55 protein-coding genes and 1 riboswitch (2 of these 56 running past the window's edge) are annotated in these 57,671 nt (G+C 48.2%); of the genes, 28 read left to right on the top strand and 27 right to left on the bottom strand.

Features of this window, described 5'->3' with window-relative positions:
* A protein-coding gene (locus HZF10_RS16200) for a glutamine synthetase III family protein (protein ID WP_176007277.1) crosses the window boundary here: on the top strand, positions 1-1,496 show its 3' portion. 694 nt of this gene lie to the left of the window's left edge; only the last 1,496 of its 2,190 coding nucleotides appear in the window; its start codon lies off the left edge, out of view; it ends in the stop codon at positions 1,494-1,496.
* 64 nt (positions 1,497-1,560) lie between these two features.
* Here HZF10_RS16200 and HZF10_RS16195 read toward each other — a convergent pair whose 3' ends face one another.
* Together HZF10_RS16195 and HZF10_RS16190 are read right to left on the bottom strand one after the other, a co-directional pair.
* Positions 1,561-2,616, bottom strand: coding sequence for a DUF8740 domain-containing protein (locus HZF10_RS16195; RefSeq protein ID WP_176007276.1), 1,056 nt, complete (start codon positions 2,614-2,616; stop codon positions 1,561-1,563).
* A gap of 1 nt (position 2,617) precedes the next feature.
* Positions 2,618-3,064: a T9SS type A sorting domain-containing protein gene (locus tag HZF10_RS16190; protein WP_176007275.1), complete on the bottom strand. Its 447-nt coding sequence runs from the start codon at positions 3,062-3,064 to the stop codon at positions 2,618-2,620.
* An 89-nt stretch (positions 3,065-3,153) separates the two neighbouring features.
* Here HZF10_RS16190 and HZF10_RS16185 point away from each other — a divergent pair, with 89 nt between their 5' ends.
* The 4 genes from HZF10_RS16185 (at position 3,154) to HZF10_RS16170 (ending at position 6,804) form a co-directional block, all read left to right on the top strand.
* Positions 3,154-4,041 carry an OmpA family protein gene (locus HZF10_RS16185; RefSeq protein ID WP_176007274.1) on the top strand — a complete coding sequence of 296 codons (888 nt, stop codon included), beginning with the start codon at positions 3,154-3,156 and terminating at the stop codon, positions 4,039-4,041.
* Positions 4,042-4,123: 82 nt separating this feature from the next.
* Entirely contained in the window at positions 4,124-4,909 is a 786-nt protein-coding gene (locus tag HZF10_RS16180) for an OmpA family protein (protein ID WP_176007273.1), read from the top strand.
* 108 nt (positions 4,910-5,017) lie between these two features.
* A complete protein-coding gene (locus HZF10_RS16175; RefSeq protein ID WP_217703398.1) occupies positions 5,018-6,193 on the top strand; it encodes an AIR synthase related protein in 1,176 nt (391 codons plus the stop codon).
* Positions 6,194-6,207: 14 nt separating this feature from the next.
* Positions 6,208-6,804 carry a GNAT family N-acetyltransferase gene (locus HZF10_RS16170; RefSeq protein ID WP_176007272.1) on the top strand — a complete coding sequence of 199 codons (597 nt, stop codon included), beginning with the start codon at positions 6,208-6,210 and terminating at the stop codon, positions 6,802-6,804.
* A 3-nt stretch (positions 6,805-6,807) separates the two neighbouring features.
* On the opposite strand, the gene HZF10_RS16165 is transcribed toward HZF10_RS16170, so the two are convergent.
* Complete coding sequence (locus HZF10_RS16165; protein ID WP_176007271.1) at positions 6,808-7,263, bottom strand: hypothetical protein; 456 nt, start codon at positions 7,261-7,263, stop codon at positions 6,808-6,810.
* An 86-nt stretch (positions 7,264-7,349) separates the two neighbouring features.
* Here HZF10_RS16165 and HZF10_RS16160 point away from each other — a divergent pair, with 86 nt between their 5' ends.
* Positions 7,350-7,784 carry a hypothetical protein gene (locus HZF10_RS16160; protein ID WP_176007270.1) on the top strand — a complete coding sequence of 145 codons (435 nt, stop codon included), beginning with the start codon at positions 7,350-7,352 and terminating at the stop codon, positions 7,782-7,784.
* Positions 7,785-7,849: 65 nt separating this feature from the next.
* On the opposite strand, the gene HZF10_RS16155 is transcribed toward HZF10_RS16160, so the two are convergent.
* The 9 genes from HZF10_RS16155 to HZF10_RS16115 all read right to left on the bottom strand — a co-directional run bounded on the left by HZF10_RS16155 (position 7,850) and on the right by HZF10_RS16115 (position 14,509).
* Positions 7,850-8,983: a peptidylprolyl isomerase gene (locus tag HZF10_RS16155; RefSeq protein WP_176007269.1), complete on the bottom strand. Its 1,134-nt coding sequence runs from the start codon at positions 8,981-8,983 to the stop codon at positions 7,850-7,852.
* A gap of 24 nt (positions 8,984-9,007) precedes the next feature.
* A complete protein-coding gene (locus HZF10_RS16150; protein ID WP_176007268.1) occupies positions 9,008-10,144 on the bottom strand; it encodes a peptidylprolyl isomerase in 1,137 nt (378 codons plus the stop codon).
* The gene (gene gldI / locus HZF10_RS16145) at positions 10,145-10,708 is read right to left on the bottom strand and encodes a gliding motility-associated peptidyl-prolyl isomerase GldI (protein WP_176007267.1); all 564 of its coding nucleotides are present in this window, start codon (positions 10,706-10,708) and stop codon (positions 10,145-10,147) included.
* A 5-nt stretch (positions 10,709-10,713) separates the two neighbouring features.
* On the bottom strand, positions 10,714-11,718 hold the full coding sequence (locus HZF10_RS16140; RefSeq protein WP_176007266.1) for a DHH family phosphoesterase: 1,005 nt from the start codon (positions 11,716-11,718) through the stop codon (positions 10,714-10,716).
* 50 nt (positions 11,719-11,768) lie between these two features.
* Positions 11,769-12,140, bottom strand: a complete 372-nt coding sequence (gene crcB, locus HZF10_RS16135; protein WP_176007265.1) for a fluoride efflux transporter CrcB — start codon at positions 12,138-12,140, stop codon at positions 11,769-11,771.
* Positions 12,140-12,535, bottom strand: coding sequence for an ExbD/TolR family protein (locus HZF10_RS16130; protein ID WP_176007264.1), 396 nt, complete (start codon positions 12,533-12,535; stop codon positions 12,140-12,142). The genes crcB and HZF10_RS16130 overlap by 1 nt, the downstream gene beginning before the upstream one ends.
* Positions 12,525-13,247 carry a MotA/TolQ/ExbB proton channel family protein gene (locus HZF10_RS16125; RefSeq protein WP_176007263.1) on the bottom strand — a complete coding sequence of 241 codons (723 nt, stop codon included), beginning with the start codon at positions 13,245-13,247 and terminating at the stop codon, positions 12,525-12,527. Before HZF10_RS16125 ends, HZF10_RS16130 begins: the two co-directional genes overlap by 11 nt.
* A gap of 180 nt (positions 13,248-13,427) precedes the next feature.
* A complete protein-coding gene (locus HZF10_RS16120; protein WP_176007262.1) occupies positions 13,428-14,003 on the bottom strand; it encodes an alpha-ketoglutarate-dependent dioxygenase AlkB family protein in 576 nt (191 codons plus the stop codon).
* The gene (locus HZF10_RS16115; protein ID WP_176007261.1) at positions 14,003-14,509 is read right to left on the bottom strand and encodes a hypothetical protein; all 507 of its coding nucleotides are present in this window, start codon (positions 14,507-14,509) and stop codon (positions 14,003-14,005) included. The genes HZF10_RS16120 and HZF10_RS16115 overlap by 1 nt, the downstream gene beginning before the upstream one ends.
* Before the next feature lie 106 nt (positions 14,510-14,615).
* Here HZF10_RS16115 and guaA point away from each other — a divergent pair, with 106 nt between their 5' ends.
* The 9 genes from guaA (at position 14,616) to yidC (ending at position 24,175) form a co-directional block, all read left to right on the top strand.
* Complete coding sequence (gene guaA, locus HZF10_RS16110) at positions 14,616-16,145, top strand: glutamine-hydrolyzing GMP synthase (RefSeq protein WP_176007260.1); 1,530 nt, start codon at positions 14,616-14,618, stop codon at positions 16,143-16,145.
* A gap of 16 nt (positions 16,146-16,161) precedes the next feature.
* Positions 16,162-16,938 (top strand): LysM peptidoglycan-binding domain-containing protein, encoded by a 777-nt coding sequence (locus tag HZF10_RS16105; RefSeq protein WP_176007259.1) that lies wholly within the window; start codon positions 16,162-16,164, stop codon positions 16,936-16,938.
* Between the two features lie 43 nt (positions 16,939-16,981).
* Entirely contained in the window at positions 16,982-18,943 is a 1,962-nt protein-coding gene (locus tag HZF10_RS16100) for a LysM peptidoglycan-binding domain-containing protein (protein ID WP_176007258.1), read from the top strand.
* On the top strand, positions 18,943-19,347 hold the full coding sequence (locus HZF10_RS16095) for an OsmC family protein (RefSeq protein WP_176007257.1): 405 nt from the start codon (positions 18,943-18,945) through the stop codon (positions 19,345-19,347). Before HZF10_RS16100 ends, HZF10_RS16095 begins: the two co-directional genes overlap by 1 nt.
* A 74-nt stretch (positions 19,348-19,421) precedes the next feature.
* Positions 19,422-19,784 carry a DUF805 domain-containing protein gene (locus HZF10_RS16090; RefSeq protein WP_176007256.1) on the top strand — a complete coding sequence of 121 codons (363 nt, stop codon included), beginning with the start codon at positions 19,422-19,424 and terminating at the stop codon, positions 19,782-19,784.
* Between the two features lie 130 nt (positions 19,785-19,914).
* Positions 19,915-20,286 (top strand): DUF805 domain-containing protein, encoded by a 372-nt coding sequence (locus HZF10_RS16085; RefSeq protein ID WP_176007255.1) that lies wholly within the window; start codon positions 19,915-19,917, stop codon positions 20,284-20,286.
* Positions 20,286-20,522 (top strand): DUF3820 family protein, encoded by a 237-nt coding sequence (locus HZF10_RS16080; RefSeq protein ID WP_176007254.1) that lies wholly within the window; start codon positions 20,286-20,288, stop codon positions 20,520-20,522. Before HZF10_RS16085 ends, HZF10_RS16080 begins: the two co-directional genes overlap by 1 nt.
* A 109-nt stretch (positions 20,523-20,631) precedes the next feature.
* Complete coding sequence (gene pyrG / locus HZF10_RS16075; protein WP_176007253.1) at positions 20,632-22,245, top strand: CTP synthase; 1,614 nt, start codon at positions 20,632-20,634, stop codon at positions 22,243-22,245.
* 28 nt (positions 22,246-22,273) lie between these two features.
* Complete coding sequence (yidC, locus tag HZF10_RS16070; protein WP_176007252.1) at positions 22,274-24,175, top strand: membrane protein insertase YidC; 1,902 nt, start codon at positions 22,274-22,276, stop codon at positions 24,173-24,175.
* A gap of 66 nt (positions 24,176-24,241) precedes the next feature.
* Here yidC and HZF10_RS16065 read toward each other — a convergent pair whose 3' ends face one another.
* Positions 24,242-25,213: a fasciclin domain-containing protein gene (locus HZF10_RS16065; RefSeq protein WP_176007251.1), complete on the bottom strand. Its 972-nt coding sequence runs from the start codon at positions 25,211-25,213 to the stop codon at positions 24,242-24,244.
* A 159-nt stretch (positions 25,214-25,372) separates the two neighbouring features.
* On the opposite strand from HZF10_RS16065, the gene HZF10_RS16060 reads away from it, so the two are divergent.
* The 3 genes from HZF10_RS16060 (at position 25,373) to HZF10_RS16050 (ending at position 27,795) form a co-directional block, all read left to right on the top strand.
* Complete coding sequence (locus HZF10_RS16060; protein ID WP_176007250.1) at positions 25,373-26,092, top strand: toxin-antitoxin system YwqK family antitoxin; 720 nt, start codon at positions 25,373-25,375, stop codon at positions 26,090-26,092.
* Between the two features lie 61 nt (positions 26,093-26,153).
* On the top strand, positions 26,154-27,344 hold the full coding sequence (mnmA, locus tag HZF10_RS16055; protein WP_176007249.1) for a tRNA 2-thiouridine(34) synthase MnmA: 1,191 nt from the start codon (positions 26,154-26,156) through the stop codon (positions 27,342-27,344).
* A gap of 16 nt (positions 27,345-27,360) precedes the next feature.
* The gene (locus HZF10_RS16050) at positions 27,361-27,795 is read left to right on the top strand and encodes a hypothetical protein (protein WP_176007248.1); all 435 of its coding nucleotides are present in this window, start codon (positions 27,361-27,363) and stop codon (positions 27,793-27,795) included.
* A 285-nt stretch (positions 27,796-28,080) separates the two neighbouring features.
* Here HZF10_RS16050 and HZF10_RS16045 read toward each other — a convergent pair whose 3' ends face one another.
* Positions 28,081-29,274, bottom strand: a complete 1,194-nt coding sequence (locus HZF10_RS16045) for a homoserine dehydrogenase (protein WP_176007247.1) — start codon at positions 29,272-29,274, stop codon at positions 28,081-28,083.
* Positions 29,275-29,610: 336 nt separating this feature from the next.
* Complete coding sequence (locus HZF10_RS16040; RefSeq protein ID WP_176007246.1) at positions 29,611-30,819, bottom strand: trans-sulfuration enzyme family protein; 1,209 nt, start codon at positions 30,817-30,819, stop codon at positions 29,611-29,613.
* A 143-nt stretch (positions 30,820-30,962) separates the two neighbouring features.
* Positions 30,963-31,062, bottom strand: a riboswitch (SAM riboswitch).
* A gap of 224 nt (positions 31,063-31,286) precedes the next feature.
* On the opposite strand from HZF10_RS16040, the gene HZF10_RS16035 reads away from it, so the two are divergent.
* From HZF10_RS16035 to HZF10_RS16000, 8 genes are all read left to right on the top strand, one after another.
* On the top strand, positions 31,287-32,924 hold the full coding sequence (locus tag HZF10_RS16035; RefSeq protein WP_176007245.1) for a S8 family serine peptidase: 1,638 nt from the start codon (positions 31,287-31,289) through the stop codon (positions 32,922-32,924).
* The gene (locus HZF10_RS16030; protein ID WP_176007244.1) at positions 32,924-33,865 is read left to right on the top strand and encodes an NAD(P)H-dependent flavin oxidoreductase; all 942 of its coding nucleotides are present in this window, start codon (positions 32,924-32,926) and stop codon (positions 33,863-33,865) included. Before HZF10_RS16035 ends, HZF10_RS16030 begins: the two co-directional genes overlap by 1 nt.
* A gap of 1 nt (position 33,866) precedes the next feature.
* Positions 33,867-34,328 (top strand): hypothetical protein, encoded by a 462-nt coding sequence (locus HZF10_RS16025; RefSeq protein ID WP_246282641.1) that lies wholly within the window; start codon positions 33,867-33,869, stop codon positions 34,326-34,328.
* A 289-nt stretch (positions 34,329-34,617) separates the two neighbouring features.
* Positions 34,618-41,781: a T9SS type B sorting domain-containing protein gene (locus HZF10_RS16020; protein ID WP_176007243.1), complete on the top strand. Its 7,164-nt coding sequence runs from the start codon at positions 34,618-34,620 to the stop codon at positions 41,779-41,781.
* A 7-nt stretch (positions 41,782-41,788) separates the two neighbouring features.
* The gene (locus HZF10_RS16015; RefSeq protein WP_176007242.1) at positions 41,789-42,736 is read left to right on the top strand and encodes a PorP/SprF family type IX secretion system membrane protein; all 948 of its coding nucleotides are present in this window, start codon (positions 41,789-41,791) and stop codon (positions 42,734-42,736) included.
* 5 nt (positions 42,737-42,741) lie between these two features.
* Positions 42,742-44,625, top strand: a complete 1,884-nt coding sequence (locus HZF10_RS16010) for an OmpA family protein (protein ID WP_176007241.1) — start codon at positions 42,742-42,744, stop codon at positions 44,623-44,625.
* 84 nt (positions 44,626-44,709) lie between these two features.
* The gene (locus HZF10_RS16005; protein ID WP_176007240.1) at positions 44,710-45,309 is read left to right on the top strand and encodes a hypothetical protein; all 600 of its coding nucleotides are present in this window, start codon (positions 44,710-44,712) and stop codon (positions 45,307-45,309) included.
* 46 nt (positions 45,310-45,355) lie between these two features.
* The gene (locus HZF10_RS16000; RefSeq protein WP_176007239.1) at positions 45,356-46,579 is read left to right on the top strand and encodes a T9SS type A sorting domain-containing protein; all 1,224 of its coding nucleotides are present in this window, start codon (positions 45,356-45,358) and stop codon (positions 46,577-46,579) included.
* A gap of 24 nt (positions 46,580-46,603) precedes the next feature.
* On the opposite strand, the gene lysA is transcribed toward HZF10_RS16000, so the two are convergent.
* Complete coding sequence (gene lysA, locus HZF10_RS15995; RefSeq protein WP_176007238.1) at positions 46,604-47,809, bottom strand: diaminopimelate decarboxylase; 1,206 nt, start codon at positions 47,807-47,809, stop codon at positions 46,604-46,606.
* A gap of 108 nt (positions 47,810-47,917) precedes the next feature.
* A complete protein-coding gene (locus HZF10_RS15990; protein ID WP_176007237.1) occupies positions 47,918-48,325 on the bottom strand; it encodes a hypothetical protein in 408 nt (135 codons plus the stop codon).
* A 265-nt stretch (positions 48,326-48,590) separates the two neighbouring features.
* Here HZF10_RS15990 and sucC point away from each other — a divergent pair, with 265 nt between their 5' ends.
* On the top strand, positions 48,591-49,784 hold the full coding sequence (sucC, locus tag HZF10_RS15985; RefSeq protein WP_176007236.1) for an ADP-forming succinate--CoA ligase subunit beta: 1,194 nt from the start codon (positions 48,591-48,593) through the stop codon (positions 49,782-49,784).
* Between the two features lie 57 nt (positions 49,785-49,841).
* On the opposite strand, the gene HZF10_RS15980 is transcribed toward sucC, so the two are convergent.
* The 6 genes from HZF10_RS15980 to HZF10_RS15955 all read right to left on the bottom strand — a co-directional run bounded on the left by HZF10_RS15980 (position 49,842) and on the right by HZF10_RS15955 (position 53,524).
* A complete protein-coding gene (locus HZF10_RS15980; protein WP_176007235.1) occupies positions 49,842-50,228 on the bottom strand; it encodes a nuclear transport factor 2 family protein in 387 nt (128 codons plus the stop codon).
* A 79-nt stretch (positions 50,229-50,307) separates the two neighbouring features.
* The gene (locus tag HZF10_RS15975) at positions 50,308-50,676 is read right to left on the bottom strand and encodes a nuclear transport factor 2 family protein (protein ID WP_176007234.1); all 369 of its coding nucleotides are present in this window, start codon (positions 50,674-50,676) and stop codon (positions 50,308-50,310) included.
* Between the two features lie 209 nt (positions 50,677-50,885).
* Positions 50,886-51,344, bottom strand: a complete 459-nt coding sequence (locus HZF10_RS15970; RefSeq protein ID WP_176007233.1) for a VOC family protein — start codon at positions 51,342-51,344, stop codon at positions 50,886-50,888.
* An 11-nt stretch (positions 51,345-51,355) separates the two neighbouring features.
* On the bottom strand, positions 51,356-52,180 hold the full coding sequence (locus HZF10_RS15965; protein ID WP_176007232.1) for an alpha/beta hydrolase: 825 nt from the start codon (positions 52,178-52,180) through the stop codon (positions 51,356-51,358).
* Positions 52,180-52,590 carry a DUF1456 family protein gene (locus HZF10_RS15960; RefSeq protein WP_176007337.1) on the bottom strand — a complete coding sequence of 137 codons (411 nt, stop codon included), beginning with the start codon at positions 52,588-52,590 and terminating at the stop codon, positions 52,180-52,182. Before HZF10_RS15960 ends, HZF10_RS15965 begins: the two co-directional genes overlap by 1 nt.
* Positions 52,591-52,735: 145 nt before the next feature.
* Positions 52,736-53,524, bottom strand: coding sequence for an alpha/beta hydrolase (locus HZF10_RS15955; RefSeq protein WP_176007231.1), 789 nt, complete (start codon positions 53,522-53,524; stop codon positions 52,736-52,738).
* A gap of 52 nt (positions 53,525-53,576) precedes the next feature.
* On the opposite strand from HZF10_RS15955, the gene HZF10_RS15950 reads away from it, so the two are divergent.
* Positions 53,577-53,978, top strand: coding sequence for an excinuclease ABC subunit B (locus HZF10_RS15950; RefSeq protein ID WP_176007230.1), 402 nt, complete (start codon positions 53,577-53,579; stop codon positions 53,976-53,978).
* Positions 53,979-54,000: 22 nt separating this feature from the next.
* Here the strand turns inward: HZF10_RS15950 and HZF10_RS15945 are convergent, their stop codons facing one another.
* From HZF10_RS15945 to HZF10_RS15930, 4 genes are all read right to left on the bottom strand, one after another.
* A complete protein-coding gene (locus HZF10_RS15945) occupies positions 54,001-54,420 on the bottom strand; it encodes an FEKKY domain-containing protein (protein ID WP_176007229.1) in 420 nt (139 codons plus the stop codon).
* 42 nt (positions 54,421-54,462) lie between these two features.
* Complete coding sequence (gene uvrB / locus HZF10_RS15940) at positions 54,463-56,451, bottom strand: excinuclease ABC subunit UvrB (RefSeq protein ID WP_176007228.1); 1,989 nt, start codon at positions 56,449-56,451, stop codon at positions 54,463-54,465.
* A 74-nt stretch (positions 56,452-56,525) separates the two neighbouring features.
* The gene (locus tag HZF10_RS15935; RefSeq protein ID WP_176007227.1) at positions 56,526-57,110 is read right to left on the bottom strand and encodes an NUDIX domain-containing protein; all 585 of its coding nucleotides are present in this window, start codon (positions 57,108-57,110) and stop codon (positions 56,526-56,528) included.
* A gap of 1 nt (position 57,111) precedes the next feature.
* Positions 57,112-57,671, bottom strand: partial view of a thiamine diphosphokinase gene (locus HZF10_RS15930; RefSeq protein ID WP_176007226.1) — the 3' portion only. It continues 103 nt past the right edge of the window; 560 of the gene's 663 nt are visible here — the last part of the coding sequence; its start codon lies beyond the right edge, outside the window — the gene reads right to left on this strand; its stop codon occupies positions 57,112-57,114.

Here is a 57,671-nt window from a genome sequence, read left to right as displayed (position 1 = left end):
TTTTGTTGACGGGAAGAACCTTGCTTGGGCATGCTTCGGCAAAAGGACAGCAATTGGAAGACCACTATTTCGGATCAATCCCGACACGCGTCCTTAACTATATGCGCGACCTTGAAAACGAGTGTATGTTGCTTGGAATTCCGGTAAAAACGCGTCACAACGAAGTAGCGCCGAACCAATTCGAGCTTGCACCGATCTTTGAGGAAACCAACTTGGCGGTAGACCACAACTCACTTCTTATGGACGTGATGCAAAAAGTGGCCGAGCGTCATTTCTTCAAAGTGCTTTTCCACGAAAAACCGTTCAAAGGCGTCAACGGATCAGGGAAACACAACAACTGGTCGTTGGCAACCGATACAGGCGTGAACCTTTTGGCTCCGGGCAAAACGCCTATGAGCAACTTGCAGTTCCTTACGTTCTTCATCAACACGATCAAAGCGGTTTACACATACGAAGAATTGATGCGTGCTTCTATCGCGTCGGCTTCTAACGATCACCGTTTGGGAGCGAACGAAGCGCCGCCTGCGATCATTTCGGTATTCATCGGACAACAGTTGACAAGAGTGTTGGAACAACTTGAAGACGTCACCAACGGAAAATTGTCTCCGGAAGAAAAAACCGATCTTAAACTCAACGTAGTCGGTAAAATTCCAGACGTCTTGCTAGACAATACAGACCGTAACCGTACGTCTCCGTTCGCGTTTACAGGAAACAAATTCGAATTCCGCGCCGTAGGTTCGTCTGCAAACTGCGCCGTTTCGATGACGACTTTGAACTCTATCGTCGCCAAACAGCTTATCGACTTCAAGAAGGAGGTAGATGCATTGATCGACAGCAAAGGTTTGAAGAAAGACGAAGCGATCTTCAACGTACTCCGCGAGTACATCAAGCAAACCAAAGCCATCCTTTTCGAAGGCGACGGATACAGCGACGACTGGCAGAAAGAAGCTGCAAAACGCAAGCTTTCCAACCACAAAACGACTCCGGAAGCGTTGAAAGCGAAAGTTTCCAAAAAAGCGATGGAGCTTTTCGAAAGCCTTGGCGTCATGAACCATGTAGAAGTAGAAGCGCGTTACGAAATCGAGGTTGAGGAATACACTAAAAAAATCCAGATCGAAGGACGCGTTTTGGGCGACATCGCCCGCAACCACGTCATCCCGACCGCGATCAAATACCAGAACACGTTGATCGAGAACGTCAAAGGTTTGAAGGAAATCTTCGGAAAAGACTTCGAGAAAATCGCGAAAGAGCAAATCGTGCTGATCAAAGAAATCTCTGCGCATATCGAAGGCATCAACACTAATGTAGAAGCGATGACCGAAGAGCGCAAGAAGGCCAACAACCTTACAAGTGCCGAGAAAACTGCGGCTGCGTATTGCGACAAAGTGAAGCCGTATTTCGACATCATCCGCGAGCATTGCGACAAGCTTGAGCTTTTGGTAGACGACGAAACCTGGACACTTACCAAATACCGCGAATTGTTGTTTACGCGTTAATCGACAAATCGTTCCAAATAAAAACCCGCTTCTTTCGAGGCGGGTTTTTTATTGCGGATGTTTTTTAGTTGTCCGATTGCGAAAGGTCGGGTGATGAACTTCCGTTGAAGGTTTGGGAAACCCAGGTAGCCGTTGCCGCGTTGAAAACATAGGCCTTGTTGTCGGAGTAATCCAAAAACGCAAAACTTCCGATTCCGACCAACAACTCCGGCGAAGAAGACGCGTTGAACGATTGGTTTGCCCAAGTTCCGGTTTTGGCGCTGAAAGCGTAGGCCTTGTTCGCACTGTAATCTACAAAACCGAACGCACCGTAGTTTCCCGAAAGCTCCGGAGAAGCGCTCGCATTGAACGGTTGGTTGCTCCAGGTTCCTGTTTTCGAATTGAAAACATAAACTTTGGCACCGTCGTAATCTATAAAACCGAAATTTCCTTTCGACAACGTTATGCTCGGAGATGCCGAAGCCGAAAACGTCTGGCTGCTCCAAGTACCCGCAGCTCCGCTGAACGCATAGGCTTTGTGGGCTGTGTAGTCTACAAAGGCGAAATTGCCCTCGGTAGCGGTCATTTCAGGAGATTCCGAGGCCGAATAGGGCTGGTTCGACCAAGTTCCCGTCATGGCATTGAACACGTAGGCTTTGTTGGCGCTGTAATCTATGAAACCGAAGTTCGTGTACTGGCTTTCCTGAACCACGTCGGCAAGGGAATTTCCAGCTGTTGCACCCGCTAATGTTCCGGCTGCCATCGCGTAAGGAACTGAAAGCAATTGGGTTGTTCCGACAAGCGTGTAGTTCGTTCCGCCGGCTGCGTCCATTTCCACTTTGAGGAATTTCGAACCGTTTGCCCAAGTGATTCCGGCGAACGTTCCCGTTGTTGGCGTTCCTTGGCCGATGACGAGGTTGAACAGACCTTGGGCGTTCGTCATTTTCGTGTGCGTTTCGGTATAAAGGACCGTTCCGGTCGCCGATGTGTTCAACACGGAAAGTCGCAATCCGACGTTCGAATTCGCGACCGCATTGCCCGAACCGTTAAGCGCGATGGCTTGATATGAAATGCCTTGCGGAATCTGGGCAAAAATCAGTGACGTTATAAAAAGAGCCGATAAGAGTAATAATTTCTTCATTTTAGTGTTTTACGATTTTGAATGCGTTGAATTTTTTGTTTTCGAATTGGATCAGGTAAATGCCCGATGAAAGCGAGGTCAGGTCAAGATTGTTCTCGCCTCCGATCAAACGCTGCAACACGAGTTTACCCGATTGGTCGAAAACCGAGACTTTCTCACCGATGAGATTCAGATCGGTCTTGAACGAAATGCCGGCTGTCGTCGGATTCGGATACGCCACGACTTTCGGCGCCGGACTGAATTCGGCGACCTCGAGTTGGCCGTTCTGTGTCAAAATGCCGATAAGGCCGCTTTGGGATTGAATCGGATTCACGGGAACGACGACGATCTCGCCCACAGAAACCGAGGACGAAGCCGTTACGAGGCTTCCCGAATTCACCGTCTGCACGAGCGATTGTGCACTCGCGCAACCCATTGACAGTAAAAGGATAGGAGTTAATTTTCGCATATTAAATTTTGTTTGAAACAAATATATAGAAATAGATTTCGCATGCCAGTTTTATTTTGTGTACCTTTCCTATATCCCAAATTATGCAGATGAAAGCTAAAATATTGATGCTTTTGTTGTTTTTAGCGCCCATACTTGCCAACGCGCAGCAACAATTCCCGGTTTACTTCGACAGCAACAAACACGACCTTAAAAAGACCGAATCCGCGCGATTGCAAAAGTGGATGGACGCCAACCAAGACGTCAAGATCGTCGCCATAAACGGATACACGGACGAAGACGGAAGCCTCGGCCATAACGATTCGCTTGCCCAACGTCGGGTTTCGACGATTTACAAAGTCATTTCGGGCAAAATCAAGATCCGTGAAGATTTCAAGACGAGAAGTTTCGGCGAATTGCACGAACATTCCAAAAACAAGGCCGAGAACCGGAAAGCCGTGATTTATTATATCGAAGCCAAAGACATTCCGCGTGAGAATGAAATCCTGGGCATCCAACCCGAAAAAGCGCCCGAGCCGCAGAAACGCATCGTGACGTATCCGGAGCGCATCACGGTAGACAATCCCGACGGCACGAAATCGGAATATAAGCTCGACGTCGAATTCATGCGCCAGATGACCAATGCGACAAAAGGCGACAAGCTTACGATTGCGAACCTTAATTTCGTGATCAACACCTTTGCGATCGTACCCGAATCGCGCAGCAAATTGTACGAACTGTTGCTTGTTTTGCAGCGAAACCCGAACCTCAGGATCGATATTCAAGGTCATTTGTGCTGCAGTCCTAAAGATCATACCGATTTATCTACCAAACGCGCCAAAGCGATCTATCAATTCCTCGTGATGAACGAAATCGAAAAGTCGCGTCTGTCGTACAAAGGTTTGGGTACGACGGCGCCTTTGTTTCCGATTCCCGAGAAAAGCGAAACGGAACGCGCGGCGAACAGACGGGTCGAGATCGAGATTTTAGGGAATTGATTATTTTTTATTTCTATTATTTATTCATTGCTTCCGACAGGGAAGTCCGTATTCCAATAAAAAATAACAATAAAAAATTGTAATGAAATTCGCTTTCTTCTTCCTCTTTTCGATTTCATTCGGCTTTGCCCAAAATCAAACCGAAGTCTTTTTCGAATTCGACCACTACGACCTCGAACCTTCGCAACAGCAAAAACTCGACAGCTGGATCGTACAAAATCCGAAAGCCGAAGTGACGGGAATTTACGGGTATTGCGATCGCATCGGAACGCTCGAATACAATGATAGCCTTTCTGTAAAACGAGCCGAAACCGTAAAGGAATACCTCAAATCGAGCGAAATGGCTTTTGCCGATGATTTCGAACTCAAAGGATATGGCGAGAACTTCCTGCAATCGAAAACAAGGAGCGAGAACAGGAAAGTCGCGGTGAGGTACGCATTGGAAACGGATTCACAAACAATCAATCCAAGACCCAAAAGCGAGCTTCAGAAAACTATGGAGAAAGCGGTAGTCGGAGAAAAAATCCGTTTGCCCAACCTGAATTTTTTCAACATGAGCGACCAAATCGTGCCCAAATCGCGTGCGGTGCTTGGCGAATTGCTCGAAATCATGAAATCGAATCCTAAGCTTAAGGTGGAAATCCAGGGCCACATCTGCTGCCAAACCGTAAAAGAGCGCGATTACTCGTATGTTTCGACGATACGCGCCAAAGCGGTCTACAATTATTTGGTTCGCAACGGCATCGAGCCGGAAAGGCTTTCTTATAAAGGATACGGGGTTTCGCGTCCGTTGCATCCGATTCCCGAAAAGAACGAGAAAGAGCAGGACGAGAACAGGCGGGTGGAAGTGGAGATTCTTGGGAATTGAGTATTCTTTATTTTTATTGTTTATTATCGTTTGAGTGTGTCGATTCGGGCAAACAATGAAAATAAATAATAAATAATAAAACTATCTTTGCAGCCACAACACACAATCATGACAGACACTTCCAAACGCTACGCGCAACGCGGGGTTTCGGCCGAAAAAGAGGACGTTCACGCCGCGATAAAAAACATCGACAAAGGACTTTTTCCGAAAGCTTTCTGTAAAATCGTTCCCGATTATCTCACCGGCGACGGCAACTACTGTCTCGTGATGCATGCGGACGGCGCAGGTACGAAATCGGCTTTGGCCTATATGTACTGGAAGGAAACGGGCGATTTGTCTGTTTGGAAAGGCATCGCACAAGACGCGCTGATCATGAACATAGACGATCTTTTATGTGTGGGTGCGACTGATAACATCATGTTGTCGTCTACAATCGGACGCAATAAAAACCTGATCCCGGGCGAAGTTTTGGCCGCGATCATCAACGGAACCGAGGAACTCATCGAAGAACTCAAAAACTTTGGCGTGACGATCCATTCCACGGGTGGCGAAACGGCCGATGTCGGTGACCTTGTGCGCACGATCATCGTCGATTCTACGGTTACGGCGCGCATGAAACGTTCGGCGGTGATCGACAACGCAAGGATCAAACCCGGAGATGTGATCGTGGGTCTCGAATCGTTCGGGCAGGCGACTTACGAAAAATCGTATAACGGCGGAATGGGCAGCAACGGTTTGACTTCGGCCCGCCACGACGTTTTTTCGAAATACCTCGCCGAAAAATACCCCGAGAGTTTTGATGCGGCCGTGCCGTCGGATCTTGTGTATTCGGGCAACGTGAAATTGACCGATGCCGTAGAGGATTCTCCGATAGACGCAGGAAAACTAGTACTTTCGCCCACAAGGACATACGCTCCGATCATCAAGAAAATACTTTCAAAATATTATCCCGAAGACATTCACGGCATGGTGCATTGTTCGGGAGGCGCGCAGACGAAAGTGCTGCATTTCGTAGATAATGTCCATGTGATAAAAGACAACCTGTTTCCGGTTCCGCCTTTGTTCAAATTGATCCAGCAGCAATCCAAAACAGACTGGAAAGAAATGTATCAGGTGTTCAACTGTGGACATCGCATGGAATTGTACGTGCCCGAAGCGATTGCCGAAGACATCATCTACATCTCGAAATCGTTCAATGTCGATGCGAGGATCGTCGGACGCGTGGAATCGTACGAAGGAAAGAAACTTACGATCAATAGCGAGTTCGGGGAATTCGTTTATTAAATCCCATACGTTTTATGGCTTTCGATTTCGAACAGAACCTGATTCTCGAAGACGAGCGCGTGTTGCTTCGTCCGCTTGAGTTTTCGGATGTCGAAAACCTGCTGTATTTGTCTGAAAACGAGCCCGAACTTTGGAAATTTTCACTGGTTCGTGCCGGTGGCGGACGCGAACATTTGGAACATTACATCCGGATTGCTTTGGAAGCCCGTGAAAAGCATACCGAATTCCCGTTTATCGTATTCGACAAAACGACCAGCCGTTATGCCGGAAGCACGCGTTATTACGACATGAATTTTGGATTTTCGTCGCTTCAGCTCGGCTACACATGGTATGGCAAGGATTTTCAGGGAACGGGTCTCAACAAACACTGCAAATTCCTGTTGCTGCAATACGCTTTTGAGACTTTACGAATAGAGCGCGTCGAGTTCCGTGCCGATGCGTCCAATGAGAAAAGCATTGCGGCGATGAAAAGCATCGGTTGTACCGTCGAAGGGATTTTCCGCAGCCATCAACCCAAAGCCGAAGGAGGAAGACGCGACAGCATCGTGTTGAGCATCCTCAAATCCGAATGGGAAGCTACCGTAAAAGAAAACCTGAGTTCCAGACTATAACAATCAGCGCAATCCGCCGTCGATCTGACCTGTAAGTTTCATGGTCAAGTATACCAATACCGCAACGGCAAGGACCACTACGATACGCATCACCAGGTTTTTGTAATACAGTATCAGGTTTTCGTCTTTATTCGATTTTTGCCTGTTCAAAGTCACGAACAGCAAAATCGCGAGCGGAATGAAAGCCAAAAAGATTAAGGCAATACCGCCAGGCCAATGCATCAGCGAGAACAAAATCCCTAAAACAAGATTTGAAAGGAAAAATCCCGATCCGAGCGAAAGCCCGATCTTTTGGTTTTTTAAGCCGTTTGCAGGGAAAAAGTAGAACGAGAACGGAAAATAAATCAATCCCAAACAGCCCAAAGCCAAAATCAGTAGAAGGCTCGACCCGGGAATGTGGGCGATGCGCAGCAAAATTCCCAATAAAGACAAAGAGGCGAATGTGGTTTCCGTTTTCATATTGATGTTTGCGCAAATATAAGATTTCGGCTATATTCTTACAGAAATAATATCCGTCAATCGATTACCTTTACAAAAAAAATCACATGGAAATCACCGCTGGCAAAGGTATCGATAAATTGTTGTTCGGCATGAAGACGAGCCACGTCGAAACGCTTTTGGGCCGACCCGACCTGAACTTCAAGGACGACGACAAAAACGTCATTTACGTGTACAACGAATCACGTCTGCGCCTGACTTTTTATGAGGACGAGGATTTCCGTCTCGGGTATTTCATCTGTGCCAACCAAGAGGCCACGTTATCGGGCAGCAAAGTCATCGGCCAAACCGTCGAGGAAATCAAAAATACTTTGCCCAAGAGTTTCAAAACCTGGGAAACCGAGCGTTTCGACATTGCCACGAATCACTTCAATGAAGCGAATTGGCTGATTTTGCAAGAAGAATTCGGACACGTTTCGAAAGTCGAAATCGGTGCCGTGATAAACGACAAAGACGAATTGGAATGGGCTTTTAAAAGTTGATTACACGTCACTCCATAAAAAAATCCGGCATTGCGACCGGATTTTTTATTGTGATGTTGCGATGATTATTGTTTCTCCACAAGCTCGATTTCGAAAATGATGTTCGCATTCGGCGGGATCACGTTTCCGGCGCCTTTTTCGCCATAACCCAATTTAGATGGGATGAAAGCGACCAATCTGTCACCGAAGCCCATTTTTTCCAAAGCTTCGACAAATCCAGGAATCAATCCGCTTTTGTTGCCTGCGGTGAAAGGGAAAGGCTTGTATCCGCCTTGAGTGGCGCGTGCTTCGTCAAATCGGCCGTATTCTTTGGCTACCGATTCGAAATTGCTGTCGAAAAGCGAGCCGTCTTCCAAATATCCGGCGTAATAAATGAATACCTGTGTACCGTCGGCCGGTTTTACGCCCGTACCATTTTTGATGATTTTGTATTGCAAGCCGCTGTCGGTTGTCATTGCCGTAGCACGGATTCCGTCGAGAAATGTTTTCTTTGCAGTCTTAGCCGTAGCCGCTTTCTCATCGGCGATTTTCTTGGCAGCGGCTTCCTCTTCGGCTTTTTTCTTGTCCTCGGAAGATTTTTGGGCGAAGTAATTGCCGAAAATTTTGGCGGCATCGAATTTCTTGGCCTCTTTTCCTTTGCGGATGATCGTGACTTTGTTGATCACGTCGTCCTGAGCGATTGCATTCACGACGTCCTGACCTGTAACGACATGTCCGAAAACCGTGTGTTTGCCATTGAGCCAGCTGGTTTCTTTGTGTGTGATGAAAAACTGGCTGCCGTTCGTGCCAGGTCCGGCGTTGGCCATCGATAGGATGCCAGGCCCTGTGTGTTTGAGGTCGGCAACGATCTCGTCCTTGAATTTATAACCCGGATCACCCGAACCGTTACCAAGCGGATCACCGCCCTGGATCATGAAATCCTTGATCACGCGGTGGAATTTCAATCCGTCGTAAAACGGTTTTCCTTTGTATTTTTCGGCTACCATAGGATTGTTTCCTTCGGCCAACGACACGAAGTTCGCCACGGTTACCGGAGTTTTTTGGTATTCGAGTTGCAACAGGATCTTGCCTTTCGAAGTTTCTATTTCGGCAAAAATTCCCTCGTCGGGCTTGGCTGCAGGACTCGCAGTCCCTTTTTTGTTTTGGGCCTGCATCATCGTGACCGACAACAGCAGGAAAAGCATCGCTTTAAGTTTCATTTCGTTGGTTTTAAGTGTGTAAGATTATTTTCGGGTTGATGGTTGGTCTTCGTTCTTGATCAATTCGACTTCGAAAACAAGGTTCGCATTCGGCGGAATGATGCCACCCGCGCCGGCCGCTCCGTATCCCATTGTCGACGGGATGAAAAGCACCGCCTTGTCTCCGTAAGATAATTGCGACATGCCTTCTTTGAATCCCGGGATGAGTTGTCCTTGCGGTCCGTATACGAAACGCATCGGCAAATAACCGCCGCCTTGTTCGCGCGCCTGTTCGTATTTTCCGTAAGCTTCCGCAACCGAAATGATGTTGCTGTCGAACAGCAAACCATTTTCGAGATAGCCGGCATAATTCATGAACGTCAACGTACCGTTGGCGGGTTTTTCGCCCGAACCCTTTTTGGTGATCAGGAATTCTACACCCGAAGGCAATTTGGTGGCTTTGGCACGCAATGCGGTCAACTCGGCTACTTTTTTATCGATGACGGCCTTGTACTTTTCGGTGTAAATTTTTTGGTATTCGGCGGCTACTTCGGCTTGCTTTTTCTGGTTGTCGAGCTCTTTCGAGAAATAGTCGCGGAAGGTTTTCGACGCATCGAAACGCTTTGCCGCTTCTCCTACACGCACGATTTTCACCGATTCCATCACATCGTTTTGTCCGATGGCATCGACTACATCCTGGCCCGTAACGACATATCCGAAAACCGAATGGCGTTGGTCGAGTTGAGGCGTCGGCAAATGCGTGATGAAGAATTGGCTGCCGTTCGTGCCCGGTCCGGCGTTGGCCATGGATAAAGTCCCGGCGCGGTCGTGCTTCAGGTCGGCGTTGAACTCGTCGCTGAATTTGTAACCCGGTCCGCCCGATCCGTCGCTAAGCGGGTCACCGCCTTGGATCATGAAGCTCGGAACGACGCGGTGGAATTTCAATCCGTCGTAAAACGGCTTGCCTTTGAATTCATCCGAACAGAATGCATTTTTGCCTTCGGCCAACGTCACGAAGTTCGCGACGGTCACAGGTGCTTTCTGGTATTCGAGTTCGCACAGGATTTTGCCTTTGTTGGTCGTGATTTCGGCGTAAAGCCCATCGGCGAGGTCACTTTTTTCGTGTTTACAGGAAGTCAGCGAAACGGAAATCGCGAAAAGCGCGAGAAACAGTTTTTTCATTTATTCGGAAGTCGTTTGGTTTTCGGGCTTGATATCGGTAAGTGTGACCGTACAAATCAAAGGTTGGTTGTGGCCGATGCGTCTGTTGTCGCCGTGGTAGCCGTAACCCATGTGCGACGGAAACAGAAATTTCACGGTTTCGTTCTTGTGCATGAGCTTGATGCCGTGACGCAATCCCATCATGATTTTCTGCTCTTTGTCTACGTGGTATTCCTGCGGACGCAATTCGAGTTCGGAGTAGATGATATTGCCGTCGAGGTCGCTCAATTCGTAATTGAAATACGCGATATCGCCTTTTTTGGGACGGATCGTATCGGTCGCATTTTGTTTGATGTACGTGTAATAATACCCTTTTTTAGACCCGATATATTTTTGGTTCGGATTGCTTTTGATGATCGAATCGATCTTGCCTTCCTCGCCCGCGATGAGTTTTTTGTTGCGCTCGGCAGATTCCTTCATGAACGTGCCCTCGCTGTGCGAAACCGGACGTCTTGCCTGTTGTTGGCTGCAGCAGGCCGCAAAGACCGAAAGCAACAACAGTAAAAGTATTTTGTGGTTTTTCATAGGTTTCAGATTGAAATTTGGGAAATCAAACCCTCGAATTTATGAATCGTTTCCTGTAGTGAGGTCAACGATTTTCCGCCGGCCGCGTTGATGTGTCCGCCTCCGTTGAAATGCTCGCGTGCGAACTGGTTCACGTCTACGTCGCCTTTTGAACGGAACGAAATCTTGATGATGTTCTCGTCTTTATGTTCGATGAAAATCGCCGTCATGACAATACCTTTAAGACTCAGGCCGTAATTTACGATGCCTTCGGTGTCGCCTTTCACATATCGGAAATCTTCCAATTCCTGTGCCGAAAGCGAGGTGTAACTGGTTTTTTTGTTAGGGATGATCTTGAGGTTCTGGAGTGCGCGTCCAAGCAATTGCAAACTGTTGTACGTATTGCTGTCGTAAACCGAATTGTGGATGTAACCGTTCTCCACACCCAAATCGATAAGGTCGGCCACGATGCGGTGCGTCTTGCTTGTCGTCGACGGAAATCGGAACGAACCCGAATCGGTCATGATGCCGCAATAAATGCATGTCGCGATCGTCTTGTCGAGCAAATCGGCTTTTCCGAGACCCAAAATGAAATCGTACACCATCTCGCAAGTCGAACCGTAAGACGTATTCGAAAAGGTGTAAGTCGCATAATCGTCGGGTTTTTGATGGTGATCGATCATGATGAACGTCGCTTTGAGCCTGGCGAGCGTATGCTCCATTTCGCCCGTGCGATGCAACGCGTTGAAATCTAAAGTGAACACGATGTCGGCTTTCTCGAGGATTTCCGAAACGGCTTCCTTGTCTTTTTCGAAAATTTTTACGGTTTCCGACGACGGGAGCCACGCCAGGAAATCGGGAAATTCGTTAGGCGCGATCACAACCGGCTTTTGCCCAAGTTTTTTGAGAAAATGATACAATCCCAAAGTCGAGCCCATGGCGTCTCCGTCTGGACTGCGATGCGGAATGATGGCAATGTTTTTTGGGGAAGCCAATAAGGCGTTGATTTCCTGAAAATCGCGTTCGTTCATAGGGTGCGAATTTACAGTTTTTTCATAATTAGTGGCCGGCTTTTATCAATTCATTGTGAGATAAAAAGTCCGAGCCAAACCGCGGCCAATCCTACGATTACACTGGCTGCGATGTAGACGAATGCCAATGCGCCGTTTCCGGTTTGCATCAGCGCGATATTTTCATGCCCGAAAGTCGAAAAGGTTGTGTATCCGCCACAAAATCCGGTTACGAGAAACCATTTGTAGCCCGAATCGACAAGGCCGTTTTTTTGCAATTGGCCCAAAAAGAGCCCGATAATGAAACAGCCGATAACGTTCGTGACCAAAGTCGCCCACGGGAAAACCGACTGGAAATAGCGGTTCACGAAAATTGCGGTAAGATAACGCAACACGCTTCCGATGGCGCCTCCTAAAGCGACGAGAAGCATGTTTCTTACCATCAGTTCTTGGCCGTTGCGATCACGAAATTGAGTTTGAGCTTGACACCGATCTGCATCAAATCGACCAAATCCTGAACCTGAAGATCGGCCGGAATCCGGATCACGACGTTTTTGTCGCCTGAATTCTGTACACGCGCCGCGAGTTCCATTTCGAGTTGGTCGAAAGGCACTTCTTCTTTATTGAGGAAATAGTGTTTTTCGGGTGTGACGGATAGTGTCAAATGATCCTTTTTCGTCGTTTCGGTCGATTCGGCTTTGGGAAGCGTCAACTTGATCACGTTCGGGTTGGCCAGCGTCGAGATGATGAGGAAAAACAGGAACAAAAAGAACATGATGTCGCTCATCGAGGCCGAGAACAACTCGGGATGGAAACGCCTTTTTCTTTTAATTGCCATCTGGAGACTGGATTACGTTAATGATTTCGAGGGTTTGAGCTTCGGCTTTGACCGTAAAACCATCGATGACCATGTTGTACAAATGGTAGCCCGAATAAGCGATAACACCTACTACAAGACCGGCTCCCGAAGAGATCATTTTTTCGTAAAGACCTCCCGAAATCGTCTGGATATTCAAATTACCCGTAGTCGAAATCGAGTGGAAAATCTTGATGACCCCGGCAATCGTTCCGATGAATCCGAGGATTGGCGCTACACCCGAAATCAAACCTAGATAACCAAGGCCTTTTTCCATTTTGGCGATCTCGATGTTCGCGGTTTTTTCCATTGCGGATTCGATTTCGGAAATCGGGCGTCCGATGGTCTGGATGCCTGATTTCAGGATGGCTGCCGTTGAATTTCCGTCGCGGCTGCACAACATCAACGCATTGTCGATGCGGCCCGCGCGCAATTGGGTTTTCACTTCGTTGAGTAAATTCGGGTCTTGCTTGCCTAGCTTTTTTATGGTCATGGCGCGTTCGATGATCACGTAGATGCAGAAGAAAAGCAACAGGATCAACGGATAGATCATCGCTCCGCCTTTAAGGACGAAATCAAGGTAAGATACGTTTTCGGTAACGGCTACAGTAGCAGCTCCGGCGGCGTTTTGTGCGGCAGCAGTAGTGTCTTGTACTGTTTGTGGATCTTGGAGCAGCAAAGTGAGGAATTGCATAGAAAAATATCGGTTTTAATTTGTCTTGAACAAAAATGCACATTTTTTAAACGGGCAAATTTGCGCTTTAGTGTTTTTTATTAACGGATTGTTGTTGGTAAGGTTAACGTGCTAAGTGGACGAGTAGTATATTTTGGGGCATTTTTGGGAAATTGGATGATTTTTGGGAGTCGACATTTGTCAAACGTCAACCAGTTTCCGAAACGTCAAATTAATCCTCGCATCCATCACTTTCATCGACTTCGGAATCGCATGCTGCCAATTTTGCTGGGTTTTTCCTTTCATGACCAAAAGGCTTCCGTTCTCAAGTAAAAGCGAAACGGTTTCATTATCTTTTTTGTGTTTGAAAGAAAATTTGCGTTCGGCTCCCAAGCTTACCGATGCGATAGCCCATTCCTTTTCGATTTCAGGCTCGTCGTCGCTGTGCCAACCCATGCTTTCCGATCCGTCGTGGTATAAATTGAGAAGGCAGGAATTGTAGGTTTCTCCCGAAATTTCTTCGCATGATCGCTTCAATTCGAGCAATTCCGATGTCCAGGGCAAAGCGGTTTTGGTGGTTTTGGAATAGGTGTATTCGAACGGTTTGTCGCCGTACCAAGCGGTTTCGCGTTTCGTGACGATGCGTTTTCCGAAGATGACCACTTCATCGTTTTTCCAATCGATGGTTCGCAGCAACGCTTCAAAATACACGTCGGGATTTGGAATGACTTTGCCGTAATAATTGGCGACCCCGTCTTTCGGCAACAGGTTTTCCATCACTTGAAGATCGATTGCCTGAAGGCTTCAATGAGTTTTTTGCCTTCGGATTCGTCCGAAAACGTAATGTTGATGCTCAATGCTTTCTTTCCGAAAACCCTTGCGAACGTTACCGTCGAAAGCGAATAAGTCGCATCGAGCGTGACTTTCGAGGTGAAGATCGCGAATTTTTTACCGCTTATCGTTTCTTCTGATTCGGTCGTCGTTCCTGAACCCGGCAATTGCTGGTTGACCATTTCGGTGAGGTCTTTTTTGGCCGATCGCAGCGCTTCGACATAGTTTCCGTCCTTGGATTCGTCGAAATCTTCCCAATACGATTGGATGTTGTGCGACGGGTCTTTTTCGTAGGCGAGCAGCATATCCTGTTGTTCGGTCTGCATTTTTTTGTAGCCCGGCGGAATCGAAATCGTCCATCCGAATTCCTTAAAAGTGAGCGTCGTGGGTTTGTCCTGAGCGAGTCCGAACTGCAAAACCGACACGAAAAGCAAGGTGAAAAGTGTCTTCATAGTGCAATAATAACGCATATCACGTGCATTTGGGCTTGAAAACCCTAGTGTTAAGAAAAATTTATGCGAGGGTTTGGCAATCTAAAATGTTGAAGTATTTTTGCACATGCAACACAACGTCCTTATCCTTGACTTCGGATCGCAATACACACAACTGATTGCGCGCCGCGTTCGCGAGTTGAACATCTTCTGCGAAATTTTTCCTTACAACCATTTTCCCGACGACTTATCGAGCTACAAAGCGGTAATCCTTTCCGGAAGCCCGTTTTCTACGCGTGCCGATGATGCGCCACATCCCGACTTGTCGCAAATCCGCGGCAAGATGCCGTTGCTCGCCGTTTGTTACGGAGCGCAATATCTGGCCCATTTCAACGGTGGCGAAGTCGGCGCTTCGAGTACACGTGAGTACGGTCGCGCCAATTTGTCTTTCATTAAAGAAGACGAAGCGTTTTTTGCCGATGTGCCGATGAATTCCCAAGTGTGGATGTCGCATTCCGACACGATCAAGAAACTGCCGACAGGCGCAGTCAAGCTTGCGAGTACGCACGATGTCGAGAATGCCGCTTACAAGATCGAAGGCGAAACGACTTATGCGATCCAGTTCCATCCTGAAGTATATCACTCGACCGACGGAAAGAAAATGCTCGAGAATTTCCTCGTCAAAATCGCACAAGTCCCGCAAAACTTTACACCTAATGCTTTTGTCGACGAAATCGTGGCCGAACTCAAAGAGAAGATCGGCAATGACAAAGTCGTACTCGGATTGTCCGGCGGAGTCGATTCTACGGTCGCCGCAGTACTTCTGAACAAAGCGATCGGCGATAACCTCTACTGTATTTTCGTCAACAACGGATTGCTGCGCAAGAAAGAGTTCGAAAACGTTCTGCACCAATACAAAGACATGGGACTCAACGTGAAAGGCGTTGACGCTGGCGATAGATTTTTGGGTCAGCTCGAAGGCATTTCCGACCCGGAAACAAAAAGAAAAACCATCGGTCGCGTGTTCATCGAGGTTTTCGACGACGAAGCGCATCTTTTGACCGACGTGAAATGGCTTGCCCAAGGCACGATTTATCCCGACGTGATCGAATCGGTTTCGGTAAAAGGTCCGTCGGCAACGATCAAATCGCACCACAATGTCGGCGGTTTGCCCGATTTCATGAAACTCAAGATCGTCGAGCCGCTTCGTATGCTTTTCAAGGACGAAGTGAGACGCGTCGGTAAAACTTTGGGTATCGATCCTGAGCTTTTGGGGCGTCACCCGTTCCCTGGTCCAGGTTTGTCTATCAGGATTTTAGGCGATATCACGAAAGAAAAAGTTCGTATCTTGCAAGAGGTCGATGCCGTTTTTATTGACGGTTTGAAATCTTGGGGATTGTACGACAAGGTATGGCAAGCCGGAGCGATCCTGCTTCCCGTGGACAGTGTCGGCGTAATGGGAGACGAAAGAACCTACGAAAAAGTAGTCGCCCTGCGTGCCGTGGAATCCACAGATGGCATGACCGCCGATTGGGTACATCTTCCTTACGAATTCCTGATGAAAGTCTCCAACGACATCATCAACAAGGTCAAAGGCGTGAACCGCGTCGTATACGACATCAGTTCCAAACCGCCGGCCACGATAGAATGGGAGTAATCTAAACCATTACATTATGAGAAAAGCAATTCTGATTCTACTACTCGCAATCGCCCCGAATCTTTTCTCTCAAAATCAAGATGGACAGGAAGTCCGGATCGTCAATCATCAAGTGCTGATGGGCGAGACGGTCAAGATGCTGTCCAAAAAGTATCTCGTGCCTCCGTCGGAAATCTACCGCCTCAATAAGTTCGCGGTAGACGGCATCAGCCAAGGCATGGTGTTGCGTATACCGGTTCCGGTGAAAGACGAACCTATAAAAGAGGAATCCGTCAAGCAAGAACCGGTAGCCGAACAAAAATCGGTCAGGGAAGCCGTTGCGGAAACCCCGGCGCCTGTGCGGTCGCAAGAGCCTGTGTCGGAAACGCCAAAAGAAACCGACGTAGCTGTGTCTGCATCGGATGCCCCGATTTCGCACCGCGTCGGGCCAGGAGAAACGCTTTCCGGTCTTGCGCGCCAATACAATGTTTCGGCCCAGGCAATCAAAGACGCCAATCCGAAAGTCGCCAAAAGAGGGCTTCAAGCCGACGAGAACATCAAGATCCCAGTTTCGGGCGGTGTGGTGCCGTCGAATGAAAGTGCGACGTTCTCTACATCGGCTCCGGCCAATTCCGACGCATCGTCATCGGTTGCGACGGGAGAAACGATCAAACACAAAGTGGAACCCGGTGAGACGCTGATTGGGCTTTCCCAAAAATATAACGTAAGCGTCGACGTTATAAAAAGGCAGAATTCACGCATTTTGGCGCGGGGTTTGCAGGCGGGACAAGTCATAAAAATTACGCCGGAGTAAGTTTAAGGCTTATCTTTGACGAACCAATAAAGCAACATACGTTATGAAGTACTTTTTTTTATTGTTTTTCGCTTTTGCTTGCGTTGATGCGGCTTCGGCCCAGGATTACGTGAAGCACAAGGTATCCAAATCGGAAACAGTTACCCAAATCGCAAAAAAGTACAACGTCACCCCGTTCGATATCTATCGGCTGAATCCGGATGCCCAGAACGGGCTTAAGGAAAACGATATGCTGTTGATTCCGTCCGTTAAAGGAACGGGCAAATCGAAACCGCGCACGCATCTCGTCGAACAAGGAGAAACGCTTTACAGCATCGCCAGAAAATACGACGTGAACGTAAAAGATCTCGAAAAGGTCAATGCCGATATCGTCAAAGGCGGACTCAAAAAAGGCCAGACCATCAGCATTCCGGGTGGAACGGTTGATGCAGTGGCGACGACATCGGAAACAAAAATCGAAAAGGTAGTCGCAACTGCCAATATGCACATCGTGCAAGCTGGCGAGACCAAATTTTCGATCGCAAAAAAATACCATCTTTCGGTAGCCGAACTGGAGAAGCAAAATCCTTCGATCACATCGGGACTTCAAACCGGAATGACGCTTCGTGTGGCTTCTGAAACACGTACGGGAAATGCATCGGAACCAATTGCGGAAAGACCAAAACCTGCGATCCAGGAAATCACCGTACCCGCAAAAACAGAGACCGAAGTCGTGCGCAAGCCTGTCAGGACGGGTTATGCAAATTACGAAGTCAAATCCGGCGAAACCCTTTTCGGATTGGCCAAAAGCTTCAATTTGTCTGAACAACAACTGATTGACCTGAATCCGACGCTCAAAGACGGCGTGAAAACGGGTATGATCCTCAAAGTGCCGAGCAAAGGTTCGATCGCCGCAGCCGAAACGCGCAAGGATTATACAGATTTGACCAAAGTGGCCAAAGGCGGTGACAAGAAAAAACTGGTATTGCTGCTTCCGTTCAACGCGGCGAAAATCAGTGCCGACACGACAAAAGCGACCGCGGAACGGCTTAAGAAAGACGCGTTCCTGAACCTGACGCTCGATTTTTATTCGGGTGCTTTGATGGCAATCGATTCGGCCAAGACTTTGGGATTGAATATAGACGTCAAAATTTACGATTCCGAAGAGAGCAAGGCTTCGTCTAAAGTGATCGATATCATCCGAGCGAACGAACTCAAGAATGCTGATGCGGTCATCGGACCGTTTTACCAACAACACGTAGAAAAAGCCGCCGAAGAACTCAATGCGGCCAATGTTCCCGTGATTTCGCCTTTGTCTAAAGAGAGCGCTAAAAAGTTCAGCAACCTGTATCAGGCTATGCCGAGCGAGCAATACACAAAAAAAATGGTGTTGGATTTCATGGTGGGAAAAGGTGCGAACATCGTCGTGGTCAGCGATCCGAAAAGGACGTCGAACCGCGAGTTCATCACGACAAATTATCCCGATGTGAAGTTTGCTGAAGTCGATCCGTCGGGTTCGGTTTCTGCCGACAAACTGCGCGCTTTGCTTGTGAAGGACAAACAAAATTATGTGGTTTTGGATACCGAAAAGACAGGGATGATCCTAGCCACGACCAATCTTTTGCTCAATGAAGTGGCGAATTTCAAAATCCAACTCGTCATCATCGAACCGAACGAAACGCTCGATTTCGAAGAGATCTCGATGAAGCGCCTCACGGTTTTGAAACTCGTGTATCCTTCGATGACGCGCGATAACGATTCGGCTTCTGCCCAAGGTTTTCGCGATGCGTTCAAGGCCAAGAACCGCGTGTTCCCGAACCAGTTCGCCACAAGAGGTTTCGACGTGACCTTCGATACGATGTTGCGTCTTTCGCAAGGAAAATCGTTTGCCGATTCGGCAGCCGAACAGAAAACGGAACAAGTCGAAAGTAAATTCGACTACACACCAAAAGACGGCGGTTTCGTAAACAAAGGAATTTATATTTTGCAATATAACGAAGACCTTAGTGTCAAGGAGGTAGAATAATGACTTCAAAAGTGACTTATCTGGGCGATTTGAGAACGTCGTCGGTGCATATACAATCGGGAAGCGAAATCCTTTCGGATGCTCCCAAAGACAACAACGGTAAAGGTGAAGCGTTTTCGCCTACCGATACGGTCGCCAACGCACTGGCAAGCTGCATGCTTACCGTGATGGGCATCAAAGCGCGAACGATCGATGTCGATTTCACGGGCGCGACTGCCGAAGTGACCAAACACATGCAGGCCGAACCACGAAAAATCTCGAAAATCGAAGTGCATCTCGACATGAAGATCGCAGCCGACGAGAAGACCAAAACCATCCTCGAGCGCACGGCTTTGACGTGTCCGGTATATTTGAGTCTGCATCCGGACATCGAGAAAATCGTGACCTTCCGTTGGGGTAGTTGATAACTTTTTTGGTTGATTCTTAGAGTATTGGTCGTAATTTCCTATACTTGTCTTATAACCAATAAAGAATTATTATGTTCAAGAACCCTTTTTCTTTTGAAGGCCGCATCCGTAGAATGGAGTACGGCTTGAGTCTGATCCTTTACATCATCGTGTATTATTCGTTGCTTTTCGGTAGCGGTATGCTTACCGGAAACCCGTCAACTGTAGGAAGCATCGTGCTGTTCGTGGTCATCATCCCGCTCATCTGGTTTATGATTGCCCAAGCGGCCAAGCGTTGCCATGACCGTGGAAACAGCGGCTGGTGGCAATTGATTCCGTTCTACGGTCTTTGGTTGTTGTTCGCCGACGGAGAGTATGGCGAAAACGCTTATGGTCCGAACCCAAAAAACCAAGGCAACGGAAATGAAGTGGAGCAAATTGGATCTGCGGAATAAGCGGTCCTTTGTTTGATATTTTAAAGTCCTTCGATCCGGAGGACTTTTTTGTTGGGATAAGGTTGATAACTTTCAACGTAGTCGCATTTTCCACGAAACGGATTTTCCTAAACTTGCACAAACCAAACCTATGTTCCGCAATCCTTTTTCTTTTTCGGGCCGAATCAGAAGGCTCGAGTACGGCTTTAGCCTGCTTGTCGTTCTCGGTGTCGTCATGTTCGGGTCTTTGCTCATGTTCGGGTTGGCTACTCTAAGCGTATGGTTTCTCGTCGTATCTCCTTTCCTGATTTTCGGAACGATGTGGTTCCGGATCGCACAAGCCGTCAAGCGTTCACACGACACGGGTTACAGCGGTTGGTGCATCCTGATCCCGTTTTTCGGACTGTATCTTTTGTTTGCCGACAGTCAATATGGCGAAAATCGCTACGGGTATAATCCGAAGAACATCGGCAACCACAAAGGCGAGATGGACGACATCGGATCAGACTCTTATTCGGCCTGATGCAACAGCCAAACTACAAAGAACAACTGCTCAAACTGGCCTATGCCAAGATGCCTTACGGAAAGTACGAAGGCCGATACCTGTCTGACCTTCCCGAGTATTACGTAATCTGGCTCAAGAACAACCGTTTGCCCAACAGTACGTTAGGTCGCCAGGTGCTCGAGGTTTACGAGTTGAAAGTCAATGGGATGGAAGGCATCCTTCGCGATTTGCGCCAACGATTCCCAAAGCCTTAAATTTGGATAGAATTGTGAATTTCCGATTGAGGAATCTCAATTTAAAAACGTACTTTTGCCCCGTTTTTGACAGAACAAAAACAATACAACACAACTGCATTTACGATTTATGAACCAAACGAAATATATTTTTGTTACCGGCGGTGTGACATCTTCCCTCGGAAAAGGGATTATAGCGGCGTCGCTTGCAAAACTATTACAAGCCCGCGGTTACCGCACGACTATCCAGAAATTCGATCCGTACATCAACGTCGATCCGGGAACTTTGAATCCTTACGAGCACGGTGAATGTTACGTGACCGATGACGGAGCCGAAACCGACCTCGACCTCGGCCATTACGAAAGATTCCTCAACGTGCCGACTTCACAGGCAAACAACGTGACGACAGGGCGTGTTTACCTTTCGGTCATCGAGAAGGAGAGAAGAGGCGAATTCCTGGGCAAGACCGTCCAAGTCGTGCCTCACATCACCAACGAAATCAAGGAACGTATGCAATTGCTCGGCAATTCGGGCAATTACGACATCGTGATTACCGAGATTGGCGGAACGGTCGGTGACATCGAGTCGCTTCCGTACATCGAATCGGTGCGCCAGTTGATCTGGGATTTGGGCGAAAGCAACAGCATCGTGATCCATTTGACGCTCGTGCCTTATTTGGCCGCAGCCGGAGAATTGAAAACGAAACCGACCCAACACTCGGTAAAGACCTTGATGGAAAGCGGAATCAAAGCCGACATCCTCGTTTGCCGTACCGAACACGAACTTTCGGACGAATTGCGTCAGAAAATGGCGTCGTTCTGTAACGTTTCGCGCGATTCCGTGATCCAATCGATTGACGTTTCGACGATTTACGAAGTGCCGAACCTGATGCTTGAAGAAGGTTTGGATGTGGTCACACTCAAGAAATTGAACCTTCCGAAGAAGAATACACCGGATTTGAAAAACTGGAACGTATTCCTTCAGCATCTGAAAAATCCGAAACATGTCGTGAACATCGGCCTTATCGGAAAATATGTGGAGTTGCAGGATTCGTACAAATCGATTCTCGAAGCGTTCATCCACGCAGGTGCGGCCAACGAGACGAAAGTGAACGTGGTTTCGGTGCACTCCGAATATATAGACGCCCACAATGTAGGCGAAAAATTCAAGGATCTCGACGGCGTTCTCGTCGCTCCGGGATTCGGCGAAAGAGGAATCGAAGGAAAGATCGAAGCCGTGCGTTATGCGCGTGAGAAAAACATCCCGTTCTTTGGTATTTGTCTCGGAATGCAGATGGCCGTCATCGAATATTCGAGAAACGTGCTTGGTTTGAAGGATTCGAATTCTACCGAAATGAACGAAGGCACGGCCAACCCGGTCATCGATTTGATGGAAGAGCAGAAGACCGTGACCGACAAAGGCGGAACGATGCGTCTCGGTTCATGGAAGTGCGACATCAAAGACAATACGTTGGCGCGTATGATTTACGGGAAAGCGCAAATCGAGGAACGCCATCGCCACCGTTACGAATACAATGGGGAATATGCCGAATCGCTTGAAAAATCAGGTTTGAAATCGTCGGGGATCAATCCGGATACGGGATTGGTCGAAATCGTCGAGTTGCCGAACCACCCGTTTTTCATCGGCGTACAATACCATCCGGAATATAAAAGTACAGTAGCCAACCCGCATCCGCTTTTCGTGAGCTTTGTCGAGGCTACGGTGAAAGCAAAAAAGAAGTAAATAAGCGCACGCTTTTCGTGCATTGCAAATGGAACAAAAAAAGTTTGACCTGAGTTCGATGATCGGCTTCGCGCTGATTTTCGGCATTTTGTTGTGGATCATGTACCAGAACCAGCCTTCGGAAGCCGAAATAAAGGCCGAGAAAGCGAAGAAGGGACAGATCGAAAAAGCCAAGAAAGCCAACGAATCCAAAGTCGCAAAAGCGGATGAAATCGCCGCCGACACGACCGCAACCGATTCTTCGAAACTCGCCGCCTTGAAAGGTACTCTGGGGAGTTTCGCGTATTCGGCTACATTGCCTTCGGCCACGAATGCGACCACGACACTTGAGAATGATTTGGTGAAACTCGTGATTTCGAACAAAGGCGGTTACCTCAAAGAAGCCATCCTCAAGAAATACGAGCGTTTCCAGAAAGGTTCGGGACAACTTGTGGAACTCGTCAACAAGAACAACGCGAGCCTGAATTTGCAATTGCACACGACAGACAACCGCGTGCTCGACACGAAAAACATGTATTTCGAGCCGACCGTGACCAAAATCGGCGACAGCCAGGTGCTCACATTGCGTCTTAAAGCCGGTGCCGAACAATACCTCGAATACCGTTACGTGTTGAAACCGAACGATTATATGCTCGATTTCGACATCCGTTCGCAAGGTCTGGCCAAAGTGCTTAATACGTCGAAACCCGTCGATTTGAATTGGGATTTGAAGACGTACCGCAACGAGAAGAGTGTTTCGTACGAAAACCGTTATGCCGAGATCATCTATGAGTACGATGGCGGAAAAGACGATTACCTTGGTCAGGGAAAAGACAAGAAAGAAACGGTTGAAGATGTGACCTACGCAGCCTTCAAACAACATTTCTTTACCTCGATACTTTTGACCAAAACACCGTTCAAATCGGTAGATTTCGTGTCGGATAACCTTGTAGAGGATGAAAAAACCGATACCACGTTCACCAAGCAATTCCGCATGAAAGCGCCTTTGGCGTTCAACAGCGCAGGCGAGCTCGACTATAAAATGAACTGGTATTACGGTCCGGCCGATTATAAATTATTGGATTCTTACGATCGTAATTTGGACGAAATCATTCCGCTCGGATGGGGAATTTTCGGCTGGATCAACAAATTGATTTTCGTGCCTTTGTTCGGATTCCTCGGATCGTTCATCACATACGGCATCGCAATCATCATCTTTACGCTTCTGATCAAATTGGCCATGTCGCCGATTACGTACCGTTCGTTCTTATCGCAGGCCAAAATGCGCGTGTTGCGACCTGAAATTGCCGAGCTTAACGAAAAATTCAGCAAAGATCCGATGAAGCGTCAGCAGGAAACGATGGCGTTGTACAACAAGGCCGGCGTGAATCCGCTTGCAGGCTGTATTCCCGCGTTGATCCAGTTGCCTTTCGTGTATGCGTCGTTCCAGTTTTTCCCGTCGGCCATTGAATTGCGTCAGAAAAGTTTCCTTTGGGCAAACGACCTTTCGTCTTTCGATGAAGTAGCCAAATTGCCGTTCAGAATCCCGGTTTACGGCGATCACGTGAGTTTGTTCCCGATTTTTGCGGCGATTGCGATTTTCTTCTACATGAAGATGACTTCGGGCGACCAAGCCATGACGCAACCGACACAGGAAGGTATGCCCGATATGAGCAAAGTCATGAAGATCATGATTTACCTATCGCCACTGATGATGTTGTTGTTCTTCAACAATTACGGATCGGGCCTTTCGTTGTACAACTTCATCTCGAACTTGGTAACGATCGCGATCATGTTTGTCATCAAGCGATATGTAGTCGACGAGCAGAAAATCCACCTGCAAATCCAGGAGAACAAGAAAAAGCCGAAAGCACAAGGTAAGTTCCAAAAGCGCATGCAGGAATTGATGGAACAGGCCGAAGCCCAAAAGGCGGCACAGAAAAAGAAATAAGACAACTTACAAATAAAAAAGCTTCCCGTTTGAGGAAGCTTTTTTGTTTTATTCGAGATATAGAAATTACAAGCCCGGAAGCAATCCCTTGTCGATGACATGTATAATGCCGTTCCAAGCCTGGATGTCACGTGTCGCGGTGCCGGTAAAGTTAGCGGTGCGATCCTGAACGTCGGTGATTTTCTTTCCTCCACCCGTATTTTGGATGGTAAAGTTTTGACCCGAAAGCGTCAGATAAGTACCGTCGGTCAATTGTGTATAGAATTTGTTCTGTCCTCCAAGAAGGTGATACGAAAGCAATTCCTCAAGGTCGTCCGCAGGAATGTCTCCATAGTTGTTTACATCCAAGTCATTGAGCAACGTATTCATTCCGTTATTGTTTGGTGCAAATAACGTGAACGGATATTGATTGCCAGTTCCCGAAAGCGTTGCGATGAATTGTGAATCGGCATCAAAAGACAGGGCTGCCAATAGCGATGACAAATCGGCATTGGCTTGCAGGTGTGTTACGATGGTAGGCAATGGGATCACCTTGTCTACGATATGGATTCGCCCGTTCGAAGCACGTACGTTGGCGGTTGTTATCGCAGAAACGCCGTTTAGTTTTATTCCCGGATCGGTCTTGACGTAAAGGCTGATCGCCGACGATTCCGACGCCGGTCCGTGTGCCAGAGTTCTTCGGTAACCAGTAACCAATTCGTCCAGTTGGACGTCTGAATTCAATATGTGGTTCAACACGATTTCTTTAAGTAAGGCAACAGGTACGGCGTTGATATTCGCGTATCCGTTTTCGATAAGGAACTGATCGAAAGCTCCATTGGTCGGTGCAAGCACGGTGTAATCACCTGATCCGGTTAACAGGTTGTCGACGCCTGCTATTTGGGCTGCCGTAACAAATGTAGTGAGACCGTTTCCGTTGGCTGTTGTCGCGAGATTTTCGTAAGAACTCCCTCCGCCATCATCACTACCGCACGAGGTCAAGGCGACGCTCGCGAATAGAGTCAAGAACAGACTCTTGAAAAGCATTGATTTTCTCATAGCACTAAAATTTAAGGTTATTAATAGGGTAAAACTAAATATTTCGGGTGGTAAAAACTTTAAAATTTTATTAAAACAAGGGTTGTTTACCTTTGTGGCACGGTTGTTAAAATAAAATCGGACGAATTCAGTTATATCATAAAACCAAAAATATCGAGCATGAAATTCCTGTGTAGCAGTATCTTTTTCTTTGTCGTTTTGTTCAATGGCGTATCGATTGCCCAAGAAACCAATAAGTTGGATTCGAATGGAAAGAAACACGGCTTGTGGAAAGGAGTGTATGAAGAATCCCAGCGCCCAAGGTACGAAGGCACTTTCGACCACGGAAAAGAAACGGGAACCTTCAAGTTTTTCGACGACACGAAAGCCGGTTCGCTTATAGCGACACGCGAATTCAAGGCAGACGGATCGGCCTACAACACGTTCTACAACCAGAAAGGCAGCAAAGTGAGCGAAGGCAAGCTCGTGAACAAACAATACGAAGGCGAGTGGAAGTACTATCATGAAAATTCACCTGCGATCATGACGCTCGAGAATTACAAGAACGGCAAGCTCGTGGGTAAACGCACCGTATATTATAAGAACGGAAAATTAGCCGAAGAAGCCAATTACAAAGACGGAATCAAAGACGGCTCTTATAAAAAATACGCCGAGAACGATAAAAGCGTCGTACTCGAAGAAGTCACTTTCGTAAACGGAAAAGAGCAGGGCGAGGCGATCTATCGCAACCCCGATGGCACGCTTGCTTCGAAAGGTCGTTACGAAAACGGCGAGAAAAAAGGCACTTGGGAATTCTATGAAAACGGCAAGCTTAAGAAAAAAGAAAAATACCCGATTCAGCGCAAATTCCAGAAACTACCACCGCGTAAAGATTTTTAGTAATTTTGCAGCCTTATCGAAAACAATTGACAGTACCTAAATGACAGTTGCAGCAGAAATCATGAAAAAAAGAGTTGTCGTAGGATTATCGGGTGGAGTGGATTCAAGCGTTGCGGCGTATTTGCTGCAACAGCAAGGTTATGAAGTGATCGGCCTTTTCATGAAGAACTGGCACGACGACACGGTCACGATCTCTAACGAATGCCCGTGGCTCGAAGACAGCAACGACGCGCTGTTGGTTGCCGAAAAACTGGGTATTCCGTTTCAGACCATCGATTTGTCCGAACAATATAAAGAGCGTATCGTCGACTATATGTTCGCCGAATACGAAAAAGGACGCACACCTAACCCAGACGTGTTGTGCAACCGCGAAATCAAGTTCGACGTGTTCATGAAGATCGCGCTCGGGCTCGGTGCCGATTTTGTCGCGACCGGCCATTACTGCCGTAAATCGGAACAAGTGATAGACGGAAAAACCGTTTACAGCCTGCTTTCGGGAGTCGACAACAACAAAGACCAATCGTACTTTTTGTGCCAATTGACACAAGAACAACTGTCGAAAGCGTTGTTTCCGATAGGCGATCTGCAAAAATCCGAAGTCAGGAAAATCGCCGCTGAAATGGATTTGGTCACGGCCGAAAAGAAAGATTCACAAGGTTTGTGTTTTATCGGAAAAGTGCGTTTGCCCGAATTCCTTCAGCAAAAACTGCAACCCAAGGACGGTTTGATTTACCAGATCGACGAATCGGCCCAAATCTATAATGGCTCGAAACCCGAATTCGATTCGGAAGAAGCCGAACTTGCCTTCGAAGCCAACAACATCGGCTACAAGCCAGAAATGGGAAAAGTCGTCGGAAAACACCAAGGCGCGCATTTTTATACGATCGGCCAACGCAAAGGACTCAACGTGGGCGGTACGAAAGAACCGTTGTTCATCATTGCCACCGACGTAGAATCGAACGCGATCTATACCGGCATGGGCCATACGCATCCGGGGTTGTTCCGCAAGGCGTTGTACATCCAGGCAAGCGAAGTGCATTGGGTGCGCGAAGATTTGCGTATTGCCGAAAATGAAACGTTAGACGTCATGGTGCGCATCCGTTACCGTCAACCGTTGCAAAAAGCGAAACTACACCAATTCGAAAACGGTATGTACATTTCGTTCGAGGACGCGCAATCGGCTATCACAGAAGGACAGTTCGCCGCTTGGTACATAGGCGAGGAGCTTGTCGGGTCCGGAGTCATTTCATAAACTTATTCATATCCCTATGATGAAAAAAATACTTTTATCGCTTGTCGTCGTCGGTTTTGCGGCTTGTTCCGGATCGGACGACGAATCGAACGTAGAATTGTACCTCACGTCCGACGGCGTGCAGAAACCCTATTTCGTCGAAGCTTCAGATGGGCCTAATGCCGATGGGGACGAAGCCGTTCTCGTTTATGCCGACCGAAATGACGAGCAACAATTGACGTTCGACGTGGTATCGGGCGTATCGGGAGACAATGTCGTCGATCATGTGGAATTCGTGCCCGATATCGCTACGGGAACCGTTTTTTATCCGACCGATGTCTTTTTCTCTGAAGTCACCGCCAACACCGAAACACGCTTAAAAGGAAATTTTTCAGGCAATGTGACCGATGGGGAAACCGAACAATACATCGAGTGTACGTTCAACATCAAGAAGAACACATCAGGAAACTGAAAATACCGTCTAAAAAGTAAAAACCCCGCCGTAGGAACACCGAGCGGGGTTTTTTCATCCGATGCCGTGACGCTATCGGATGATGTCAAACCAAACAAAAACAAAAATTTATTTTTTAGACTTTAAGATAATAGACGGATAGATGATAGACTTTCTCATGAAAGCGACAAGTCTCTTTCTAAAACAGGCGAAAAAATAAGTTCAGCATAGATAGACTAAAATTTGCACAAAACATGTTCTTACTCGGTACTGTCTATCATCTATGATCTATCCGTCTACTGTCCATTATCTAATCACATCCAACAACACGAACGATTTTTTCAACGTCTCGTCTTTCTGGACTTTCTTGAGGTTTTCAAACGAAATCGTACCCGTGATGTAACCGGCTTCTCCGTTGAGATACGATTCGGATACTTTCTTGAAATACGGCTTCAAGGTTTCCGCATCAAGCTTTTCATGGCGCAGGAAAACGTTCAGGTCGAGTTCTTCGGCCAAAGCGATTTCTTCACCTCTCGAAATTTTCTTGTACTCATATTTATAATCGTAGGTCAAAGCCGAAATGTCGCTCAAAACAGCACTCGCCGTTGGATGTGCGCCGGCTCCGCGACCGACGAAGAACTGCTCGTCGGCGAAACTGGTTTTGGTCACGACACCGTTGAACACATCGTCTACGTTGTACAATCGGTCTTCGGGTGAGACGAATTTGGGCAATACGAAAGCGCCGACATTTCCGTCAGAATGTTTGAACGCCTGGGCCACGAGCTTGATTTTCCAGCCTTTTTCCGAAGCGTATTTGAGTTCGAGCCCGCCCAAACCGTCGATTCCGATGTTAAGCAGGTCATCCGGTTTGGCGATGTGGCCGAAAGAGTGGGCAAGAAGGATGAGCAATTTGTATTTGGCGTCGAATCCGCCCGTGTCGAGAATCGGATTGCTTTCGGCGAACCCTTTTTCCTGGGCTTCTTTGAGCGCGTCTTCGTACGACAGTTTATCGCGGGACGTTTTCGTCAAAATGTAATTCGTCGAACCGTTCACGATGCCTTGTATCGATTCCAAAAGGTCGTTGTCGTAATATTCCTCAAGGTTGCGAATGATCGGCATACTCGCGCAACACGCGGCTTCATACAACAAAGGCACGTTGTTCTCGCGTTGCAGCTGCAGCAATTCCTCGAAGTGTTCCGCGACCATTTTCTTGTTCGCCGAAACGACGGCTTTGCCCGATTTCAATGCTCTTTTGGTGATTTCGAAAGCGGCGTCGGCATCGTCAATAAGTTCGACGATTACGTTGATTTCGGGATCGTTGAGCAGATCATCCGGGTTGAACGTAAAGTTTTCGGCAGCGATCTCGCGCGTTTTGTTCGGGTTTTTGACACAGATATTTTTGATGTTGGCTTTAAGGCCGGGCGTTTTTTGCAGCACTTCGTATAATCCGAAGCCGACGCAGCCGAAACCGAAGAGACCGATATTTAGGGTTTTTCTCATTTTAGATAATAGATGATAGACGGATAGATAATAGATGATAGACGGATAGATAATAGATGATAGACGGATAGATAATAGATGATAGACGGATAGATAATAGATGATAGACGGATAGATAATAGACTTTCTCGTGAAAGCGACAAGTCTCTTTTGAAAATGGAAATTAGATGATAGATGATGGACGGATAGATGATAGACAATCTCACGAAAACGACGACTCTTTTTCTAAAATTGGCGAAAAAGTAAGTTCAGCATAGATTAGACTGGAATTTGAACACAAACAAGTTTCTTAGTCGGTACTGTCTATTATCTATCCGTCTATTATCTTACGTCTTTTTAAATTACTTCCGAAGTCACTTCCACGTTCGTTTTCCAAGCCGGCACGAATTCAGTTGCAGTTGCAGTTGCAGACTCGAATGCTTGCTTAAGGTCAGCGATCAAATCGTCGGCATCTTCCAATCCGACGGACAATCTGATGAGGCTATCTGTAACACCGCTTTGGTAACGTTTTTCGGCCGGAATCGATTTATGTGTCATTTCGCACGGCAGACACAAAAGGGATTTGACGCCGCCCAAAGATTCCGCGAGTTTGAACAGTTTTGTAGCGGTCACGATTTTGATCGCGAGGTCTTTGTCGTCCACAACCAAATCGAACGTCACGACGCCACCGAAGTATTTCTGCTGCGATTTTGCGATCTCGTGGTTTTTGTGGGTTTTGAGTCCAGGATAGTATACGCTCTTGACGAGTTTTTCCTCGACCAAATATTCGGCGATTTTCTGGGCGTTTTCCGCATGCTGGCGGATTCTGAGCGACAAAGTCTCAATGCCGCGGATCGCGAGCCAAGAATCGAAAGGCCCTAAAATGGCGCCCGAAGCATTTTGGATGAACTTGATTTTGTCGCCGAGTTCTTGCGTAGCCGTTACGACCAGACCTGCAATCAGGTCGGAATGTCCCGAGATGTACTTCGTGGCCGAATGCACGACGATGTCGGCTCCGAAATCGATCGGCTTCTGAGAAACGGGCGAAGCGAATGTGTTGTCGACGCAAAGAAGGATGCCATGTTGTTTAGCGGTTTTCGCGATCGCCCGAATGTCAGAAATTTTCAAAGTTGGGTTGGTTGGCGATTCGATCCAGATCAACGCGGTTTTGTCGCTGATCGCGTCGGCCACGTTTTGGGCGTCGGTCGAATCGGTGTATTTTACGGTGATTCCGAATTTTTCGTAAATATGGGTAAACAGCCGGAACGCGCCACCGTAAATGTCGTCTACGGCTACGATCTCGTCTCCGGCTTTCAAAAGTTTCACGACCGCGTCGATTGCGGCAAGGCCTGAAGCGAATGCATATCCGTTCGTGCCGTTCTCTAATTTGGCGATCAAGTCCTCAAGCACTTTTCGCGTTGGGTTGTTGCTTCTGGCGTAGTCGAAGCCTTTGTGAACACCAGGTGCGTCTTGTACGAAAGTCGATGTCTGATAGATCGGCACTGCGATCGATCCGGTCAGTTCGTCAACCGGAATGTAGTTCAAAATGGAAGTCTGCTCTTGCATGGTAAAAATGTTTTTAAGTTTAAAAATGGTTTTTGGCTTAAAAAAACTTTCTTAACGCAGGATTACCGACAGAGCAAAAAAAAAATGCTCTCCCGATAAGTCAGAAGAGCATTATATATCGATTAGAAGTATATGCAATTTCCTACTTATCTATCCCGTTTCCGGGTTGAAGTTGGCACCTTATCTTTCGACAGGTTGCCAAGGAGTCACAGGGTCAAGTCCCTCGTCCTTTCTGGATAAGAATGATTTCTTAGAACGCGTCGCAAAGATAGAAACGTAGGATTTTAAAATCCAAATTAAATTATCGGTGTTTTTTATTTTTATTTTTTAACCAAATGATAATCAGTATTTTAAAAATAAAAATTTAACATTTTATTTTAGGGTTTGATTAGTGTTTTCCAACCTTTTGGTGTCAAAGCGAATCCAATTCGTATATTTGATTCGGTCAAAAAACGACTTGGCGCGACATGAAAAAACTACTTTTTATCACAATGTTGCTTGTTGGAGGAAATGTCTTTTCGCAACAAGATGCGTGGGTGTATTTTTCCGATAAGCAAAACGTGCAATTCTACCTCGACAATCCACTTGAGATGCTTTCCCAGCGCGCGCTCGACCGCAGGACGGCTCAAAATATCCCGCTCGATTTCCTCGATGTGCCGATTACCCAATCGTATGTGGTTCAGGTGGAAGCCGCTGCCGGTGTAAACGTAATGGCGCAGTCGAAGTGGCTCAATGCGGTTCATGTAAGAGGTTCGCAAATCAGCATCAACGGTTTGTCGAGTCTTCCTTTTGTCTCCGCGATCGATTTTGCCGACGATGCGCTCGATTCCAATTCCGATAAAAAGAAGAGCAGAACAAATTCGGATGAAGAAGCGTTTTCCTCTAATATGAATCACAAGGTTTGGGATGTTCAGGCCAATTTCGACTACGGAAATTCGGCCAACCAGATCCAGATGCTCAACGGTCATCTTCTGCACCAACAGGATTTCACGGGCGCGGGTAAGATCATCGCGGTGCTCGATGCAGGTTTCCCGAATGTGGATTCGGCCCAACCGTTCCAGCGTTTGTGGGACAACAACCTTATTTTGGGAGGATACAATTTCGTAGACGACAACGACGACATCTTTACAAGGAACAACCACGGTACGATGGTGCTTTCGACGATGGGCGGCTATACCGAAGGCCAGCTCGTAGGAACGGCGCCCGATGCCCAATATTACCTGTTCATCACCGAAGCGATCGAATACGAAAATCCGTTAGAAGAATCGCTTTGGGTCGAGGCGGCCGAACGCGCCGACAGCCTTGGCGTCGACGTGATCAATACGTCTTTGGGTTATCCGGCGTACGACAATCCTAATTATGATTATGCATACGAGGAAAGGAACGGTACGAAAGCGTTCATCACGCGTGGTGCCGATATCGCGTTCACAAGAGGCATGGTCGTCGTGGTTTCTGCCGGAAACGAAGGTCAGTCGCCCGACAATCACATAAGCGTTCCCGCCGATGGTTTTAATGTACTTTCGATAGGAGCGGTGACTTCGACCGAAAATTACGCGGCTTTCAGTTCGATCGGCCCGACGGTCGACGGACGTGTCAAGCCCGATGTCGTCGCAAAAGGACAAAACGCCGTGATTTCCAACACTGCCGGCGATATCACCACAGCAAACGGCACTTCTTTTTCCGGTCCGATCATTGCCGGAATGGTTGCCACTTTCTGGTCTGCGGTTCCGAATCTTACGAATCAGCAAGTCGTCGATTTCATCAGGCAATCGGCCGATCTGTACAACAATCCGACACCTCAAAAAGGATATGGCGTTCCCGATTTCAATCTCGCCTTGCAAAATGCGCTTTCGGTGTCCCAACCCCAAAAAGACGGCTTTATCGTTTGGCCGAATCCGGTGACGAATACCATAAATATCAAGTTTCCTGATCAGGCCAGTTCCGCTACGCTCGAAGTATACAATAATTTGGGGCAGATCGTGATGTCGAAAACCCTCGACCTTGAACAGCCCAACGTAGACTGCAGCTCGCTTTCGTCCGGGATTTACGTGTACAGCGTTTCGACCGCAAACGGGAAACAAACCGGAAAATTCATCAAAAGTTAATGAATAAGATTACCGAACTTTTTAAAATACAGTACCCGATCATCCAGGCCGGCATGATCTGGAACAGCGGATGGAGGCTTGCGAGCGCCGTGAGTAACGCCGGCGGATTGGGCATCATAGGAGCGGGGTCGATGTATCCCGACGTATTGCGAGAACACATCCAAAAATGCAAGAAGGCCACAGACAAACCATTCGGGGTCAACGTGCCGATGCTGTATCCGAATCTCGAAGAAATCATCAATATCATTGTGGAAGAAGGCGTGAAAATCGTGTTCACTTCGGCCGGAAATCCCAAAACATATACCGCATTCCTTAAAGAAAAAGGAATTACGGTCGTGCATGTCGTGAGCAGTTCCAAATTCGCGCTCAAAGCACAGGAAGCGGGTGTTGACGCCGTAGTCGCCGAAGGATTCGAAGCCGGCGGTCACAACGGACGCGAAGAAACCACGACGTTCACGTTGATTCCGATGGTGCGCGAAAACATCTCGATCCCGTTGATCGCAGCAGGAGGAATCGCGACCGGACGCGGTATGCTTGCGGCGATGGTCTTGGGTGCCGACGGCGTTCAGGTCGGGAGTCGTTTTGCGGCTTCGGAAGAATCGTCCGCCCACGAGAATTTCAAGAAGGCCATCGTCGACCTTGAGGAAGGTGAAACCCATCTGACCTTGAAAGAATTGGCACCCGTCCGTCTGATCAAGAATAAATTTTTCGCAGATGTTGTCGATTTGTATACTAAATCACCCACTATTGACGATTTAAAGAGATTGCTCGGTCGCGCTCGCGCCAAAAAAGGCATGTTCGAAGGCGATATGCACGAAGGCGAACTCGAAATCGGGCAGATTGCGGGATTGATACACGACATCAAGCCTGCAGCCGAAATCGTGAAGGGAATGATGGCCGAATTCGAATCGGCGAAAAAACAAATGATAAACCTGAACTGAGATGATAAAATTGAAAACAGCAATCGTATTTTTCCTGTTGGCGCTTGGCGCTTCGTCTTTCGCCCAAGAAAAAGGCGCGGCCAACGATCCCGGTAAAGTATTCAAATTCCTGACGACCGGATTCAGTGTCATGGAAAAAGACGAAAAAGGCGATTGGGGAAAATGGTCGGAGCTCAAACCGGCATCGATCGTCATCACGTTAGACACGAAAAAAGGAAGAATCTTGATCTATTCGCAGGAAGTGCAGTTGTACGACATCATCAATTACGAGAAAATCGAGGAAAACGACAACGACGTCATCTATCCGTTCACGTGTACCGACGACGACGGACGACCGTTCACGATTTCGATCATCACGAGAAAAAAACAGGGAAACCGCAAACAACTTTACATTACCGAGAAAAACACGGTACTCATGTATAACATCATCAACTATCCCGATAAAAATATCGAAGTGAAATAAATTTCGTTGCACTTTGACGCAAGCCGGTTTTATTGCCGGCTTTTTTTGTAGCTTAGCGCTGTTGATAGAGTAAAATCCCTAATAATATTCTGTTAATGAATTTGTTCATAACATTGAGGTCGGCCATTTTCGCCGATGTTTATTTTAATTAATATTATCCTGTGTTTGCTGTGTATTTACCATTTTTTCGGTCGAATTGGCACAACACGATAATTGCCTTACAGGAATTTGTATTTTTGTGCGAATCTGCTGTAAGAATAAAGGGATTTCAAAGCAGTCAGGCTTGCTTATGAGGGTAATTACTCTTTCGAAACAAACATGTTTTTTCCTGATGTGGTTGCTGGCTTTTGCAGGCATCCAATCGGCGTTTGCGCAATGTCCGACCATTGCCGACACTACCCAATCCTTTTGCGATGTCGAATCACCCACGGTAGCCAACCTCGTTGCCACAAACAACGGAGGCGGTATCGTTTGGTATGCGACCGCGACATCGACTACGCCTTTGCCGTCGACAACGGAATTGGTCAACGGTGAGGATTACTTCGTCGATAGTTCGGCGGGAACGTGTTCGCCGAGAGCAAGTGTGGTCGTGACGATTTACACCAAACCGACGGGACTGAACTTTCAAGGTGTTTGTGTCGACGATCCCGCGAATGCTACCATTTCCGATCTTCAGGCTACTGGAAACAACATCCAATGGTATGCGAGCGCGTCATTTGGTTCGCCTTTGGACCCGTCGACAGTACTCACCGACAATACGTTTTATTACGCGAGCCAGACCAATCCCGATACGGGTTGCGAGACGTCGCGTTTTTCGGTTTTGGTGAACATCGGTATGGTGCCCGTTCCGGTTGGTCCGGCGGTGCAGACGTTCTGTAATCTTCCCGGAAATACCCCAACCGTTGCCAATCTTACACCAAATGGCTCAGGATATAATTGGTATGCGACCCCGACCTCGGTCGTCGTTTTGTCGCCCGGAACGCCATTGGTCAACGGTGGAACATATTATGCGACTTCGGTAGATCCGCCTTGCGAAAGTATCAACAGGCTCGAAGTTACGGTCCAGTTGATAACGCCGAATAATGCAGGTACCGACGGAACGTTCCAAATCTGTCAGAACCAAACCGCGACATCGCCGCCTCTTGATCTTTTTACGTTGCTTGGCGGTTCGCCCGACACGACGGGAAGCTGGAGCGGGCCATTCGCTACGACAAACGGACATTTAGGAACGTTAAACCTTTCGGGCTTGACCATTGCGGGAAGCCCTTATGTGTTTACATACAATGTGGGTTCTACGTTCTGTCCGCAGGACGATGCGACGGTGACGATCACCGTTTTGCCGCTTCCGACGGTAAGTATTGCCGCCAACACGACGATTTGTTCGGGACAGTCGGCTACGGTAACTTTTACGGGAACGCCCAATGCGGTCGTGACGTATACTGTGAACGGAGGTCCGAGCCAAACCATCCAGCTCAATGCTTCGGGAACAGCGACGATTACGCAAACCTACACAACCACTACGGTTTACAATCTCGTAAGCGTGGCATCGACAGGTCCTACAAGCTGTTCGCAAAACATTAGCGGATCGATTACCATAAACGTCTTGACGCTTCCGACGGCGACGATCGCTTCGGATATGAGCGTCTGTTCGGGTCAAAGCGCAACGGTAACCATTACGGGAACGCCAAACGCAACGGTCACGTATACGATAAACGGCGGGCCTAATCAGACCGTAACCCTTAACGCGTCGGGAACTGCCACTATAACCGGAACGTATTCCGGAACCACGACGATTACGCTTGTAAGTATAGTTTCGGGAGGAAGCCCGAGTTGTTCACAGCCGCTTACGGGCTCGGTGACGATCACCATCGTGCAGCCACCGACGGCCAGCATCAGCAGTTCGACGAGTATTTGTCCGAACGGCTCGGCAACGGTGACGTTCACGGGAACTCCCAATGCTGTCGTGACTTACACGGTGAATGGCGGACCTAGCCAAACCATTACGCTTAACGCATCGGGTACGGCGAGTATCACCCAAGTCTATACGGTAACGACCGTTTATACTTTGGTAAGCGTCACTACGGGCGGCACAACGGCTTGTTCCCAACCGGTTTCGGGAACGATCACGATTACCGTTTTGACGCCTCCGACGGTCTCGATCACTTCCAATCAAACGATATGTCCCGGAGGAAGCGCCACGGTCACGTTTACCGGAACGCCTAATGCGACGGTGACGTACACGATCAACGGAGGTCCTGCTCAGACGATAACGCTTAACGGAGCCGGAATCGCGACTTTGACCAATACCTATTCGGCTACGACCACGATTACATTGGTGGGCATCACTTCTGCAGGAACACCTAGCTGTAGCGGACCAGCTACAGGATCTGTAGTGATTACGGTCATCCCGCCGCCGACGGTAACCATGGCTTCGAACCAAACCATCTGTTCGGGACAGCCGGCTACGGTAACTTTTACGGGAACGCCGAACGCGATCGTGACGTATACGGTCAATGGCGGTCCGAACCAAACGATCACTTTGGACGGATCGGGAACTGCGACTATCACGCAAATCTACAGCGCGACTACGGTCTATACTTTGGTAAGTGCGGCCACATCGGGTTCGCCTAGCTGCAGCCAACCTCAATCGGGAACGATTACCATTACGGTGATCCAGCCTCCGACGGTTACGATCACAGCCAATCAAACGATTTGCTCCGGACAATCGGCTACGGTGACTTTTACCGGTACTCCAAATGCTGTCGTAACCTATTCCGTGAATGGAGGCCCGAACCAAACCATTACGTTGAACGGATCGGGTTCTGCCACAATCACCGGAACGTATACCACTACTACGACTTTTACACTGATAAGCATTTCGGCCAGTGGACCAAGTTCATGTGTGCAACCGGTTTCGGGCTCGGTCGTGATTACCGTTTTGGATTTGCCGACGGCGAGCATAACATCGAACCAAACGATCTGTTCGGGGCAATCGGCTACGGTAACTTTTACGGGAACGCCGAACGCGATCGTGACGTATACGGTCAATGGAGGTCCGAACCAAACGATCACTTTGGACGGATCGGGAACTGCGACCATCACCCAAACGTATACGGCGACTACGGTTTATACTTTGGTCAGTGTCGCTACATCGGGATCGCCGTCTTGTTCACAGCCGCAAACCGGTACGATTACGATAACGGTCATCACGCCTCCGACGGCATCCATTTCTGCAGATGCGACAATCTGTCCCGACGGAAGCGCCACGGTAACTTTTACGGGAACGCCGAATTCGATCGTCAACTTTACCGTTAACGGATCGCCTCAATCCATTACGCTGAATGCCGCAGGAACCGCTTCGATTACCGGAACCTATACGGTTACGACGGTTTTCGAATTGGTAAGCGTCACCTCGGGAGGAACGCCTGGCTGTTCGCAACCGATTTCAGGAACGGTGACAATTACGGTCATTCCGCCTCCGACGGTAACCATATCGAGTAATGTAAGTATTTGCCCGGGCGATACGGCTACGGTGACTTTTACGGGAACACCTAATGCTACGGTGGTTTATACCGTAAATGGTGGGCCAAACCAAACTATTGTTTTGGACGCGACCGGAACAGCCAGTATCACTCAAGTCTACAATACGACGACGACCTATACTTTGGTCAGCGCGACTACATCGGGAACGCCGAGCTGTTCGCAGCCCGTTTCCGGAAGTATTACGATTACCGTTTTGGCCGCGCCTACAGCTGCGATTTCGGCCAATGCTACGGTTTGTCCGGGAGATTCGGCTACGATCACGTTTACGGGAACTCCGAATGCAGTCGTGACCTATACGGTCAATCCGGGAGGTATGGAAACCATTACATTGGATGCTAGCGGAACGGCCACGATCACACAACCGTATTCCACCACGACGGTCTATACTTTGGTGAGTGCCGCTACTTCGGGAACTCCGGGTTGCAGCCAGCCGGTTACGGGAACGGTGACGATAACGGTTTTGCCGACGCCTACGGTTTCCATCGCTTCAGACCAAACGATTTGCGCCGGACAATCGGCTACCGTGACTTTTACGGGAACGCCTAATGCCATCGTTACTTATAACGTGAACGGAGGTGCGAGCCAGACGATCGTTTTGAACGCTTCGGGAACGGCTTCAATTACACAGGTTTATACGGCCACGACGGTTTACAATTTGGTTGGGATAAGTGCTTCGGGAACACCGGCCTGTCCGCAAAACGTAAGCGGTTCGGTCACGATAAACGTTGTTCAGTTGCCGACTGCGACGATTGCCGTGAGCGGAAGTTCAAATATCTGCTCCGGACAAAGTGCCATCATCATATTTACGGGAACACCGGGTGCGACCGTGACGTATACGATCAATAACGGTCCTGCGTTGACCGTGACACTTGACGGTTCGGGAACGGCTACCATCACACCAACTTTAACAGGTACTTCTACTTTTACGTTGGTCAGTGCGGCCATCGGAAGCTGTTCGCAAAACCTCACCGGAAGCGTACAAGTAACCGTAACGCCAGGGCCTAACGCAGGTAACGATGTCGCCAACGCACAAATTTGTTCGAATGCCACGTCTTTCAACCTGTTCACATTATTAGGGCCGGGCGCGCAACCTGGCGGAACCTGGTCACCTGCTTTAGCGAGCGGAACGGGAGTATTCAATCCGACAGTCGATGCACCGGGAACGTATGTGTATACGGTTGCGGGCAATTCTACGTGTCCGGCTGATACGGCTTCGGTAACGGTAAGCATCATTCCGCCGGTCAATGCCGGTAACGATGCGGTTCTCGATATTTGTTCGAATGCCGATGCGGTCGATCTGTTCACGCTTTTGGGGTCGAATGCCCAAACCGGAGGAACCTGGTCGCCTGCAATGGCTAGCGGAACGGGGCTTTTCAATCCTTCGGTTGATCCTTCGGGAACTTATGTTTATACGATTACAGGAAATGCGAGCTGCGGAAACGACAGCGCCTCTGTCGTTGTTACGGTTACGCCTGGTCCGAATGCGGGTGAAGACGGAACCTTAACTTTGTGTACGAACAGCGCGCCACAGGATTTGTTCGATTCGCTTAACGGAACACCTCAGGCAGGAGGAACTTGGTCGCCTGCGATGGCTAGCGGAACGGGTGTTTTCAATCCTGCCGTTGATGCTCCGGGCGTCTATACGTATACTTTCTTCGGAACACAACCTTGCGACAACGATACGGCAACCGTGACCGTGACCGTAAATCCTATTCCGGATGCGGGCGAAAACGGTACTGCGGTCTTGTGTACGAATTATGCCGCCGTAGATTTGATCACTTTCCTAGGAGGTACGCCTCAAACCGGAGGAACATGGACTCCTGCTTTGGCTAGTGGCACGGGAGTTTTTGATCCTTTGGTCGATGCTCCGGGCGTTTATACCTATACCGTCGGTGGCGGATTCTGTGCGACCGATACGGCAACTGTCAACGTCTCTGTATTTCCTGCGCCAATTGCCGGAGCCGACGGAAACCTCACGGTCTGCCACACAACTACATCTGTAGATTTGGCGACGGCACTCGATGGCACTCAACAAGCGGGAACGTTCAGCGATGACGATGCGACCGGTGCTTTGAGCGGAACGATATTCAATCCGTCTGCGGTCGGACCGGGAACATATCACTTTACTTATACGGTAAGCGGTGGCGTCGCGCCTTGCGAAACCGATACGGCTTTGGTGACCGTAGTGGTCGATCCGACGCCGAATGCAGGAACGTTTTCGGGCATCCAAACCGTTTGTGCGTCTTTCGGTATGTTCGACCTTTTCACGTTGCTCGACAACGAACAGGCTGGCGGAAGCTGGACCGACCAAAACGGAATCGGTGTCATCAACCCAATCGATTTATCGCTTGTGGCCGCAGGTACATACAGTTTTACCTATACGGTGACCAATTCGTGCGGTACGGATTCGGAAACGGTGCAATTGACCGTGAATCCTAATCCTGCGCTTGCTAACGGCAACATCCAGGTTGTGTCTCCGGTTTGCGCCGGACAGAACGTCACGGTGAATTTCACGGGAATGGCCGACGGCGCTTACGCGTTAAACTATAGCCTTTCGGGAAGCAATGTTTTGGCCAATCAGACGGTTGCGCTTACGATTGCAGGTGGGAACGGAAGTATTTCGATTCCCGGGGCTTCCATCCCGAATACAGGAACGACGACGATCACATTCAACAGTATTTTCAATAATGTGACGGGCTGCGACGCTACTTTGAGTGGTGTTTCGTCTACATTTATCGTAAATCCGTTGCCTACTTTCGACGGCGCTTCACTTGCGGCCACGACGGTTTGTTTCGGAAATGACGTATCGATTTCGATCACCAACGCGACTTCAATTCCGGACGGGAACTATATTTTCAACTATACGATTGCGGGACTTACGCCACCAAACGGAAATTCGGGTATTGTCGCTATTTCCGGCGGCCAGGGACTTTTCGTAATTCCGGCTTCTGCAATCAATATCGCCGGCGATTTCACGATTACGATCACTGGAATTGCGGGTCAAGGCAACACATGCGGCAATCCGGGTGCGACGATTTCGGCCAACTTTACGGTTATCGACGTTCCGTCTTTGGCCGGAGCTACTATTTCTGTTGCCGATGTGTGTCTCGGAACTGGCGGTTCGGTTTCCATCTCGAATGCCGATGTCGCCGACGGAACGTATACGATTACATACGAATTGACAGGCGCGAATGTCGCTACGGGTTCTGTAACGGTAACTTTCGCTTCGGGCACGGCTACGTTCCAGATTCCGACGAGCCAATTGTCGAACCTCGGTCAGACCAGCATCATTATGCAATCCGTTGCCGATCCGAATACGCCTTGTACGGGATCAGGAAATGCTTCGCAAACCACATTCGAGGTCGTTTCGTTCCAGACGCCTGAACTTGAAGAACTCGGAAATGAATTCTGCGGACGCAATAACCCTACGATCGCCGATTTGAGCGCGAACATCGTCGGTGGCCAAGCCGTCGTTTGGTACGATGCGCCGGTTGGAGGAAATGCGTACAATCCGACAGACCTGCTTGTTCACGGCACGACCTATTACGCAGAATTTGCGGGCGAGACCTGTTCGGGCGGAAGACGTCTTGAAGTGACCGTCGACCTTACCGTTTGTACCGATTTGATTATTCCGGACGGCTTCTCACCGAACGGAGACGGCATCAACGACGATTTCGACATCGTGAACATTCGCGAACTGTATCCGAATTTCAAGCTTGAGATTTACAACCGCAACGGAAATATCCTGTACAAAGGAAACTCGGCCAAACCGAATTGGGACGGACGCTCTTCTGAAGGCGGCATCACCGTAGGCAACGGCGTCGTGCCAACGGGCGTTTATTTCTATATACTCGACTTTAACGACGGCGTCAGAAAAGCCATCCAGGGTCGCGTATATCTAAACCGATAATGAATTGATGAGTCACAGATTCAAACATATAATCCTATTGCTTACCACGCTTAGCGGAATGGTCGGTTTTGCCCAACAAGACCCGCAGTTCACGCATTACATGTATAACATGAGCGTGATCAACCCGGCTTATGCGACGGACAGTCCCGGTACGATCAATATCGGAGGCTTGTACCGCACGCAATGGGTTGGAGCGGTGGGCGCGCCCAAAACGGTTACGGCATTCGTGCATTCACCCGTTGCGAGCCGATTGGAAGCCGGTGTTTCCATCGTAAGTGACGAAATTGGAGATGTAGTTAAAGAGAACAATGTATACGCTGACATCGCTTACGTTTTTCCGGTTTCCGAAAACAACAAATTGTCGTTCGGGGTCAAGGCCGGTGCGACGTTTTTCGATGCGAATTTCAACGGTTTCCAATATTCGGATACCGATCCTGATCCGGCGTTTGCGAACAACATCCATCGCGTATTCCCGAATGTGGGCGTCGGAACGTATTTCTTCGGCGACAATTACTACATGGGGATTTCGGTCCCGAACCTTTTGCGCACCAAGCACCTCGAGCACCAGGACGCGATTTCGACGATAGGCGTAGAGGAAATCCATTATTTCATCACGGGCGGTTACGTGTTTACGTTGTCCGAAAACTGGAAGCTCAAACCCGCTACGATGATACGCGCGGTTAAAGGCGCTCCGATGGCTTTCGACCTTACGTTGAACACACTTATCAACAACCGTTTCGAATTGGGCGCGGGTTATCGCATAGACGATGCCGTGAGCGGTTTGGCCGGATTTTACATCACGCCCGATCTGCGCATCGGTTATTCGTACGATTATACATTGACCAACCTCGGCAGTTACAACTCCGGGACACACGAGATATTTTTGTTGTGGGATTTGAATCTCGGAAACGGGATCGGCGGAAAAGGTTTCGACAAATCACCGCGATTTTTCTAAGGCTTATGAAGAACGTATTTATAGCCATATTAGCTCTTTTATCCACATTCGCTTCGGCCCAGAAAGCCAGCAAGCGCAAAGCCGACGCGTTGTTCGCCAAACGTTCGTATCTCAAAGCCGCGGTCATGTACGAACAGCTCAAACCTGAAAAGGAAATCCTTCAAAATCTTGGCGACAGTTATTACAACAATTACCTGATGAAGGATGCGGTGCGTGCATACGCCCAGCTTTTCCTGACCAAAAAAGAAGGCGACAGCATCGATCATGAATACCTTTTCAAATACGGACAGGCGCTTATGGGAATCGAGGCTTACGACAGGGCCGATTCCATCATGGGCGTGTATTTGGGTTATCCGGTAGACACGCCTAAGTTCAAGGCCAACCTGCAATTCAACGTTCCATACGATTACGTGATCCAGCCGATGGCGAAAAACACGAGCAACGGCGATTTCGGGATTTCGTTCTTCGGTGACAAAGTGGCGTTCGCGTCGTATCGTTCGGCCCAAGGCAGTTACGGTTGGAATGAAAGGCCGTACCTCGATCTGTTCGAAGCGGTCGTAGACGGAAAAGACCAGCTCACCAAAGTGGTGCCTTTCCCGAAAGAAATCAATTCGAAAACGCACGAAAGTTCGGCCACATTCAGCGCCGACGGTCGTTTCATGTACTTTAACCGCACCGGAAAGAAACAAGTCAAGGTCGGAGACGACAAGTTCGCGACCGTGCGTTTGATGCGCGCCGAATTCGTCAACGGCAAATGGGCGAACGTGACCGATTTGCCTTTCAACGACGAGGCGTTCTCGAACGAGCATCCGGTTTTGACCAAAGACGGCAAAAAATTGTATTTCGCAAGCGATCGTCCCGGAGGGCATGGTTCGTTCGATATTTATTATGTCGATGTAAATGAAGACGGTAGCTTCGGTCAGCCGCAAAACCTAGGCAATACGGTCAATTCGATGCACCGCGAGCAGTTCCCATTTTTATCGGAAGACGGAAAAGTCTTATATTTTGCATCCGACGGACACCAAGGAATGGGCGGCCTCGACATTTTTATGACAAGAAATTATGACGGCGAATGGACAAAACCCTTAAATTTGGGAGAGACCATCAATACGAGTGCCGATGATTTCGCGTATGTCGTGAAGGAAAAAGAGGATAAAGGCTATCTTTCGTCCAACAGGAATAAAGGTTCCGACAACCTGTACAGCTTCACGCGTTTCGAAAACGAGGCGAGTTATATGGTCGAAGGAGAAGTGAAGGACAAGAATACCAAAGACCTGCTTCCGGGTACGTTGGTTTCCCTGTATGACGAAGAAAACAAATTGGTCGGGCAAATGGTAGTCGGTCAAAAAGCCGATTACGTATTCAACACCCAACCGAACAAAAAATACCGCATCGAAGCCGTACGCGATTTCTATATTCCGCACAGCGAGGAATTCACGACGAACGAGGAAGGCAAGATGCGTTACACGATCGAGCTTTTCGTGGAATGCTACGACGACGCCGAGGAAATGATCACCAAGCGCGACGACGGAAAAATCCAGATCCAGATGGAGAACATCTATTTCGATCTCAACGAATGGCAAATCAAGCCCGAAGCGGCCGGCGTGCTCAATACGCTTTACGATCTCATGGTGAAATATCCGGCAATGGAAGTCGAGCTTGGCGCCCACACCGATTCGCGTGCGACGAATACCTACAATTTGGTCTTGTCGAACAAACGGGCCAATGCCGCGGTAGATTATCTCGCGCAGAAAGGCATCGAACGCAAGCGCATGAAGGCCAAAGGTTATGGAGAAGAAGTACCACTGATCAAATGCGGGGTCGAACGCCCGTGTACCGAACAGGAACACTCGATTAACAGACGTTGCGAATTCATTATCTTGAAATAAAGTAAGTTGTTGTTAATTTTATCAGTAGTTTAAAGTGAAAAGCCGCCCTGGGAAGCGGCTTTTCTATTTTGTTTTGGCAAGCGCATGAAAAGAATTCTCCTCATTTTTTTGATTTCGTTTTCATTTTCCGGTTTCGCTCAAGGCAAAGGCCACGGCAAGAAATGGCTCATAGACGAGACCGATTACGTGAAAGTGCCGCATTCGTTCGAAAAGAAAATCCGCGAGAAATATGCCGAATTGTTGGGCAAATACCTCGAAGGAAAATGTAAACCGGTAGCGAATTACATCCTTCCGACACTTAAGCACGACATCGACCGAAAATTGCCGGCTTTGGTGTTTTACAAAGACAAATCGGGTTTCGATTATATCGTTGAGACCAAAATCGAAGTGCTCAAACCCGATCCCGACGCGCCCGATTACCGCGAGGCCATCGTCACCATACGCGTTTACGACATGGAGGCGCGCAAGAAAATTTACGAGGACGCCCAAAATTACAACAATGCCTCGTTGGTCTACGAAGATGAGGACGAGGAAGAAGACGAAGGCGAATCCGATCTTGAGCTCGCGATCGATGCCGCCACGGAATTGCTTTCGGAAAAGTCACCTAAAATCCGCTCGTTCATCCACGCGAGTATGGAAGCGAGCATCAATCGGTTGGCACAAGATACGACCTGGAACGAATGATGGACGATTGCGTCGAATGTCTATCTTTGGACACAAATCCTTATAAATGAAGCGACTGTTGTTTTTGTTGTATGCGATGTCGGGAACTGTTGGGTTCGCGCAATCCGACTGGCCGTCCGAAAATTGGGCAACGGCGACGAACCTCACTTCGGTCATGAGCAGTTCGGGCATCGTCGAACTCAGCGGCCTGCACTGGAATCCCGACAACAAACGCTTGTACGCCGTGCAGAACGACGGCCGTCTGCGGGTTTTGCAATACAGCGAAAGCACGTCGACTTTTTCCCAAATCGCCAATAAAACCCTTGACGGCGGTCCTGAAGGCATCACACAGGTCGATTTCGCGGCCAATGAATTCTATACGATAGACGAGAACGCTTACGAAATCCGCAAATACACGTATAACACTTCGTTTTCTACCGTGACCGAAACGCGCCATTGGGATTTGCTGGTTTCGCCTTCGCCAATGGACGATACCGGAAATACCGGGCCTGAAGGCATTGTTTTCGTGCCCGATTCGTTTCTGTCTCAGATCGGATTCACAAGTCCCGAAACCGGCCAGGCTTACGTTTCCGCGAAAGGCATGGGCGGATTGATGTTCATCGCGCATCAGGACGGCGGTTATGTTTGGGTTTTCGATTTGAATCCGAACGTGAACAACGATTTCGCTTACGTCGGGAAATTCCATACGTCGAGAAACGAAAGTTGTGATCTGGCGTTTGACCGCTCTACGGGATTGCTGTACATCTTGCACAACCTCGACGACAATTACCTTGAAGTTACCGATATGACGCTTGCGCCCGCGTCTGGTGCCGAACCGACGTTTTCGGTCGTAAGCGAATATTTTATTGCGAATCCGGCGAGCAGCAACGTCAATATCGAAGGTTTCGCGCTTATGCCCAAATGCGGGAATCTGACCGGAAGCGCGTTCCTGTGCCGCGATGTGTCGTCTGGAGAAGCGAGCTCGATACGGCAGGATGTCTTGAGATGGTTCGATCCGTTTACGGCCGATGGTGACGACTGCCAACTTGGGATCACAGATGAGAGCAAAAAATCTTTCGCTGTTTTTCCAAACCCTGTAAAAGACGAACTCCATTGGATTTTGGATTCGGAAACTGCCCATGTCGTGATTCGCGATGTGTCAGGTAAAATCCTTGTGGATGATGAAATCGATACCCGCGGAATTTCGGTCTCAAACTTAGACAACGGCACGTATTTCATCGAAATCCGAAACGGAAATTCGGTGCAGGTCGCCAAATTCGTAAAGCAATAAAAAACGCCCCGAAAGGCGTTTGTATTAAAGGTCGATTGCAATCTGGTTTTTAAGGATGTCGGCCAGCGTTTCCCTTTCGCGGATCAGGATGCCTTTTCCTTCATGCCATAATACTTCGGCCGGCTTGAATCGCGAATTGTAGTTCGACGACATCGAAAAGCAGTACGCGCCCGCATTCTTGAAACAAAGCACATCGCCTTCGTGGATTTCGGCAATGCGACGGTTCGACGCGAACGTATCGGTTTCGCAAATGTAGCCGACTACCGTATAGAAGCGCTCTTTGCCTTTCGGGTTCGAGATGTTCTCGATCTGGTGCTGGCTTCCGTAGAACATCGGGCGGATCAGGTGGTTGAATCCGCTGTCGATTCCCGCAAAAACGGTCGAAGTCGTCTGTTTGACCACGTTTACTTTTGCTAAGAAATGTCCGGCCTCGCTCACGAGGAATTTTCCGGGTTCGAAAGCCAACGCCAACGGACGTCCGTATTCTTTTTTGAACTCGTTGAAACGCTTCGAGAGTTTCTTTCCGAATTCCTCGACATTGGTTTCGATATCGTCTTTTTTGTACGGCACTTTGAAGCCTGATCCGAAATCGAGGAAGTCGAGTTCCTTGAAATGCGACGCGGCTTCGAATAGGATTTCGGCTGCGTAAAGGAACACTTCGATATCCAGAATATCCGAACCCGTATGCATGTGGATTCCGTTGATGTGCATGCCCGTATTTTCGACGATCCTCAAAATGTGCGGCATCTGATGTATCGAAATCCCGAACTTGCTGTCGATGTGTCCCACCGAAATGTTCGAATTCCCGCCTGCCATCACATGTGGATTGATACGGATGCAAACCGGGACTTTCGGATGTTTCGCGCCGAAATGCTCAAGAACAGATAAATTGTCGATGTTGATCTGGACGCCCAATTCTGCCGCCATTTCGATTTCTTCGAAAGAAACCCCGTTTGGCGTGTAAATGATTTTATCGGGAGAAAAACCTGCGTGAAGCCCGAGTTGGACTTCCTGGATCGAAACCGTGTCAAGCCCGGAACCGAGCTTCTTGAACAACTTCAGGATCGTCACGTTCGACAAGGCTTTGACCGCGTAGTTGATGCGTAGGTCTTCAACCTTACTGAACGCGTCCGTCAAGCGTTTATACTGTGCCTCGATTTTCGCGGCATCGTAAACGTAAAGCGGGCAGCCGAACTGGTCGGCCAGCTGAAGAAGTTCTGTGGGTTTCATAATGTTTAAAAAATTTCCGCGAATTTACCACAGAATACGCGCAATGCCAAACGATTGGGCATTTATGCGGATTTGGTAAAATCGCGGAAGTTTTTTAAGGAATCAATATTATCGCTTCAGTGTCACGTCGAAGCCGTCGTTGCCTTGTTGAGAAAGCTTCAACGTAACGGTTCCAACGGTCATGCATCCGAGGCCAGTCCCGTCGATACTGAGTTGGGTGCTGCATTCTCCGGGCTCGCCCGTGGTATTGGCGGCATAATCGTATGTGCCTGATTCGAAAAGATCTTCGGCCGTATCGTCTGTGTTGTTGTTGACGATCGTGACGGTTTGGTTGTCGTTGAAATTCCAGGTGATCACACCGGGAGTGAAAGTTTCGTCAACGCCGGCGAACCCGCCTTGTATGCGTGTGAGTTTCCAAGCGCCCGACAATTCTGCAGTGCCGTTGTCGTCATCGTCATTACAGCCTGCAAAAAGGCCGACGAGTAAAGCGAACGAAAGTAATTTGAGTGTTTTCATAGCGTGTTATTTGATTGTTATCTAGAAGATGTCTTTTTGGGAAAAGGTTGCGTATCAGCGGTTGTAAAGCACTGTCAACATGTTCGGATCGATGTGAAATCATATTTTGCTTTGTCGGGAATTACCTCGGACGCTTTTGGAATTTTGAAAGAAATTCAGCTTCAGATCGACATGCGAAATTCATCCGAAATATGTCGGTCCAACCGATTCACAAATCAACATTTATCGCTATTTTTGCGTCACTTTACAACAAACAAAACCTATTATGGACATACACGAATATCAGGGAAAAGAAATCCTGGCCAGCTACGGTGTGAAAGTGCAACGCGGTCATGTGGCCAATAACGCTCAGGAAGCGGTGGCTATGGCCAAGCAATTGACGGCCGAAACCGGAACAGGATGGCACGTCATCAAAGCTCAGGTTCACGCCGGAGGACGCGGAAAAGGCGGCGGTGTGAAGCTTGCCAAAAACCTGCAGCAGGTAGAGGAAATCGCTGAACAGATCATCGGGATGCAATTGATCACGCCTCAAACTCCGCCCGAAGGAAAGAAGGTGAACAAAGTGCTTATCGCCGAAGACGTGTATTATCCTGGTGAAAGCGAAACGTCCGAGTTCTATATGTCGGTGCTTTTGAACCGCGGAAAAGGACGCAACATGATTATGTATTCTACCGAAGGCGGTATGGATATCGAGGAAGTTGCCGAAAAGACGCCTCATTTGATCTTCACCGAAGAAATCGACCCTAGCGTTGGTATCCAGGCTTTCCAGGCGCGTCGTATCGCGTTCAACCTTGGGCTTTCCGGAAACGCGTTCAAAGAAATGGTGAGCTTCGTTACATCGTTGTACGCGGCTTATGTAGGTTCGGATGCGACTATGTTCGAAATCAACCCTGTACTCAAAACATCAGACAATAAAATCATCGCCGTAGACGCGAAAGTGAACCTCGATGACAACGCTTTGTACCGTCATCCGGTTTTTGCCGAAATGCGCGACGTGCGTGAAGAAAACCCGATCGAAGTGGAAGCGAAAGCGGCCGGTTTGAACTACGTCGACCTTGACGGAACCGTAGGTTGTATGGTTAACGGTGCCGGACTTGCGATGGCGACGATGGATTTGATCAAATACGCCGGATTCGAACCTGCGAACTTCCTTGACGTAGGTGGAACGGCTGATGCGAAGCGTGTTGAAACGGCTTTCCGTATCATCTTGAAAGACCCGAACGTAAAAGCGATCCTTATCAATATTTTTGGTGGAATCGTGCGTTGCGATCGTGTTGCACAAGGTGTCATCGACGCGTACAAGAACATGGGCGATTCGATCAAGGTGCCGATCATCGTGCGCCTGCAAGGGACGAATGCCGAATTGGCCAAAGAAATGATCGACAACTCGGGTATGCCGATTTTGTCTGCGACTTTGTTCCAGGAAGCGGCCGACCAAGTGCAAGCGGCTCTTGCTTAATCAGAACATCACTCTTTTTAAATAGGAAATCCCGGATTCGTCCGGGATTTTTGTTTTTTATTTTGGTGTGTTCGACAGCAATACGTGATTCGAAGCGATGAGTTGCCATTGGCGTCCGCTGAATTTCCACGTGCGCGTAATTCGGTATTCGCCTTCGAAGTTCACGTCGCGGTAAATTCCCGAGCGCCATTCGTTCGTATTGACGATAGCCACGTTCGTGAAAACGTTGATGCTTCTGCTTCTGATCTTGAATTGGTCGATCTTGAAAATACCCGAGACGATTTTGGGCAATTCGGATACGCCTATAAACGTATCGCCTTCTTCGTTGGTATAGATAACATCCGGATGCAACAAACGGCTCACACCCTTGGCATCTTTCGACACCAACGCATTGAGTAAGCGCTTTTCTGCGGCTTCAATAATTTCGATATGGGTAAGGCTCATGGTAAGGTTTGTTTGCTTCGCCTGTTCGGCTAAAGCCTCGGGTGGGGGAAAACACATCCACTGACCTTGTCTGGATAGGTTAAATGATAACCGAGGTGGCGGCAATCAATTGCCAATGACGGTTAAATCTCCACATTCGGGTTGTGCTGTAAAGACCTTTGAACGGTATGTCCATAAACGAACCTTCGCGTTTTTCTATGGCAATGACTACGGCTACGCTGTTAAAAAACGAAATGTTCCGTTCCAAAGTCTCCAATTTGGTGATCCTGTAGAGTTTAGGGTTGTTGACAGGTAGGTTCTTTGCGCCCATAAACACTTCGCCGTGCGGTGTTGTGTAAATGGCGTCGGGATGAAGGAAGTAACTTAGGGTTCCGACATCTACGTTGACAATCGCGTCGCTAAGCCGGCCATCGGCTTCTTCAACGACCTCCAAATGCGTTTTATTCATAGATTTAGGGATTGAGCGTTACTTAAAGTTAGCAATGATTTTTCCAAAAAATCGCAAATGGAAACTAATTTTCGTTGAAATGCACATTCTTGTCAGAATTCTTCAACGAAATCGATTTCGCTTGTAAGAAAAACGACTTTGTGGATTTTCAAAAACATTACAGAATGCGCATTTGTCAAAAAAAAATCCCGACGAATCGGGATTGAATTTTATTTCTGCATTTTGGCCGGGTCGTCGTAATTGACCATCCAACTGATGCCGAACTTGTCGATCCACATTCCGAAGTAGGCGCCCCAGAACGTGTCGTTCATCGGCATAGTGACCATTCCGCCGGCAGAAAGACCATTGAATACTTTATCGGCATGCTCGCGGCTTGATGCGTTGATAGACATCGCGATGTTGTTGCCGGCCGTAAATTTGAAACCTGGCATTTCCTTGCTCGGAACATCCGAAGCCAGGATCACGCTTCCGTCTTCCATCTGTAACGACATGTGCATGATGCGGTTCGCGTCGGCAGGATCGTTCTTGCAATCGTCATTTTCTGCAGACGGCGGCATGTCGCTGTAACGCCCGACATACGGGATGTTTCCGCCAAGAACCGAATGGTAAAAGTTCATGGCTGCTTCGCAAGTACCGTCAAAATACAGGTAAGGAATAATTGATGACATACTTATTGTTTTTAATTGGTTTGCTTTGTTTGTTGGTCGAGGATGCGTTTCATCTCGTTCAGTAAGATCGGATACGCGGGTTCGGCCATATTGTGCCCGTATCCGCCGATTTCGATCAAACGGGTTTCCTTGTGCCCGACGAGTTTCATCATACGCGCCATGTAAGCGTTTTCCTCGTATCGGCCTAACATTTCAAGTTCGCGATCGCCTGTGATGAGCAACATCGGAGGCGCGTCGGCACGAACGAATGACAAAGGCGCGAACTCATCTATAAGCGGTTGTTTCTCGCCAATCCCTTTTTCTTTGCGCGCCGTGAAATGCGTGATCATCTGTCCGCTGAACGGAATCAATCCGGCTACTTTATTCGGATCGATGTCGTATTTCGCAAGCCATTTTTTGTCGAGTACCGTCATCGCGCCCAAATAAGCACCGGCCGAATGACCTGAAACGAAAATGTTGTTGTCGCTTCCGCCGTATTTCGAAATGTTCGAGAAAACCCATGCGATCGCGGTGGCCGCATCTTCAATGCAATCCTTGACTTTCACTTTCGGACTCAACCGGTAATTCACACCGACAACGGCATAACCTTTTTCTGTGAGCGCTTTCGGGATTTCCTTTTCACCTCCGGTCAATCCGCCTCCGTGAAACCAGATTATCGTTGCAAAATCTTTGGTGTTTTTCGGATAATACAAATCGAGCACGCAACGTTGTTTTATGTAAGCATCAGTCGGTTTTGCATAGTACGAAATATTGGTTTCGGTCGCGTAGGTGACCTGGGCCGAAAGTTTGGCCGTACCCAAAATCAGGAACAGCGTTATACTGTACACGAATCGCATCACTTTTTCTTTTTGATCGTGAATTTTACTTTCTCTACCGGACTTTTGGGAGCTTTTTTGGGAACGAAATTTTTAGCGGGATTTTTCGCGATAGCTACTTTGGCAACGGTTTCTTTGGGCTTGATACCTTTCGCGGCTGTCTTTACTTCGGCTTGGTTTTTGGCGATTACCTCGGCGGCGTTTTTAGGGTTTTCCCTCGTTCCTCTCAAATGGATCACCAATCCGTTGAGGAAATTGCGCAACACCTGATCGCCGCATTCCATGAATTTCGGATGGTCTTCATTCCTGAAAAAATTCCCGATTTCGCCTTTCGAGATGCGAAAATCCACAAGTTGTAAAATATCCACGATCTGGTCGTCGCGCAACTGAAGTGCCACACGCAGCTTCTTGAAAATATCGTTGTTGTTCATGTTTTTGTTTTTTGGACGTACCGCCGGGAACGCATTGGTAAAGGTAAGGGATTTTTCGGGCTGTGTCTGTAATTGCTTTTTAGAAACCTCAAAGGTTTTCAAAACCTTTGAGGTTTGGAAAAAGTGCTTCAATTCGGATCAAAGTTCACGACTTTCCAAAAAGCCACAGGAAAGCTTCGGCGAAATGCTCGCGCCATAATTTCTCGTTGTGTTGGCCGCCCTGAACGACTTTCTGTTCGGTCGAAGCTTTTTTCGACTTGACGATCGCAATCATTTTTTCCATATCCGGAACCATGTTTTCGTCCTCTTTGTCGCCGCACAAAAAGTAGAATTTCTTGGCTTTGAGTTTGGGTGCTTGTTCCGCAAAAGCGTAAATGTCTTTCGAAAACCAGAAAGAAGGCGAGAAGACACCGGCTTTCCCGAATACGTCGGGATATTTCAATACGGCATAAAATGAGACCAATCCGCCAAGCGAACTGCCCATGATGGCCGTGTTCTTCACATCGGTTTTGGTACGGTAACGCTTATCGATCTCGGGTTTTAATGTCTTAACGATGAAGTCGAGGTAAGAATCGGCTTTTCCGCCACCGTATTTCTCGTGCTTGAAAGGCGTGAGCTCGTCTATGCGCTTTTCGTTGCCGTGTTCGATCCCGACGACGATCACTTTGGCGTTGAGGCTTTCGAGCGTTTCATCTACGTTCCATTCGCCGACGAACGAGGTTTTCGCATCAAAAAGATTTTGGGCGTCATGCATGTACAGCACCGGATAGTTGTCTTTTACGGCATCGTAATCCTTCGGAAGCCAGACCCAGATTTTTTTGGTGGTTCCCAAGGTTGGCGCGTCCAACTCGAAAGTCGAGACTTGCTTTGAGGCTGTGCTTTGCGCAAAGGCCAACGTCGAAAAAAACAGAAAACAGAAAAGTTGTAACCGCATGCCAAAAAGAATTCCGTCCAAAAAAAGTAATTTAGCGCAAAGTACGATTTACATGCATAATTACGAAGAAAAACTAAGCCTGCTGCTCGACATGATACAGTTCTCGGTCGTCGACGGTAAGCTCGATCCACGCGAATACCAACTGCTGGCGCTTATCGCGAGCGAATTGAAAATAGACAAGCAGGCGTTCGACGACCTGTTCCACCAAGAACCCAAGCCGCACGTGATCAAGTCTGAAATGCAGCGCATCCACCAGTTTTATCGTTTGGCGCTGTTGATGCACATCGACGGAGAAGTACACGAACGCGAGCAATCGGCGATCAACCAAATCGCTATAGAAATGGGATTGAACCCGACCGCGACCAAAAGGATTTTGGGATTGATGAAAGAATCCGAATATAAGATTCTCGATCCGAATCTCGTATTCAGCATTTTTAAGGAACAACAAAACTGACGGACAAGCTTTTTTAAAAAGATTATCGTTTCGCTTCAACGACCTTGACCGATTTTGATTTTGTAAATCCGATTACGCCTTTGCGGATTTCGTTTTGCCAGCTTTTTCCATAAACTCTCGACAATTCTTCAAATATTACGGAATTGTATGCGTCCACGATTTTGTGGTCAGGTGAGACACAGCCTAAATCGATATATTTTACGCGATATTTCTTTTCGAAATTCTTGTCGGCTTGCGTGAACGCGATTGCAGCGAATCCGCCTTGCAGATAGAGTACGGCAGTCTTGTCGGCAATGTCCTGACTCGCGAGCGCTTGTGCGTCTTTCGGGCTTTCTACAAACTGAATTCGCGAAGGTCCTTTGGGTTTCAAAGGTTCTTCTGTTTGTGAAAACATCGCAAACGAAGCTTGAAAAACCATAAATAAAGTCAAAATCGCTTTCATGATTCGGTATTTTAACGGATCAAAACAACAAACGTGCCATCTCTAGTATGCATCCTGTAGCGCCTTGATTTCATCGCGCAATTTTGCGGCTTGCATGAAATCGAGTTCTTTGGCCGCTTTTTCCATGGCTTTGCGCAATTCCTTGATTTTTTTGTCGGCGTCGGTTTTGGACAGGTATTTCGGTTCAGGTTCGGACGCTTTATGAGCAAGATTTTCGAGGTATTTGGTCGCCACCGAATTTCGGGCAAGCGCATTGTCCAAACTCTTGTTGAGCGCTTTCGGTTCGAGATTGTGCAATTTGTTGTACGCCATTTGCTTCTCGCGACGGTAGTTCGTCTCGTCGATCGTCTTTTGCATCGAATTCGTGATGATATCGGCATACATGATCGCCTTTCCGTTCACGTTACGTGCGGCGCGTCCGACGGTTTGCGTCAACGAACGGTTACTTCTGAGGAAACCTTCCTTGTCTGCATCCAAAATCGCGACAAGCGAAACTTCGGGTAAATCCAAACCTTCGCGCAACAGGTTCACACCGATCAATACGTCGAACAAACCTTTTCTCAAATCCTGCATGATCTCGACGCGTTCCAGCGTATCGACTTCCGAATGTATGTAACGGCATCGGATCGAGACTTTCGTCAAATATTTGGTCAATTCCTCGGCCATTCGCTTGGTCAGTGTAGTCACCAAAACGCGTTCGTCGAGCTCCACGCGTTGTTGGATTTCTTCGATCAGGTCGTCTATCTGGTCCTTGCTCGGGCGCACTTCGATGATCGGATCCAAAAGTCCCGTCGGGCGAATGATCTGCTCCACGTAAATTCCTTCCGATTTCTGCAATTCGTAATCTGCCGGTGTGGCCGAAACATATACGACCTGGTTCTGCAAAGCCTCGAATTCCTCGAACTTCAACGGTCGGTTGTCCATAGCGGCGGGCAATCGGAAACCGTATTCGACGAGGTTTTCCTTTCGCGAACGGTCGCCTCCGTACATGGCCGAAACCTGCGAAATCGTCACGTGGCTTTCGTCTACGACCATCAAAAAGTCGTTCGGGAAATAATCGAGAAGACAGAAAGGACGCGTTCCGGGCAAACGTCGGTCAAGGTAGCGCGAATAGTTTTCGATTCCCGAGCAATACCCGAGTTCGCGAATCATTTCCAAGTCGAAATTCGTGCGCTCTTCCAATCGCTTGGCTTCGAGATGTTTTCCGATCGACTTGAAATAATCGACCTGCTTGACCAAATCCTGTTGGATGTCCCAAATCGCGCTTTGCAACACTTCGGGCGAAGTCACGAACATATTGGCCGGATAAATGTTGAGTCGCGTATATTTTTCGATCACTTGCGATGTCTTGGCGTCAAAAGCTTCGATTTCTTCTATTTCATCCCCGAAAAAGTGAATGCGGAACGGCTCGTCCCCATAACTTGGAAAAACTTCTACCGTGTCGCCTTTTATGCGGAATGTTCCCGGAGTGAAATCGGCTTCGGTGCGCGCATAAAGGCTTTGCACGAGACGATGCAGCAATTTCGTACGCGAAATGACCTCACCTCGTTTTATCGAAATCACATTTTTCTGGAATTCGACGGGGTTTCCGATACCGTATAGACACGAAACCGACGAGACCACGATAATGTCGCGCCTTCCGGAAAGCAAGGCGGAAGTCGTGCTCAAACGCATTTTTTCGAGTTCGTCGTTGATCGCCAAATCCTTCTCGATGTAGGTTCCGGTCACGGGAATGAACGCCTCGGGCTGGTAATAATCGTAATAAGAAACGAAATATTGTACGGCGTTTTCGGGGAAAAACTGCTTGAATTCCGAGTACAATTGGGCTGCAAGCGTCTTGTTGTGCGCGAGCACCAAAGTGGGTTTTTCGACTTTTTCGATGACGTTGGCCATCGTGAATGTCTTCCCCGAGCCCGTCACGCCCAAAAGCGTCTGGAATTTTTCGCCGTTAAGGATTCCCTGGGCGAGTTTTTCTATGGCTTGTGGCTGGTCGCCGGTCGGTTTGTAGTCGGAAACAACGTTGAATTTCATAGCGGTATGATCAAGGAAAACAAAGATAATTATTCCTTCGTTCGGGCACTATGTCATTTTGTTTTCGTTGGGAATTAGATTTCCAGCAGTTTGTTGATTTGGGCGTATTGCAGCAACATAATGGTTTTCGCATCCGAGATTTCACCGCTTTTTACCATTTCCAATGCCTGTTTGAACGGCATTTCAAGAATTTGGATGTTCTCGTGCTCGGTTGCCAAACCGCCGCCTTCGCTGAGTTTCATGTCTTTGGTGTATTCGGCTACGAAACAATGCAGGATTTCGGTTACGGCTCCGGGCGACATATAGGCCGCGAACGCTTTTTCGACTTTGGAAATGTGGTAGCCGGTTTCTTCGATGGCTTCACGGCGCACCGTTTCGGCCGGGTCGGCTTCTTCGATCAATCCGGCGCAGGCTTCGATCATCATGCCCGTTTCGTTTTTGTTGAGATAGGTCGGAAGCCGGAATTGGCGGATCAACACGACGTTCCCGTATTCTCTGTTGTACAGCAATACCGTTGCGCCGTTGCCGCGATCGTAGACTTCGCGTGTTTGGGTGTCGGTGCCTTTTTCGGTCGTATAATCGAACGTGACCTTTTGCAACAGGTAATGGTTGTCGGACAACAATGTGGTCTCGCGTATGTTTATTTTCGGGTTTTCCATATCAGTCGTGGCATTCCATCATGAGTAGGTCGCCGGTTTTATAGGTTATTGTTACGAGTCCGTCTTCGCGTACGGCATTGCTGCTTCCGATTCGGTAACCAAGCGTCAATTCGTCGTCGTTGAGTTCGTAAAGCAGGTTTTGCGATGAGATTCCGCCTACTTTTCCGACAGGCATAAGCGAAATGATGGAATCTTTCGTATACCATTTCTCGAATTTTTCGGGCAACCTGAAAATCTTCGAATAATCGTCGAGGATGACGATTTTAATCTTGTGATTGAACCGTACGATGCTCGTGACGTTCGCAAGCGTATGGTCGGCGCGTTTTCCGGTGGCCCAAACCACATTCACGGCCGGGATTTTCCTTTCTACCAGGTAATCGAACGCTTTTTCAAGGTCGGTTTTTTCCTGGTCGGGCGTATGCACGATTTCGAGCGGATATTGGTAATCCTTGTGGATCACGGGATCGAAACCTCTATCAAAATCACCTAACAACACATCGACTTTAATACCCAAAGGCGAGACGCGGTCCATTGCCGAATCGAGTACGATCACCAAAGGCG

Source organism: Flavobacterium agri (genome assembly GCF_013401995.1).
In the GTDB taxonomy this organism is placed as follows: Bacteria; Bacteroidota; Bacteroidia; order Flavobacteriales; family Flavobacteriaceae; genus Flavobacterium; species Flavobacterium agri.
This window is presented reverse-complemented; position numbering and strand designations above follow the sequence as displayed.

Excerpts from the sequence above, each read along its gene's own strand:
- HZF10_RS16005 (WP_176007240.1), top strand. The coding sequence starts at position 44,710 with ATGAAAAGAATTCTCCTCATTTTTTTGATTTCGTTTTCATTTTCCGGT.
- HZF10_RS16105 (WP_176007259.1), top strand. The coding sequence starts at position 16,162 with ATGAGAAAAGCAATTCTGATTCTACTACTCGCAATCGCCCCGAATCTT.
- HZF10_RS16195 (WP_176007276.1), bottom strand. The coding sequence starts at position 2,616 with ATGAAGAAATTATTACTCTTATCGGCTCTTTTTATAACGTCACTGATT.
- HZF10_RS15990 (WP_176007237.1), bottom strand. The coding sequence starts at position 48,325 with ATGAAAACACTCAAATTACTTTCGTTCGCTTTACTCGTCGGCCTTTTT.
- HZF10_RS16090 (WP_176007256.1), top strand. The coding sequence starts at position 19,422 with ATGTTCAAGAACCCTTTTTCTTTTGAAGGCCGCATCCGTAGAATGGAG.
- HZF10_RS15945 (WP_176007229.1), bottom strand. The coding sequence starts at position 54,420 with ATGAAAGCGATTTTGACTTTATTTATGGTTTTTCAAGCTTCGTTTGCG.
- HZF10_RS15935 (WP_176007227.1), bottom strand. The coding sequence starts at position 57,110 with ATGGAAAACCCGAAAATAAACATACGCGAGACCACATTGTTGTCCGAC.
- yidC (WP_176007252.1), top strand. The coding sequence starts at position 22,274 with ATGGAACAAAAAAAGTTTGACCTGAGTTCGATGATCGGCTTCGCGCTG.
- HZF10_RS16065 (WP_176007251.1), bottom strand. The coding sequence starts at position 25,213 with ATGAGAAAATCAATGCTTTTCAAGAGTCTGTTCTTGACTCTATTCGCG.
- mnmA (WP_176007249.1), top strand. The coding sequence starts at position 26,154 with ATGAAAAAAAGAGTTGTCGTAGGATTATCGGGTGGAGTGGATTCAAGC.
- HZF10_RS16120 (WP_176007262.1), bottom strand. The coding sequence starts at position 14,003 with ATGGAAAACCTGTTGCCGAAAGACGGGGTCGCCAATTATTACGGCAAA.
- HZF10_RS15955 (WP_176007231.1), bottom strand. The coding sequence starts at position 53,524 with ATGCGGTTACAACTTTTCTGTTTTCTGTTTTTTTCGACGTTGGCCTTT.
- HZF10_RS15980 (WP_176007235.1), bottom strand. The coding sequence starts at position 50,228 with ATGAGCCTTACCCATATCGAAATTATTGAAGCCGCAGAAAAGCGCTTA.
- HZF10_RS15975 (WP_176007234.1), bottom strand. The coding sequence starts at position 50,676 with ATGAATAAAACGCATTTGGAGGTCGTTGAAGAAGCCGATGGCCGGCTT.
- HZF10_RS16060 (WP_176007250.1), top strand. The coding sequence starts at position 25,373 with ATGAAATTCCTGTGTAGCAGTATCTTTTTCTTTGTCGTTTTGTTCAAT.
- lysA (WP_176007238.1), bottom strand. The coding sequence starts at position 47,809 with ATGAAACCCACAGAACTTCTTCAGCTGGCCGACCAGTTCGGCTGCCCG.
- HZF10_RS16170 (WP_176007272.1), top strand. The coding sequence starts at position 6,208 with ATGGCTTTCGATTTCGAACAGAACCTGATTCTCGAAGACGAGCGCGTG.
- HZF10_RS16015 (WP_176007242.1), top strand. The coding sequence starts at position 41,789 with ATGAGTCACAGATTCAAACATATAATCCTATTGCTTACCACGCTTAGC.
- sucC (WP_176007236.1), top strand. The coding sequence starts at position 48,591 with ATGGACATACACGAATATCAGGGAAAAGAAATCCTGGCCAGCTACGGT.
- uvrB (WP_176007228.1), bottom strand. The coding sequence starts at position 56,451 with ATGAAATTCAACGTTGTTTCCGACTACAAACCGACCGGCGACCAGCCA.
- guaA (WP_176007260.1), top strand. The coding sequence starts at position 14,616 with ATGCAACACAACGTCCTTATCCTTGACTTCGGATCGCAATACACACAA.
- HZF10_RS16025 (WP_246282641.1), top strand. The coding sequence starts at position 33,867 with ATGATAAAATTGAAAACAGCAATCGTATTTTTCCTGTTGGCGCTTGGC.
- HZF10_RS16115 (WP_176007261.1), bottom strand. The coding sequence starts at position 14,509 with ATGAAGACACTTTTCACCTTGCTTTTCGTGTCGGTTTTGCAGTTCGGA.
- HZF10_RS16180 (WP_176007273.1), top strand. The coding sequence starts at position 4,124 with ATGAAATTCGCTTTCTTCTTCCTCTTTTCGATTTCATTCGGCTTTGCC.
- HZF10_RS16100 (WP_176007258.1), top strand. The coding sequence starts at position 16,982 with ATGAAGTACTTTTTTTTATTGTTTTTCGCTTTTGCTTGCGTTGATGCG.
- HZF10_RS16030 (WP_176007244.1), top strand. The coding sequence starts at position 32,924 with ATGAATAAGATTACCGAACTTTTTAAAATACAGTACCCGATCATCCAG.
- HZF10_RS16010 (WP_176007241.1), top strand. The coding sequence starts at position 42,742 with ATGAAGAACGTATTTATAGCCATATTAGCTCTTTTATCCACATTCGCT.
- HZF10_RS16160 (WP_176007270.1), top strand. The coding sequence starts at position 7,350 with ATGGAAATCACCGCTGGCAAAGGTATCGATAAATTGTTGTTCGGCATG.
- HZF10_RS16020 (WP_176007243.1), top strand. The coding sequence starts at position 34,618 with ATGAGGGTAATTACTCTTTCGAAACAAACATGTTTTTTCCTGATGTGG.
- HZF10_RS16080 (WP_176007254.1), top strand. The coding sequence starts at position 20,286 with ATGCAACAGCCAAACTACAAAGAACAACTGCTCAAACTGGCCTATGCC.
- HZF10_RS16175 (WP_217703398.1), top strand. The coding sequence starts at position 5,018 with ATGACAGACACTTCCAAACGCTACGCGCAACGCGGGGTTTCGGCCGAA.
- HZF10_RS16035 (WP_176007245.1), top strand. The coding sequence starts at position 31,287 with ATGAAAAAACTACTTTTTATCACAATGTTGCTTGTTGGAGGAAATGTC.
- HZF10_RS15970 (WP_176007233.1), bottom strand. The coding sequence starts at position 51,344 with ATGTCATCAATTATTCCTTACCTGTATTTTGACGGTACTTGCGAAGCA.
- HZF10_RS16050 (WP_176007248.1), top strand. The coding sequence starts at position 27,361 with ATGATGAAAAAAATACTTTTATCGCTTGTCGTCGTCGGTTTTGCGGCT.
- HZF10_RS16125 (WP_176007263.1), bottom strand. The coding sequence starts at position 13,247 with ATGCAATTCCTCACTTTGCTGCTCCAAGATCCACAAACAGTACAAGAC.
- HZF10_RS16150 (WP_176007268.1), bottom strand. The coding sequence starts at position 10,144 with ATGAAAAAACTGTTTCTCGCGCTTTTCGCGATTTCCGTTTCGCTGACT.
- HZF10_RS16140 (WP_176007266.1), bottom strand. The coding sequence starts at position 11,718 with ATGAACGAACGCGATTTTCAGGAAATCAACGCCTTATTGGCTTCCCCA.
- HZF10_RS16000 (WP_176007239.1), top strand. The coding sequence starts at position 45,356 with ATGAAGCGACTGTTGTTTTTGTTGTATGCGATGTCGGGAACTGTTGGG.
- HZF10_RS16155 (WP_176007269.1), bottom strand. The coding sequence starts at position 8,983 with ATGAAACTTAAAGCGATGCTTTTCCTGCTGTTGTCGGTCACGATGATG.
- pyrG (WP_176007253.1), top strand. The coding sequence starts at position 20,632 with ATGAACCAAACGAAATATATTTTTGTTACCGGCGGTGTGACATCTTCC.
- HZF10_RS15965 (WP_176007232.1), bottom strand. The coding sequence starts at position 52,180 with ATGCGATTCGTGTACAGTATAACGCTGTTCCTGATTTTGGGTACGGCC.
- HZF10_RS16130 (WP_176007264.1), bottom strand. The coding sequence starts at position 12,535 with ATGGCAATTAAAAGAAAAAGGCGTTTCCATCCCGAGTTGTTCTCGGCC.
- HZF10_RS16165 (WP_176007271.1), bottom strand. The coding sequence starts at position 7,263 with ATGAAAACGGAAACCACATTCGCCTCTTTGTCTTTATTGGGAATTTTG.
- HZF10_RS16095 (WP_176007257.1), top strand. The coding sequence starts at position 18,943 with ATGACTTCAAAAGTGACTTATCTGGGCGATTTGAGAACGTCGTCGGTG.
- HZF10_RS16085 (WP_176007255.1), top strand. The coding sequence starts at position 19,915 with ATGTTCCGCAATCCTTTTTCTTTTTCGGGCCGAATCAGAAGGCTCGAG.
- gldI (WP_176007267.1), bottom strand. The coding sequence starts at position 10,708 with ATGAAAAACCACAAAATACTTTTACTGTTGTTGCTTTCGGTCTTTGCG.
- HZF10_RS15950 (WP_176007230.1), top strand. The coding sequence starts at position 53,577 with ATGCATAATTACGAAGAAAAACTAAGCCTGCTGCTCGACATGATACAG.
- HZF10_RS15960 (WP_176007337.1), bottom strand. The coding sequence starts at position 52,590 with ATGAACAACAACGATATTTTCAAGAAGCTGCGTGTGGCACTTCAGTTG.
- crcB (WP_176007265.1), bottom strand. The coding sequence starts at position 12,140 with ATGGTAAGAAACATGCTTCTCGTCGCTTTAGGAGGCGCCATCGGAAGC.
- HZF10_RS16185 (WP_176007274.1), top strand. The coding sequence starts at position 3,154 with ATGAAAGCTAAAATATTGATGCTTTTGTTGTTTTTAGCGCCCATACTT.
- HZF10_RS16045 (WP_176007247.1), bottom strand. The coding sequence starts at position 29,274 with ATGAGAAAAACCCTAAATATCGGTCTCTTCGGTTTCGGCTGCGTCGGC.
- HZF10_RS16190 (WP_176007275.1), bottom strand. The coding sequence starts at position 3,064 with ATGCGAAAATTAACTCCTATCCTTTTACTGTCAATGGGTTGCGCGAGT.
- HZF10_RS16040 (WP_176007246.1), bottom strand. The coding sequence starts at position 30,819 with ATGCAAGAGCAGACTTCCATTTTGAACTACATTCCGGTTGACGAACTG.